This window comes from Nonomuraea coxensis DSM 45129, from assembly GCF_019397265.1.
Classification (GTDB): domain Bacteria; phylum Actinomycetota; class Actinomycetes; order Streptosporangiales; family Streptosporangiaceae; genus Nonomuraea; species Nonomuraea coxensis.
Genome location: NZ_CP068985.1, coordinates 1 through 57,671, shown reverse-complemented (window position 1 = coordinate 57,671; position 57,671 = coordinate 1). Strand labels below are relative to the sequence as shown.

Below are 57,671 nucleotides of genomic sequence, written 5' to 3'. Positions count from 1 at the left end.
TCCTTGGGATTGCAGGTGTACAGAGGGAGCCGGTTCGCGATCGCGACACAGGCGATCATGAGATCCGCGGTGCGGGGACGTGGTCTGCGTCCTGAGGCGATGACGGCCGTCCACAGCTGACCGTACTCGCGAGCTGCGGTGTCGTCGAAGGGGAGCGGGTCGAATTCGGCTTCGGCGGTCTGCAGGATCTTCATACGCTGGGCGAGTTCCTGTGGCTCTGTCGCCGTCAGGACGCCGACCGAGAGCTCCGCGGTGGTGATGGCGCTGATCATCATCTCATCGGGGAGCTCATCGGGATCTATGCCGGCGCGCAGGATGAGGATGTTGGTGTCGAGCAGCCCCAGAGGGTGGGTCATCCCTCGTCCTCGGCGGGTTCGCGTCTGCCGTACGCGCGATCGTACGGGTCGTAGAGATCGTCATTGACGTGAAGGTCCATGTCCGCGCGATATTTGCGGTCGTCCAGCCGCGGCATGCCACGCGACACGGCGGCGAACTCCGCACGCGACACAGCCCGGCGCCGACGACGGAGAGGGACCAGATCACCGATGTGATGACCATTACGGGTGACGGCATACCGCTCCCCCCGTTCCAGGCCGTCCATGATCTCGGCCGAGCGATTACGCAGGTCGCGTTGAGAGATCTCGTGCGAGTGGTCAGGCTCAGGAGTGCTCACATCCCAAGTCTACGCCCTCGTGCCATCCGGTGCTACTAGGTAGCACTCATCCTGCCGGCTCCTGGGCCGAAGCGGTGGCGGTACTGCAGGGGGGTGAGGCCGATCCTGCGGCGCATCAGCGCACGCAGGTTCGCGGCCGTGCCCAGGCCGCTGTGCCGGGCGACCGTCTCGAAGCGGGACTCGCCCCGTTCGATCAGCCGGCATGCCAGGGCGAGACGTTCCCCCGTCAGCCATACCAGCGGGGTGGTGCCCAGTTGCGCCTGGAAGCGGCGGTGCAGGGTGGCCGCGCTGACCGAGGCGCGTGCCGCGAGGTCGGACACCGTGAGCGGGGCGTCCAGGTGCTCCTGGGCCCAGGCGAGTACGGGCGCCAGGGACTCGTCGGGCACCTCGGGCACGGGCCGCTCCACGAACTGCCGTTGCCCGCCGTCGCGGTGGGCGGCGAAGACCAGCCGCCGGCTCACCGAGTTGGCGACCTCCGCGCCGTGGTCGCGGCGGACGATGTGCAGGCCGAGGTCGAGCGCGGCCGCGCTGCCCGCGGCGGTGAGGATGTCGCCGTCGTCCACGAACAGCACGTCCGTCTCCAGCCGTACGGAAGGGAAGCGGGCCCGGAAGGAGTCCGCCCACTGCCAGTGCGCGGTGGCCCGGCGTCCGTCGAGCACCCCGGCCTCGGCCAGGGTGAAGGCGCCGCTGCAGAAGCCGACCAAGCGACCGCCACGACGCGATCCCCGGCCACGTCGACGCGACGACGGGGCACCCGCTCGGCTCCTAGGGCGTGCCCTGGGGCCCCTGCGCGAGCGACATGCTGTTGCCGTCCGGGTCGAGGATCTCGACGTGGCGCACCCCGTTGGAGTAGGTCTCCACCGGTTCGTGCTCGATGCCGTGCGCGGTACAGGTCCACGGGAGCGCTCCTCCGGAGTTCGGTCGTCTCAGGAGGGAGACCACGGCCGCGCGCCGGAGTCATCGGTCCCGCCGAGAGCGTCGACGAACGCCTCGGCCTCCGCCCGGCTCATGTCCTCGGTGGTCCGTACGAGGAAGACGGCCTGCTTGCGGCTGCCGGCCGCGAGCAGCGCCCGGACCTGGTCGGAGAGGTCGCCCTGGTCGAAGACCGGGAACCCCGGCAGGACCTCGCCCGCCCGCAGCACGTTCGCGACTTCCATCGCCGTGCGCCGCGACACCTGGGACTCCTTGCGGATCAGCCGCACGGCGTCGTGGAACCTGCCCGCCCCGATGAGGTCGTGCGCGCGCACCTGCACGTCGACAGGGGTGATGTGGTCCAGGTCGATGTGGATCCGCACCACCTTGCGCCGTGCCGCCCACCTGCTGACGCCGGTCCCGATGATCATCAGTAGCAGGACGAGGAGTAACGACTCCGTCGTGTCCAAGCCGAACATGCGGCGATCGTAACGACGGGCACCGACATTCGAGGCGCGGGCAGGTCAGCGGAGGGCGGCGCGGGAGCGGGCGACCTGGGCGCGGGCCCGGGCGGACCAGACGGGCTCGTTGAGCGGGTCGAGCTGGTCGAGGCAGGCGGTGAAGTGGGCCAGCGCCACCCGTTCGTCGCCCCGCCACCGGCTGATCTCCCCCAGCGTGTACGAGATCAGCGCCCGCCCCCGCGTGTCCCCCGCGGTCATGAACATCTTGGCGCAGCCGGCGAGCAGGCCGATGGCGGTGTCGTGGCGGCCGAGCGCGGCCTCGGCCTGGGCAAGCCGGTGCAGCGCCAGCCGTTCGCCGGTCTCCCAGCGCAGCTCGCGGCAGAGGGCCAGGCTGGTCCGGTAGTGGCCGGTCGCCTCCTCGACGCGGCCCGTCTCGTAGCAGGCGATGCCGAGGGCGCGCAGGACACGGGCCCGGTGGAGGGCGCTGTCGCCGTCGAGGCGGGCGAGGGCGCGGCGGCAGGTGGCCCCGGCGGCGTCGTGGCGGCCGAGGTAGAACTGGATCCCGGCGATCTCGGTCCACGCGCTCAGCAGGCCGTGCCCGTCGCCCAGCGCCTCGAACCGCTCGGCGGCCAGGGTGGCGGCGGCGAGCGCGGAGCCCAGGTCGTGCTCCAGGGTGGCGGCGACCCCGAGCAGCGCGTACGCGGCCGCGTGCCGGTCCCCCGCCCGCGAGCTGCGGCCGAGCAGGAGGCGGAACTCGTCCGCGACCGTGCCGGCGCGCCGGCGGTCGACCTCGGCGTCGGCGCGGGCCAGCCGCAGTCGCGTCTCGGTGCCGGTGTCGCCCGCCGCGGCGGCGGCGCCGGCGACCGTGCCCAGCATCCGTACGGCGTCGTCGTGGAAGCCGCGGACGACGAGGAACGGCGCCAGCGCGTACGCGAGGCCGGCCGCCTCCCGTACGAGCCCGGCGTGGGCGGCGGCCTCGGCCACGGCGACGAGCACGCCACGCTCCGCCGCCAGCCAGGCGCCGCCTTCGGGGCAGGGCGGCGTCCTGGTCGGGGTGTCCGGCGGCGGCGGGGCGAAGGCGAGGGGGAGTTCGCGGGCGGCGCCGGCGGCCCGGTCGCGGGCCTCGGCGGCGAGCCTGCGCAGCGCCGCCGTCCCGGGTTCCCCGCTCTCCTCGGCGCGGAACAGCTCGGCGGCGAAGCCGCGCAACAGGTCGTGCATGCGGTAGCGGGGCTGGGCCGCGGCGTCGGCGGCGCCGGCGGTGATCAGGCCGGCGAGGGTCAGCTCCTCCAGGGGGCCGTCCACGTCGTACGCGCTCGCGCCCGCCAGCGCCGCCACCGTCCAGGCCGCCACGCCGTCGGCGGCCACCGACCCGAGCAGCCGGAACGCGCGCCGCGCGGGCGGCGACAGCGTCGCGTAGCTCGCCTCGAACGTGGCGCGGACGTCCAGGTGGCCCGCGCGCAGCTCGTTCAGCGCCGAGGCGTCCGCGAGCCGGCGTGCCAGCTCGGCGAGGGGCCAGGCCGGGCGGGTGGCGAGACGCGCCCCGGCGATGCGCAGCGCGAGCGGCAGCCGTCCGCAGGCGTCGAGGATCGCCTCCGCCGACTCCGGGTCGCTCGCCACCCGGTCCGCCCCGGCGACGCCCGCGAGCAGGGCGCGGGCGCCGGCGGGCGTGGGCACGTCGAGCGCGTACGTGACCGCGCCCGGCAGCGCGGGCAGCGGCCCTCGGGAGGTGAGGAGGACGGCCGAGCCCGGCGTTCCCGGGATCAGCGGCTGCACCTGGGCCTCGCCGGCCGCGTCGTCCAGCAGCACGAGCACGGCGCGGTCGGCGAGCACGGCCCGGTACGTCGCGGCCCGCTCCTCGACGGAGGAGGGCAGGCCGGCGGCGTCCACGCCGAGCGCCCGCAGCAGCTCCGCGAGCAGGTCGGACGGGTCGCGGGGCGCGGCCGACGCGCCGTGCAGGCGGAGGAAGAGCTGGCCGTCGGGATACCGTTCCCTGGCCAGGTGCGCGACGTGCACCGCCAGCGTGGTCTTCCCGACGCCGGGAGGCCCCGACACCGCCACGATCACCGGCGCGACACCGGCCGCCGCACCGCCCCTCGCGCCGTTCGACGGGCGGCCCGCCGCCCTGGCCGCCGCGCCGGTGGCGTCCAGGGCGGCGGTCAGGGCGTCGGTCTCGCGCTCGCGCCCGGCCAGGTCGGCGATGTCGGCCGGCAGCAGGCAGATCCCCGTCCACGCCGGCTCCCGTACCGTCTCCAGCTCGGGGGCGGGGACGGGAGCGTCGTCGAGGACCGCCGCGTGCAGGTCGCGTAACTCCTGGCCGGGCTCCAGGGCCAGCTCGGCGACGAGGACCGAACGGGCCCGTCGGTACGCCTCCAGCGCCTCGGCGCGCCTGCCCGCCCGGTGCAGCGCCAGCATGAGCCGGTGCCACAGGCGTTCGTTGAGCGGCGCGGCCTCCACCAGGGGGGTCAGTTCGCCGACGAGCTCGTCGTACAGTCTGAGCCGCAGGCGCACGTCGATCCAGCCCAGCCGGGCGCTCTCCCGGTGTTCCTCCAGCTCGGTGATGCGCGCCTGCACGGTGGCGGCCAGCGTCACGTCCTCGGCGGGCCGGCCGCGCCACAGTGCCAGCGCCCGCGCGAACAGCCGGTTCGCCGTGGCGGGCTCCCCGCGCGCCGCCTCCAGCCTGGCCTCACGTACGGCCTCCTCGAAGGCGAGCGCGTCGAGCCGGTCGGGGCCGAGGCACAGGCGGTAGCCGTGCGGCACGGTCTCGATCTCGACCGCCGCGCGCCGCAACGCGGTGAGGTACGTCTGCAGGTTCGGCAGCGCGGACCTGGGCGGGTCGTCCCACACCGAGGTGATCAGCCGGTCCCTGGTGAGGACGGTGTTGGGGTGGAGCAGGAAGACGCCGAGCACCGCGCGCGCCTTGGCGGGCAGCCGGACCGGCCGCCGCGCGTCGGTGACCTGGACGGGCCCGAGGATCGCGAACTCCACCTGCGTCTCCCGGCACGATCAGCGGTTCTGTCGTTCTATGGCGACCATATGCGGTTTGTGTGGGCCGGTGGAGGAGGTTGATCGGGAAACGACGCGAAGGAGGTGGACGCGGTGAAGATCGAGATCCGCAAGGTCGAGGCCGTCAAGGCGACCCAGTACATGACCTGAGGCACGTCCTCGCAGCCGGGCCGGGAGGCGGTCCCCCCGCCTCCCGGCCCGGCACCGGCCCGACCAGTCCCCGGCCCGACCAGTCCCGGCCCGACGAACGATGCGGATGAGCGCGATGCAGGTGATGTTGAAGGAGTGCGCCTGGGAGCCCCTCGGCGACGAGCTGGTGGTGGTCCACGACCCGCGCGAGGCGTACACGCTGGCCGATCCCGACGGCCGGATCGCGGCGCTCCTCGACGAGCTGGCGCGGGGGCCGGCCACGGCGGAGGAGCTGAGCGCGCGGCTCATCGCGCGGGGCGTCGCCGTCACGGGGGACGACGTCCGCGACGGGCTCGCCGGGCTCGACTCGCTCGGCCTGGTCGAGAACGCCGCCGAACGCCTCCTGGGCGACCCGGACGCCGACGAGCGGCATTTCTCCAATCTGACGTTCTTCGGGGCCTTCGCCAGGTTGGGCACGTCGCGGGCGGAGTTCGTGCGGCGGCTGCGGGACTCGCACGTCCTCGTGCTCGGCGCGGGCGGCGGCGGCTCGGCCCTGGTGCAGTGCCTCGCGGGGCTCGGCGTCGGCGCGCTGACGCTGGTGGACCGCGACGACATCGCGCCGCGCAACTTCGCCCGCCAGTTCCTCTACCGGCACGCCGACGTCGGCCGGTCGAAGGTGGACCGCGCCGCCGAATGGGTGCGCGAGTACGACCCCCGCATCGAGGTACGCGCCGTGGACCGGTGGATCTCCGGCCCGGACGACCTCAAGGACCTGACCGACGACGTCCACGTGATCGCGGGCGGCCTCGACGGCGCGCCCGACGCGAACCTGTGGGTGAACGAGGCGGCGCTGCGCGCGGGCGTCCCCCTGGTCGCCGGTGGGATGACCCGTACCCAGCTCATCTACTTCTCCGTGGACCCGGGCCGGAGCGCCTGCCTGCTCTGCGACGAGTCCGACCTGCCCCCGCCCGACGGGCGCACGAGCGCGGCGGTCGCGCAGCGGCTCAGCCGCGGGCTGCGTCTCGCGAACGGCCTCACCGGGCCGATGGCGATGCAGGTGGGGTCGCTGGTCGCCTACGAGGTCATGCGCTACCTGACCGGCGTCGAGCCGCCGCGCGCGGCCGGGTCCCGGGTCGTGCTCGACCTGCTGAACGGGCTCGTCCCCGTGTGGCAGCCGTTCCCCCGCGACCCGGACTGCCCGGCGTGCGCGCTGGCCAGGCGGTGACCCGCATGACCGGCGGGGTCCGGCTGCGCCCGCTCACCGTGGTCGAGGAGGGCGACGAGGCCCTGGTCGGCGACCCCGCCACCGGCACCTTCGTCTCCATGCCCGCCGTGGGCGGAGTGGTGATCTCGGCGCTGCTGCGCGGCGCGAGCGAGGAGGAGGCCGCCGCCGAGGCGGAGGCGTTCGCGGGCGAGCCGGTGGACCTGCCGTCGTTCGTGGCGGCCCTCGCCGAGCTGGGCTTCCTCGACGACCGGCCGGACGGCGACCGACCGGACGGCGACCGCCCCGGCGACGACCGGCCCGGTGACGACCGCCCCGGCGGCGACCGGCCGGACGTGGAACGCCAGGCCGTGCGCACCGCGCCGATCCAGATGCGGCGCTGGATGGCGGGGGTGAGCCGGCGCGTGGCCCGCCCCTTCTTCGGGCGGGCCGCCTGGGCCTGCTACCTCGCCCTCGCCCTGTTCTGCCTGGCCGTCTTCGTCGCCGCGCCGTCGCTGTTCCCGAGCCCGGCACAGGACGCGTTCCTGTTCGACGACGTGGGGCTGAGCGTGCTGCTGCTCATGCCGTTCGTCCTGGTCTCGACCGCGCTGCACGAGGGCGGGCACTGGCTGGCCGCCCGCGCGATCGGCCTCCGGTCCCGGTTCGGGGTGGACCGGCGGATGATGCTGCTCGTCCTGGAGACCGACCTCTCCCAGCTCTGGACGGTGCCGCGCCGCCTCCGCTACGGGCCGCTGCTCGGCGGGATCGCGGTGGACGTGGTCGTGCTCAGCCTGCTGCTGGCCGCCCGGCTGCTGATCAGGCAGGGGGTGTGGTCGCCGGCTCCCGCCGTGGACGCGACGCTCGCGGTGTGGGTGTTCGTGAAGCTGGCGGGCCTGCTGTGGCAGTGCATGGTGTTCCTGCGTACCGACCTGTACGCGGTGCTGGTCAACGCCCTCGGCTGCCGCGACCTGTGGCGGGTCAAAACCCTGATGCTGCGGCAGGCGTTCGGCCGGCTCACCCCGGCCCAGAAGGCGGAGCTGGTCGCGGCCGGGCCCGCCGACGTACGGGCCGGGCGGTGGTTCCGGTGGGTGTGGCTGGCCGGGTTCGCCGGGGTGCTGGCCTGGTTCGTCTTCTTCGTGCTCCCGGTCGTGGTCGCCGCGCTGGCGTGGACGGCGGACCGGCTCGTGCTCGGGCCGTTCGAGCCGCGCTTCTGGTACGCGCTGCTGTGCGCCGCCCTGCTGCTCGGGCCGTACGTGCTGGCCCTCTTCCTGGCGGTACGGGAGCACGTGCGGCGCTAGGCGATCACCGGGGGTTGAGCAGTTCCGTGACGCGGAGGAACCCGTCGTCGCCGTGGCCGCGCCCGATGACGCGGCGCGCCAGCCCTTCCGCCGCGCGCATCACGCCCGCCTCGATGCCGTGGGCCTCGGAGGTGTGGACGATGTGGGCCATCGACGACACCGCCGAGGTGATCGGGTTCCCCTCGCCGGAGTACGTCCCGCTGTCCACGTCCGCCGCGCCCTCCTCGAAGAGCGGCGGCAGGATCGCGCCGATCCCCTTGGCGAACGGCGCCAGCTCCCGCGCGCTGATCCCCTCGGCCCTGGCCACCGCCAGCGCGTGCGCGTACCCCGCCATCGCGGTCCAGAACAGGTCGAGCAGGGCGATGTCGTACGCGGCCGCCCTGCCGATGTCCGCGCCGACGTGGGTGTGGGTGCCGCCCAGGGCGTCCAGCGTCGGCCGGTGCTCGCGGTAGAGCTCCTCGGGCCCGCTGTGGAGGAACACCCCGGCGGGGGTGCCGATGGTCGGGGTCGGCGTCATGATGGCGCCGTCCAGGTATCCGACGCCGTGCGCGCCCGCCCAGGCCGCGCTCTCCCGTGCCCGGTCCGGGGTGTCGGCGGTCAGGTTCACGAGGGTGCGTCCCTTGAGCGCGCCGGTCACCTCGTCGCGGCGGACGACGGCGTCCACCGCGTCGTAGTTCACGACGCAGACCACGGTCAGCGGGCTCGCGGCGACCGCCTCCTCGGGCGAGCGGGCGCCGGTCGCGCCCCGCTCGACCAGCTCCCGCTCTTTGCCCGGCGTACGGTTCCAGACGGTCGTCCGCACGCCGGCGGCCAGGAAGGCGCCCGCCAGGGCCCGGCCCATCGGGCCCAGACCGAGCACGGTGACGGCAGACTGGTGGGTGTTCGAGGACATGCCTCAGCTCCTCAGAAGTAGCGATAGATGATGAAAAAAGGGGACGACGATGACGCGCAGCCGTGCCCGGGACCCGAACGTGTGCGGGGTGACCGCCGCGATCGCCGTGATCGACGGCAAGTGGAAGACGATGCTGCTCTGGCTGCTCGAATCGGCTCCGCAGCGCCCCGGCGAGCTACGCCGGCGGCTGCCGGGGCTCACGGAGAAGGTGCTGACTCAGACGCTGCGCGAGATGGAGGCCGACGGGCTGGTCCACCGGGAGGTGCACGACGTGCGGCCGCTGAAGACGGTCTACTCCCTGACCTCGTTCGGCCGCGAGCTCTCCGAGGCCCTCGCGCCGCTCTCCGACTGGGGCCACCGCCGCCTGGAGAAGCTGGCCGAGCCCCGACCCGTCACCTGAACCACTCCCGGCCCCCGCTTCACCTGGTCGTACGGACCCCTCCGGCCCGCACGACCAAGCTTCGCGCCGTACGAACCCCGCCGACAAGTACCCACAAAAAGGTGGCTATCGAGCGTCCAACTCTAGGCGCCCATCCCGTCTCACCCCCGCTCAAGCGTGAGCAGCGGCTCGGCGAACACGGGGGCCGGGGCGTCGGGGTCCTCGGCGACGGTCCGTTCGAGGCTGCGGAAGCCGGCCTCCTGCTCGTCGGGCGTGAGGTGGGCGAAGAACGACAGGGTGCGCAGGCGGAGCCGGTCGAGCAGGTCCCGGCGGGTGCCTGAGGACGGTTCGGTGACCGTGGTGAAGTCGGTGACGCGCCAGCCGGCCGTGGTGAACATGGCGATGGCCTCGTGCAACGGCTGGAAGAGGGTGGACTCGACCTCATGGGCGCGGGGGAAGTGGTCCAGCCACCACGGCCGGGGGTGGTGGTCGCTGAAGTTCGCGCGCAGCAGGAGCCGGCCGCCGGGGCGGAGCGCCCTGGCCAGCTCGTGGACGGCTCGCGGCTTGTTCTCCACGTGGTGCCAGGACAGGAACATGAGCGCGTAGTCGGCGCTCGCGGACGGCACCGGCAGGTGCTCGGCCGAGCCCTCCAGGTAGCGCACGCCGGGGTGCGGGGGCTGAGCCTCGGCCACCTCGCGCATGCGGACCGACGGCTCGACGCCGGTGACCGGGCCGAACGCGTCCGCCAGCGCGGGGGTGAAGCGGCCGGTCCCCGAGCCGACGTCCAGCCCGGTCAGGGGACGGCGGCCGGGCAGCACCGCCGCGAAGGCGTCGATCCAAACCTGGAGCTGCCGCTCGGTGAGCGCCCGGCCGCGCGCGTAGTTCTGGTGCTGCTCGGTGTCGTAGTCGACCCGTCTCATCGCGGCGCCGCCCCCGCTCGCTCAATGTATCGACCTGATACATCGCGACGATATGTCGGGCGACGTCATCCCGCAAGGGCGCGGCGGAGCACCTTGCCGGGACGCGCGCCGGTCGCGGCGGCGTCGAGGCGGAAGCCGTCGCCCGCCGCCCGCCTGTCGACCACGACCACCCCGTTGACCAGCACGAAGTCGATGCCGGTCGGCGCCGCGGGGGCGTCGAACGTCGCCCGTTCCCCCACGGTCGCCTCGTCGAACACCACCACGTCCGCCCACGCGCCGGCCCGCAGCACGCCGCGGTCGGTCAGCCCCATCAGCGACGCCGGCAGCGAGGTCATCTTCATGACCGCCGTCTCCAGCGGCAGCGCCCGCTTCTCCCGTACGTACTCGCCCAGCACCTTGGGGAAGGCCCCGTAGCTGCGCGGATGGCACGGGGCCAGCCACGGCTGGTTGAACCCGTCGGTGCAGACCGCCAGGTACGGCAGGGACAGGTAACGCCGGACGGCGTCGTCGCTCGTGCTCAGGTCGGTCCCCATGACGGCGTCGGGGCGCTCGTCGGGCAGCATCTCCAGGATGAGCTCGGCCTCCGCGTCCGGGCCGGGGGTGAGGCCGCGCGCGGTCAGGATGCCGGCCAGCGTCATGCCCTGCCACCGCCGCCCGCCGCCGTCGGTCCAGTCGAACACCACCACCAGGTCGCCGTCACCCCCGTGGTAGCGGACGATCCGGTCGACGATGCCTTCCTTGATCCGCCGCCGGCGGTGGGGGTCGGGCAGGTAGGTGTCGAGCAGGGTCGTCCGGCCGGCCGCCAGGTGCTCGCCGGGGATGAAGATGGAGGGGTTCCAGCCGAAGAACGTGTACGGGTACTGGTCGCCGGCCACGTCGATGCCGTCGGCGCGGGCCGCCTCGATCGCGCCGATCACCGCGTCCGTCTTCCACCAGTTGCACGCGCCGTCGGTCTTGAGATGGGAGAGCTGGACGCGCGCGCCGGAGTCACGGCCGATCCTGATGCCCTCCTCGACGGCGGCGAGCAGGTGGTCGCCCTCGCTGCGCATGTGGCTGGCGTAGAAGCCGCCGTGCTCGGCGACGACGGCGGCGCACGCGATCAGCTCCGCCGTACGGGACGACAGGCCGGGGATGTACTCGAGCCCGGTCGACATGCCGAACGCGCCGTCCGCCATCGCCTTGCCGAGCACGTCCCGCATGGCGTCGATCTGCTCGCCGGAGAGCTCTTCGGCGCCGGCCGGGACGCCGCAGGCGTCGCGTACGTACCCGTGCCCGGCGAGCGTGCCGAAATTGACCGCGGGAGGGGTCTGGTCCAGGCGGCCGAGAAGCTCGCCGGGCGCCATTTCCGCCATTCCGCAATTACCGGCGAGGACCGTGGTGATGCCCTGCATGAGGTAATTCTTGAACAGCAGGTGCCCGGGGTCACTGAACAGGTCGAGATCGGTGTGCGTGTGAATGTCGACGAATCCGGGGCACGCCACCCGCCCGCCCGCCTCGATGACGTCGGTGCCGGGTCCGATGAGCGCGGCAACCTCGGCACGGTCTCCGACCTGGCTGATCCTGCCCCTGGTGATCGCCAGCGCCGCCGCGCGCGGCCGCGCCGGGTCCATGGTGAGCACGGTGGCGTCCAGCACGACGACGTCCGCCGGGCCTGGGCGTGAATCAGGCATGCGATTTTCCGTTCCGAGGTGTCCGGGGGGTAATTGCAGGATTGTCGGCACGGCGGCGAAGCGCTGTCAAGAAAAGCGATGCGCCGGGCGCGCAAGTCGCATCGTGCGACGGGAAAATGACCGCTCGGCCAAGTACGCCGGCTCAGCGCGCCGGCAGCGACTCGGCGGGCACGCCGAGTTGCTCGGCCGTGAAGCGGGCGAGCAGGCCCCGCGCCGTCTCGGCCGACATGTCGCTGTAGCCGAGGGTGTTGCGCACGGCCAGGCTCTCGGCGATGGCGACGTACCGCTCGCACACCTCGGTGAGCGGCGCGACCGGCGTGAACGTGCCGTCCGCGACGCCCGCGGCGAACACCCCCATCACCGCGTCCGCCCACCGCCGCGACATGCGTACGCACTCGTCGAGAAAGGCCGGGTGCCGCCTGACCCGCGCCCACATCTCCAGCCACAGCAGGTATTCCTCGAAGGTGCCCTGGTCGCCGGGGATGCTGAGTTCGAGCAGGTGGCGCAGTTGGCCGATGGCGCTGGCGTTGCCGCCGAGCAGGCGCTGCAGGGTGAGGTGCAGCTGGTCGCCGGCCCAGCGGAAGGCGGCCAGCAGCGCCTCGTCCTTGCTCCTGAAGTAATAGTGGATGCTGGCGTTCGACACTCCCGCCTCGCGGGCGATGTCGGCGATGCGGGTCGCCTCGATGCCGTGCTGGGCCATGAGCCGGCAGGCGGCGACGCGGATGCGGTCCTCGGGGCTCCCGGGGTCGGGGGTCAGGCCGGGCCTGGTGAGTGCCTGCTCCTTCCAGCGGCCGGCCAGCTTGCGCAGCAGGCCGGCGTCGTCGCCGCCGGCCTGGAGCACGTCGTCGATGCGCCGCGTCATCCGCCAGGCGCGCCGGTAGTCGACGCCGAGCGCCCCGGCGACCCGGTTGGGGCGGGCCTTGCCGGGGGAGTCCAGCACCAGCACGACGGCGTCGAGCCAGGCCGCGAGCGGCACGGGGGAGCCGGCGAACGGCGTGGTCGAGGCCGGGTAGACGTGCGCGCCGCAGCTGTCGCAGGCGTACGCCCGCCGCCGCGAGACCCGGTGGAACGACCGGTCGGCCGCGCACCGGCGGCAGTGGGGCGTCCGGCCGTCGGGGGCGTGGACGGTGCTCCAGAGCAGCGCCAGCGCGGCCTCCTCCCGGTCGGCGGCCACCGCTTCCTTACTTGCTTCTGCAGGTATTTTCACACTTCCGGCTCTCTGTAAATACAAGGCAGAACGTTCCTTGACAAGCCATCGCGGCGAATGGAATTGTTTCCGGCACCAAAGATATACCTGCAGAAACATGGGAGAAACAAATGGCGGCGCCGTTTCGTGACGATCTCCGGAGCGCGCCTGTGGCCTGGACGAACGGCGATTCACCGGCGGCGGCCTTCATCACCGGGCTCACCTGGGAGCGGTTACCGCGCGAGGTGATCGACCGGGCCGTGATGTGCCTGATCGACACGCTCGCGGCCGTGCTCGCCGGCCGGGCGTCGAAGTCCGCGCTCGTGGCCGACGACCTCGCCCGCGCCTGGTGGCCCACCGGCCCGGCGACCTCGATCGTCAGCGGGAGCCCGTTGGCCACCGGCGGCGCCGCCTTCGCCAACGCGGTCGCGGCCAACGCCGTCGACATCGACGACTGCGGCATCTACACCTGGGGCCACCCCGGGGCCCAGGTCGTGCCGACCGCGCTCGCCCTGGCCGAGGAGCTGCGTCTCAGCGGGCGCGAGCTGATCACCGCGATCGTCGTCGGCTACGAGATCGCCTTCAGGGCCGGCCGCTGCGTCAACCACGAGCAGAGCGCCGTCCACTCGGCCGAACGCACCTACCGGGCCTGCGGCTCGTGGGGCGCGGTGGCCTGCGCCGCGATCGCCTGCCACGTCCACGGGCTGGACGAGACCACCACGCGGCACGCCCTCGGCATCGCCGAGTACGACTCCCCCGACCTGCCGATGATGCGCGCCATCGACACCCCCGGCATGGTCAAGCACGGCGTCGGCTTCGGCGCGCTCACCGGCCTGCTGGCGGCCGACCTCGCCCGGCGCGGCTTCACCGGGATCGAGCCCGGCCTCGACCTCGCGCGGTTCCGCCCGTACGTGGACGACCTGGGCGCCGACTACTACCTGCCGCGCGGCATCACCTGGAAGCGGTACTCCAGCTGCGCCTGGACCCACCCCGCCCTGCTCGCCGTCGAGAAGCTGCGCACCGAGCACCCTCTGCCGCCCCCCGACATCGCCCGCGTCGTCATCGAGACCTATCCCGACGCCGCCAGGCTCGGCACCCGGCTGCCGGAGACGACCGAGGAGGCCCAGTTCAACCTGGCCTGGCCGGTCGCGGCGCTGCTGGCCGACGGCCGGGTCGGACCGGACCAGATGGCGGACGCCCGCCTCGGCGCACCCGAGATCGCCGAGCTGTGCCGGCGGATCGAGGTGGTGGTGACCGACGACCTCACCCGCCGCTACTACCTCTCGGAGGTCAACGACCCGGAGGGCAGCGACTCCGCCGTGGTCACCGTCACGCTGACCGACGGCACCGTGCTGTCGTCGGGCCGGGTCGACCACATCCTCTACCCCGAGCCCGGCTGGACCCTGGACGAGATGCGGGACAAGTTCACCTGGCTGGCCTCCGGCCGGGTGACGCCCGAGTCGGTTCCCCGGCTGCTGGAAGCCCTGGCGGGCGTGGAATCCGCCGACGACAGCTCCGTCCTCGTACGGGACCTGGCGTCGTCCCTGACACCGGTTGGAGCCAACTGATGAGAGCACTTCGCCCGCGCGGCCGGTCGACGTTCCTGAGCGTGGTGGCGATGGTCGTCGCGCTCGGCGGCTGCGCCCTGGCCGCCGACCCGCCCGCCCCCGAGGTCGGCGGCAAGGAGAGCGCCGCCTCCGCATCCGCGCCCGTCGCGACGCCGGCGGCCGATCCCGCCCTGCACGACCTGCTGCCCGAGCGGATCAAGTCGGCCGGCGTCATCCGGGTGGCCAGCAACATCCCCTATCCGCCCTGGGAGATGTACACGACGGCGGGCGGTCAGCAGCCCACGGGCATCGACTACGACCTCTCCCAGGCCCTCGCCGCCAAGCTCGGTGTGAAGGCGTCCTTCGACCAGACGGCCTTCGACAGCATGATCCCCGCCCTCCTGGCCGGCAAGGCCGACATCGTCATGGCGGGCATCTTCGACACCCCGAAGCGGCGCGAGTCGCTGAGCTTCGTCGACTACGCCAAGGACGGCTACTCCCTGCTGGTCGTCAAGGGCAACCCCCAGGGACTCAAGGACGTCGCCGACCTGTCGGGCAAGACCGTCGCGGTGCAGAGCTCCACCTCCGAGGAAGCCGCGATGAGCAAGCTGAGCAAGCGGTTCGAGTCGGAGGGCAAGCCGGGCGTCACGGTCCTCGCGTTCCCCGGCGACAGCGAGGCGTTCCTGGCGATCAAGAGCGGCAAGGCGATGGCCCGCGTCCAGGCGACCTCCGCGGCCGCGTACGCCGCCAAGACCTTCGAGGGCGGCAACGCGTTCGAGCTGGTCGAGTCGCCCTCGATCACGGCCGAGTTCGGCGGCGGCATGGAGGGCATCGGCGTCCCCAAGGCGGACACCGAGCTGCGGACGGCGCTGCAGAAGGCGCTGCAGGCGCTGATGGACGACGGGACCTACCTGAAGATCCTCTCCACGTACGGCGTGCAGAACATCGCGCTGACCAAGGCGGAGATCGACCAGGGGACCGACTAGGGCACCCGCGAGAAGGAGAAGTGTCATGACCTCCTTGACATCCGCCGACGCCACCTCGGCCCTCGCCGGGCAGCGGCCGCCTCCCGTCGCCGTGGTGCCGGTCCGCCGGTACGGCCGCTGGGCGGCGGCGGCGCTGGTGGCGTACATCCTGTTCGCCCTCGGCTGGTCGTTGTGGCACAACCCCAACCTCGACCTCGCCTCGATCCGGCAGTACCTGTTCGCGCCCTCGATCCTGCACGGCCTCGTCGTCACCGTCGAGCTGACCCTCGTGGCCATGGTGATCGGCGTCGCCGGCGGCGTGCTGCTCGCGGTGATGCGACTGTCGGACAACCCGGTGCTGTCCGGCGTCGCGCAGGGCTACATCTGGTTCTTCCGCGGCACTCCCCTGCTGGTCCAGATCATCTTCTGGGGCTTCCTGGGCGCGCTCTACCCCAACCTCTTCCTCGGGATCCCGCTCACCGGCGTCGTGTTCGGCTCGGTGCCGACGAGCTCGGTCATCGGCGCGGCCACCGCGGCGGTGCTGGCGCTGGCCACGAACGAGGCCGCGTACTGCGCCGAGCTGGTCCGCGCGGCGATCATCTCGGTGGACGGCGGGCAGAGCGAGGCGGCCATGTCGCTCGGCATGTCCTCGAGGCGCAGGATGCGCTTCGTCATCCTGCCGCAGGCCATGCGGGTGCTGATCCCGACGCTTGGCAACGAGGCCATCTCGATGCTGAAGATGACCGCGCTGGTCTCGGTCATCTCCGGGCGGGACCTGATGACCAGCGTGCAGCAGATCTACCAGCAGAACCTCAAGATCATTCCGCTGCTGGTCGTGGCCTCGCTGTGGTACCTGCTGCTGACCTCGGTCCTCAGCGTCGGGCAGCACTACGTGGAGCGCTACTTCGGCCGCGGGTTCGGCGCGAAGCACTCGGCCGCCGCGGAACGGCGGGCCCGGCGGCGCGCGGCCGTCCGCGCCAAGGCCGAGCCCTCGCCCGGGCTCGTGCCGGACACCGCGCGGGAGACCGTGGACGACGGCGAGCCCGTCATCCGCGTGGAGCAGGCGTGGAAGTGGTTCGGCTCCACCGACGTGCTGCGGGGCGTGAACCTCACCGTCCGGCCCAGGCGGACGCTCGTCCTGCTCGGCCCGTCGGGCAGCGGCAAGTCCACCCTGCTGCGCTGCGTCAACGCCCTGGAACGCCTGGACTCCGGCCTGGTCGAGGTGGAGGGCAGCCGGGTCGGGCTGCGCGAGGCCGGCGGCCGGCTGCACGAGCTGACCGAGGCCGAGCTGTGCCGGCAGCGGGTCCGCATCGGCATGGTGTTCCAGCGGTTCAACCTGTTCCCGCACATGACCGCGCTGGAGAACGTCACCCTCGGTCCCCGGCGCGTGCTGGGCCTGTCCCGGGCGCAGGCCGAGGCGGAGGCCGAGCGGCTGCTGACCCGGGTCGGCCTGCGCGACAAGCTCGACTCCTACCCGTCGCAGCTGTCCGGCGGGCAGCAGCAGCGGGTGGCGATCGCGCGCGCCCTGGCGATGAAGCCGCACGTCATGCTGTTCGACGAGCCGACCTCGGCCCTCGATCCCGAGCTGGTGGGCGAGGTGCTCGACGTCATGAAGGACCTGGCCAGGCAGGGCATGACCATGATCGTGGCCACCCACGAGATCGGGTTCGCCAAGGAGGTCGCCGACACCGTCGCCATGCTCGACGGGGGCGTCGTCATCGAGTCGGGGCCGCCCGGGGAATGCCTGGTGGCGCCGAAGGAGGAGCGCACCAAGGCGTTCCTGTCGAAGGTCCTCGCGTGACCCCCCGCCCCTCATCACGTTTCCTGGAGGTCTGAGCAGTGCCCGAGGTCATCGTCGTCGGCGCCGGCGTCATGGGCGCGTCCACCGCGTTCCATCTGGCCGAACGCGGCGCGCGGTCCGTCACGGTCGTCGACGCCCGGCACGCCGGGGAGGGCATGAGCAGCCGCTCGTCGGCCCTCGTCCGGATGCACTACACGTTCGAGCAGGAGGTACGTCTCGCGGTCGACAGCCTCGCCTTCTTCCGCGAGTGGCCGGAGCGGGTCGGGCGGCCTCCCGTGCTCCGCGAGTGCGGGTTCGTCCGGATCGTCCAGCCCGGCGAGGCCGGCCTGCTCCGCGAGAACGTCGCGATGCAGTGCGCCTGCGGGGCCGAGGCCGAGGTGATCGGCGCGGCCGACGTGCTGGAGCTGGAGCCGCGCTGGCGGGTGGACGACGTGGTGGCGGCCGCGTACGAGCCGCGCGCCGGCTACGGCGACGGCGCGGTCGTGGCGGGCGACCTCCTGTCCCGCGCCCGGGAGCTGGGCGTCGCCTACCGGCCCAACACCCCCGTGCGCTCGCTGCTCACCGACGCCGGCGGCCGGGTGCGCGGGGTCCGCACCGACACCGGCGACCTCATGGCCGACCTGGTCGTCCTGGCCACCGGCGTGTGGACCCGCCCGCTGCTCCTGGCCGTGGGCGTGGACCTGCCCATCGAGTCCGAGTACCACGAGGTGGCGGTGCTGCGGGACGGACCCGGCGGGCCGGCGTCCAGGATCGCCTGCATCGACTCGGGGACCCGTACGTACTTCCGGCCGGAGGGCGGCGGGCTGCTGCTCGGCGACTTCGTCGGCCCGCGCGACGGGATCGACCCCGACGACTTCCCGCAGACGCCGGGCGAGGAGAGCGTGGTGGAGCTGGTCGGGCGGGCCGCGCGCCGCGTTCCCGCCCTCGCCGAGTCGGGCATCAGCCGCGGCGTGACCGGCGTGTACGACATGTCGCCCGACGCCCGGCCGATGCTGGGCCCGGTGGCCGGGATCGAGGGACTGATCGTGGCGGCCGGCTTCTCCGGCATGGGCTTCAAGATCTGCCCGGCGGTCGGCCGCGCCCTCGCCGAACTGGCCCTGGGCGAACCGCAGACCGTGGACGTCTCCGCCTTCACCCCCGACCGCTTCGCCCAAGGACGCCCGATCGATCCCCCGTACGGCTACGGCGACGACTGACGACCCCCGTCGGACGCCGATCCTGCTACACCCGGTCGCAGGCCTCGACGGCCCGCTTCAGCCGGCGTTCGATCTCCCGCGGGTGGCGGCCGAGCGACGACCTGGCCTCCGCCAGGGCCATGACGGCCTGGCCCATCGCCTCGCTCTGCCAGGCCGCCGGCGGCCGGGAGACGGAGAACAGGCGCTCGCAGAGGGCGGCGATCCGCGCGTACGGCGCCAGGGTCGCCGCCGGTTGGGCCTCGGGCGCGACCGGTCCCCCGTCCGGGGGGAACGCGCCGGCCTCGACGAGGTCATATAAGGGCGCGGACTCGTTCTCCAGCGACTCCTGGAACGCCAGCACCTGGTCCAGCATCTCCTCGTTGCCGTCGTCGCCGCGCAGCTTCTCGACGGTCGCGTCCACGACCTCGCGCAGGTCCTTGCGCAGCACCCGGCGGGACAGCAGGGCGACGGTGGCCTCCTCGCCGGCCCTGAGCTCGCGCTTGAGGTCGACGCACGCGCGGGCGGTCCTGATGAGGTCGCGGGCGTGGCCGCCGGACCAGGCGTGGCAGAACAGGACGAACACCGTGGAGAAGTCGCGGGCCCGCCGGGACAGCAGCGTCTGCGACTCCTTCATGGACAGCGGTCCGACGCCGATGATGGTGTCGAACGCCGAGTCGAAGACGTCCCGCACCGGCACCCCCCGCGCCGCGAAGCTGTGCATGGCGTCCGTGGAGACCGACAGGACGAAGTGCGCCTTGGCGACGTGGAACAGGTCCTTGAGCCCGTTGATCGCGTCGACGGCCTCGGCCGGGTTCGCCAGCTTGTCCAGCTCGTCGACGCAGATGACGACGGGCTTGTTGCTGAGCGCGAGCAGTTGGTCGATGAACTGCCGGAGCGCCTGGACCGACTCGGCGTGCGTGATCTCCCGCTCGGTCCTGGAGAGCTTGCCGCCGCCGTCGAAGCCGGTCCCGCCGATCTTGAGCGCGGTGCTCGCGCTCCTCTCGACCGTCGTGGACCAGCGCAGGAACTCCAGTTGTTGCAGGCAGAGCTCGCGGGTGGTCCGCGGCGGGACCGTCAGCTTCGTCCGGCTCTGGAAGAGGACCCAGCCCCGGCTGAGCATGAACCCGATGATCAGGGCGCCCAGGACGACCGCGGCGAAGCCAGTCCAGCCGAGGTCGAGCGCGTCGGGCACGGGACGGTTCTTGTCGTAGATCCACAGCGCGATCATGAAGAACAGCACCACGGACGCGAGCAGGGTCCGCAGCACCGCGCGGAGCGTCGGCGCCACCATGCGGTGGCGGATGAGGGCGGCCTCGCCGGGTTTGAGGCCGACCTGCGCCAGCTCGTTGTGGATGAGGCGGGTGAACTCCACGGCGGAGTACTGCACCGGCGCGCTGACCAGGGCGACGTGGAAGTCGAGGTTCTTGTCCAGCCGGAGCTGCCGCATCAGGGTCGTCTTGCCGGAGCCGCGCGCGCCGGCCAGGCCGATGGCGGAGGACTCGTGCTCGCCGATGAAGGTGCGGAGCCGTTCGTAGGTGCGGGAGGGGATGGTGTCCTGGAGGTGGAGCTCCACCAGCGCGGGAGCCTTGGACGTGCGCAGCGTGCCGCCCCAGCGCACCTCGTCGTCCTGCAGCTCGCTGATGACGAGCCGGATGAGGGCGCGCAGCGGCGCCAGCAGCGCCGTCCGCAGCTCGCGGGCGGCGCTCACGCCGCGCCGCCGGATCGCGGTCCAGCGCGCGACGAAGGCGACCGCTCCGAGCACGGCCAGGCCGGACGCGAACGTGACGTTGGCCGTGCGCGACGCGAAGGGCGTGCCGTCGCTCCACAGGGCGGCCCCGGCGACGAGGAGGACCGCCGCCAGGAGGGCGAGGGCGGCGACGACCCAGAAACGGCGCATCGCGCGGCTGGCCTCTTCGACCACCGCGATCTCCTCGCTCAGCAAGGTGGCGAGCTGACCGGATCTCAGCCGGACCTTGTCGAGTATCTCGCGATGGAGGCCCGCGTCGTACTCCATCTCGGCGTCGTTCTCCAGCAGTTCGCGTGCGACCTGCTCCAGCTCCTCGGAGGACAGCCGGTCGTTCTTGCCATCCATCTCCACCCCCACCGGCGTGATCGGTAACACCGATTTGGGTCACCACAAATGCAGATGCGAGCCGGAGGACAAAAGACGTTTCGTACGCCTTAAATTTTCTCCTCCAGAGACTTCTGACGCTAGACATAGCATGATAGAAGACTTTCTTGGATGATTACGGCATTACCCAGCCGGTTTTCAAGCCACGCCACCTCCAGGCAAACTATGGATTCGACTGGAGGCGGCAACAGGTTACGGGAGATCATGACCGCGTACGAAGATGGCCCTTGGGTCGGTCTCCGGCCTTTCGGCAGGCAGGACTACGCCAGGTTCTTCGGACGCGACGCCGAGAAGCGCGCGGTGGCCGAGCTCTGGACCAGGCATCGGCTGACCCTGCTGGTCGGCGACTCCGGCGTGGGGAAGACGTCCCTGCTGCATGCCGGGGCGGCTCCGTACGCGGTCGCGAGCGGGGCGCAGGTGGTGCCCGTAGGCGACCTCAGCTATCGCAGGTCCCTGCCCGCCCCTCTGATCACGGCCCGCGGCCGTCCCCTCTTCGCGCTCCTGTCCTCATGGCAGCCCGCGGAGGACCCCACCCGCAGCATCGGGCTGACGATCCAGGAGTTCTTCAAACGCAAGCTCGGCAAGGCGGGGCGCGGCACGCCGCTCCTGGTGGCCATCGACGGCGCCGAGCGGATGCTCCGTCGCCCGACCGCCGCCGAGCCGGAGCACCGCCGCCTGCGCGCGGAGCTGGAAGCCGCTCTGCGGGCGTTCCCGGACGTCCATCTGCTGCTCGCGATCCGGCCGGACGCCGTCGAAGCGGCGCTCGATCTCTGTGTGGCGCTCAACGAAACCCCTGCGCGGTACGACCTGTCGCCTCTCGACCGGCCGTCCGCGATCGACGCGCTCACTCGTCCCCTGCTCGGCACCCCTCTGCAGTTCGACCATCAAGTGGCGGAGCGGTTGGTCGACGTCCTGAAGGTCGAGCACGGCACGCCGGGCGGCCCACGCGTGGAGCCCGTCCTGCTGCAGATGCTGTGCGCCGAACTCTTGGCCGGCCTGCACGGCGGCAGGACGTTGTCCGCCGCCGCCAAGAGGGTGCTCGACGACGTGGACGCCACGCTGGCCGACTTCTGCACCCGAACGCTGTATACGCTGACCAGCGACCACGGGCTGCCGACCTGCGAGATCGGCGGGTGGATGCGGCGGACCTTCACCAGGTCACCCGACGAGGCGTCCCCGCACGAGGCCGTGCCGGCGCCCCGGAGCGCCCGGCCGAAGGAGGTCACAGACGCGGTGGTCCGCGCGGTGGAGGACCGGCACCTGCTGAAGTACTGCCGGCTGCCGGACGAGGACGGTCTTCAGCTTCAGCATCCGCTCCTGGCGCGGGCTCTCCAGCGGCTCGGCGAGTCACCCGTGGCGCAGCCCGAGCCCACCGCCGACGACCTGCTACGCGAAACGGAGGAGGCGATGACCGCGGGCAATCCGAAGCTCGCGGAGAAGTACGCGCGAGCGGCGCTCGCCACGGCAGGGAAGGCACGCAGCGATGCTCATGTCTCCGCCCGGATCACTCTCGGTGACGTCGCTTACATGCTGGGGGATCACGGCGCGGCATGCCAGGCCTACGAGAAGGCGCTGGAGATCGAGCTGCTGGTGGACGCCGGGTCTCCCACTGTCACGTACTTGTACGCCGCGATTGCCCGTCTCCACCTGCTCCAGGGGGACATGGAACGCGCGCTCGGCGTCGCCCGCGCCAGCCGGGTGAACCAGACGGCGGAGCTCATCGCCAGGTTGGAGGTGGCGCAGTCCTTCTGGCGGACGAACCGGCATCAGGCGGCGGTCAAGGAACTGAACGTCATACTGGAGCGGGACCCGACGCATTGCGAGGCCCTGCGCATCCGCGGCGAGATCTACGCGGACTGGGGCAAGTCACAACAAGCGGTGCGCGACCTGAGCAGTGTCGCCATCTCCGCGCCGCCGTCTGCCCGTGCGGCGTACATCCTGGCGGCCAACGTCCCCGTCACGCGGGGGGAGATCGAAGAGCTTCGCGAGGAAGGGCGCTCTCATGGCCTGGTCCTGCTGTACCTCGCTCAGACGACGCACAGGAACGGCAACCGCGACCTGGCGGCGGAACTCGCCGAGGAAGCCCTCCTTGCGAGGAATCCATGCCTGTCGAGCCACCATCGACGGCAGGCCGCGAAAATCATAAGGAAGCAGTGATAAAGGGTGTTTATGCCCAGTTGTGGAGATATGTCTCAATCGCCAGTGAGAGGAACCGAGTTACTGAACCGGGCGACAGGGTCGGCGTCACGACGGTCGGGCGACATCAGGCTTCTCATCGCCCAGGCGAAGACAGAGTCGTCGAGCTCATCGAGATCACGGAGAGACAGATCCGAACAATCAAGCAGCTGACCTGCTAGCTCGCTCTCCCGCAGCTCCATGGCCGACTCCCAGCTCGATGCACCCTGGTCCAGTTTCCGGGCCAGCATACAAGGTACGCGTCCGCCTCAGGTAATAGGGACGACTCGACAGACCATACTTTGGGAAGGGTCAGGGTTCCGAGACGCGAATACCCTGCCGCTGCCCTAGGCTGAGGAGCCCTTGCTAGCGCTCTATATCTATGCGATGAGTTGGATATGAAGTGGCTTGGTACGGGTGAGCCATTGACTGTATCGACACGTTGTTCAACGTTGGGATTGGAATCCGCGATCCGGAGGTGGCCTTATGACCGGTACCCACCCGAGTGAAGTACGACGGTCAGCCCCCCAGGTGTGGGGCAAGATCCCGCCTCGGAACAAGAACTTCACCGGCCGGAAAGACCTGCTCGAGAAACTGCGCGCCGGGATGACCGCCGGCACCAGCGGTCAGGTCACGGTCGTGCTCCCCCAAGTGCTTCCCCACGCCCTTCACGGCCTGGGAGGGGTGGGCAAGACGCAGATGGCGGTGGAGTACGCCTACAGGTACGGCAACGAGTACGACCTCGTGTGGTGGATCTCCGCCGACCAGCGGGTGCTCATCCGCTCGTCGCTGGCGACCCTGGCCCCCCATCTCGATCTGCCGACGGCAGCGACGATCGGGGTCGAGGACGCCGCCAACGCCGCGCTGGACGCCCTGCGGCGCGGCGAGCCGTACGACCGTTGGCTGCTGATCTTCGACAACGCCGACGAACCCGAGGAGATCAGGGACGTCATCCCGGACGGGCCGGGCCACGTGCTCATCACCTCCCGTAATCACCGATGGGAGGACGTCGTCGAAGCCGTACCGGTCGACGTCTTCACCCGCGAGGAGAGCATCGCCTTCCTCAGCAAGCGCGTCCGCAGAGCGATCGCACCCGAGGACGCCGATCGGCTCGCCGAGCAGCTGGGAGATCTTCCCCTGGCGCTGGAACAGGCCGGCGCGCTCCAGGCCGAGACGGGCATGCGCGTCGACGAGTACATCGAGCTGCTGAACGAGCACACCGCCCAGCTCCTCGACGAGGGCAGACCGACGGAGTACCCGATCTCGATGACGGCGGCCTGGAACCTGTCGGTGAGCAGGCTGAGCGAGCGGCGGCCCGAGGCCATCCACCTGCTGCGGTGCTGCGCGTTCTTCGGCCCTGAGCCGATCCCGCGCGATGTGTTCAGCCAGCGCGTCCGCGGCCTGAGCCCGCAGCTCACCGAGCTGCTCGCCAACCCGATCAAGCTGAGCCGGTCGGTGGGAGAACTCGGCCGTTTCGCTCTCGCGCGCGTCGATCCTGGCAACCGGACCATCCAGGTGCACCGACTGATCCAAGCCCTCGTACGCGACGAACTCGAACCCGAGGAGAGAACTCAGCAGCTCAATGACGTCCACCGCCTGCTGACCGGTCACCAGCTTGGCAACCCGGAAGAGTCGGTCAACTGGGGCCGTTACAGCAGCATCCTGGGGCACATCGTGCCTTCCCGGGTCCAGGAGAGCCGCGACGTGCAGGTCCGTGATCTCGCCCTGAACCTGGCACGCTACCTGTACATGTCAGGTGACGAATACGCCCAGGAGTTCGTCAACCTCTTCATCAGCCAGTGGGAGAAGGACTCCGGCCCGCTCGACCCCCACGTGCTCAGGGCATATCGGGAGCTGGGCAACATCCTGCGTCAGCTGGGCAAGTACAACGAGGTCTACGAGCTCAACCAGAAGACTCTCTCCAAGATGCAGCAAGCGGGGACCCGCGACGACGAACTGCTGCTCCTGATCAGCGGCATCGGCGGCGATCTGCGCGCGCGAGGAGACTTCGACGCGGCCCTGCAGCACGACGAGGAATCGGTACGCCGCCATGAGGCCGCCTTCGGCCCGGACGACCCGCGGACCCTGCGCGCGAAGAACAACCTGGGCCTGGACTACAGCCTCACGGGCAGCTTCCAGCGGGCGCGAGAGTTGCACGAAATCGCTTTCATCGGGCTCCAGGACGCCCAGGCGGGCGCGGCGACCGTCCTGCTCCACTGGAACGCGCTCGCCCGCTCTGTCCGCCTCACCGGCGACTACGCCGAAGCGAGCGACCTGGGCGAGGAGGCTCTCGCCTACGGCCTTGAATACCTCGGCGGCGAGCACCCCGCCTACCTCTCGACCGCCAAGGACCTCTCCATCGCCCTGCGGCGGCTCGGCGAGCTCGAAAGGGCGCTGGACATGTGCACCGAGGTGCACGGCCGCTACGTACGAAGGTACGGTCTCGACCATCCCGACACACTGGCCGCCGCGATGTCGCTCGCCAACGTGCAGCGCAACAACGGCCAAGAGCAGGAAGGGCTGAAGCTGGCGGCCGACACCGTCGCACGTTACCCGAGGGTGTACGGCACCAACCACCCGTACATCCTCGCCTGCACGGGCAACCTGGCGCTCCTGCACCGCACCTGCCAGGACCCGGAGAGAGCGCGCGCCCTCAACGAGCAGACCCTGGGCGAGATCGAGCGGCATCTGGGACGCGACCACCACTACTACCTGACCGTGGCGACCAACCTGGCCAGCGACCTCGCTGCGCTCGGTCACCACGACGCGGCCGTCGAGCGAGGCCGCGACACTCACCGCCGGCTGACGGAGCTCGTCGGCCCGAGCCATCCGATGGCGCTCGCCTGCGCCGCCAACCTCGCCGCCGACCTCAGACAGCTCGGCACGTCAGAAGCCCTGGCCGAGGCGGAGAGGCTGCGCGAGGACACTCACGACCGGTACGCGCAACAGCTCGGTCTCGAACACCCCGACGCCGTCGCCTTCCTGGAGGAACGGCACCTGGACCTCGACTTCGACCCGCCGCCGATCTGATCCGGCGCCGGGCGCCCTGGAGCTACGAGTCGGTGAGTGACGGCACCGGGTGGGACGGCGGCTCGCCGTTGCGCTCGCGCCACCCGGCCAGGTGCCGTCCGGCCGAGCGGCGTGCCCGGCGAGCGGCCTCGGCCGGCACGTCCTTCTCGCCCATCGCGGCCACCGTGTCGGCCATCTCGGCGGTGAACAGCTCACCCTCTCGGGTGAGCCGACCGCTTGCCCGCAGCGTGCGGATCACCGCCTCCGTGCCGTCGCGCCACAGAGTGAACTCCGTATGGGCACGGAGCAGCAGCTCCTCCGGATGCGGCTCATGGCGTTCGACCTCCCAGAACGCGGCGATGCCCAAGTGCGCGTAGGCGCCCTGAAGCAGGCCGCCCAGCGGGCGCGGATCATTCCGCCACGGGGCGTAGTAGCGGCCGCCGTGGTCCGGCTCCGTCAGCGGGATCAGGTCCAGCAGGCCGCTCAGCTTCGCGTGCTGGGACTCGTGCGCCAGGGTCACCGCGAACGAGTGCGGATCCGGCTGCATCGAGATGCCGATGTTGCCGAGGGCCAGTTTGGACGTGGCACTCGCGGTGCCGTGGTCCGGCTCGATCAGCGGCGTCAGCACCGTGACCACGGCGTCGATCTCCTCGGCCGCCAGCGGATGCCGTTCGACGAGGATCTCCCAGGCGGGTTGGAGAATCATGGCCCATCGCCGCAGGTCGGTCTCGCTCAGCCGCTCCTCCGTCCGTTGCGCGCCCGGCATCCGGCCGGGATCGACGTCGTCCACGACGAACTCGACCGCCACCCCGCGGTGCTCGGCCCGGATCCGGCGCAGCCCCTCCCACGAGGGACCTTCGCCGACGCGAACGATGACCCCGCCCGCGCTGATCTCCGCCGTGCCGTCCCCGGTCCGTACGACGGCGAACCGCTCCCCGACGGGCACCAGCGCCCGCCCCAGCGAAGGGAGCACGACCGCGCCGTCCAGCACGGGCACCTCGACGGTCGCGGTGCGCCCGGCCAGGATCGCCGCCGCCGCCGCCAGGGACGCCAGGGCCGCCGGGTCCTGCCAGGCGGCCGGCGGCGCCTCGCCGCCGAGGGCCTGGAGCGTCCTCAGGCCCCAGGAGCCGACGGTCGGGTAGCGGAGCAGCGCCCGCGTGACCTCCGGCGCGGCCTCCTGGATGTCGGCGAGCAGGTCGTAGGCCCGCCGGACCCGCGCGGCGACGTCCTCGGGGGCCAGGTCGCGGATCCCGCGCAGGAGCAGCAGGCGTTTGCTGTCCTGCGCCGCCCACAGGCGGCCGATGGCGTCGCGGCCGCCCCCGCCCGAGGCGAGCTCGGCGAACACCTCGTTGGGCAGCAGGTGCGGGGTCAGCCTCATGACGTGGAGTGGCCTCTCTGCGGATCGGTGAGCCGCGCGGACGCCTGGCGGCGCAGGCGGCGCTCGCGTACGGCGGCGAGGTCGTCGCTCACGGCGTGCTGGACGTGCTTGATGAGCCGGAAGAGGTCGCGGCAGTAGACGCTGGGGTTGGCGAACCCGGTGCCGGGACGGTAGCGATGGGGGTAGAGCCCGGCCCCGCACACCCGCCTGATCTCGCACGCCTGGCACTCCGGCGCCAGCGCGCGCTCGCCGATCTGCCGGGCGGCGATCGGGGGCAGCATGAGCGCTGTGTCGAAGGCGCCGGCGGTGCCGACGTGCAGCGGCGTGCGGGTGGCTCCGTCGTAGGCCGACTTGAGGCTGTCGACCTGCTCGATGCCGCCGTCGGTCTCGATCACGACGACGGCGACGGCGGAGAGCCCGACGGTCTCGCTGCGCGAGGGGCGGCCGAGCAGGAGCCGGATGATCTCGTCGAACAGGCGCACCCGCGTCTCCCGCTCCGGCGCGCGGTACCAGCGGTCGAACACGGCGACGAGCCAGTCGCCGTAGGGGCTGTCCTCGCTGTCCGGCGGGCGGCCCGGCGGCGGGGTCTCCCAGGTGCCGTGCGGCAGCAGGAAGTCCACCGCGGGCGGCTCGTACGCCAGCAGCGCCTCGTAGGTGCCGACTGGATCGTTCCCCAGGTCGACGGTGCACAGCAGCCCGTTGAACAGGTGGCGGAAGACGGGGGAGACGAGCCGGGTGAGCCCGGTGTGGACCCGGTCGAAGCTGCCCTGGCCGGCCGGTCCGCGGCGGTGGCGGTCGTTGGCCTCGCGGTCGCCGTCGAGGCTGACCGCGACGAGGATGCCGAGCTCGTCGAACAGCTCCAGGAAGGCGGTGTCGAGCAGCACGCCGTTGGTCTGCACCTGGACGTTCACCGTCACGCCGGGATCGACCGCGGCGCGGACGGCGTTGACCGCGTAGCGGATGCGGTCGGCGCCGGCGAGCAGGGGTTCGCCGCCGTGCAGGATCACCTCGACCTGGGTCAGGCGGTTCATCCTGGCGTGTTCGGCGATCCTGGCGGCGGCCGAGTCGATGGTGGCCTGGGACATGCGCCGGGGCTGGCGGCGCCAGCCCTGGTCGGCCATCTCGTACATGTAGCAGTAGGTGCAGGCGAGATTGCACCTACTGTGGATCTTGAGCACGAACTGCTGGAAGGGCGTAGGGCGCCAGCCGCTCTCCAGCAGAGCGGCGATGTCCAGCGCCAGGGGCCATTCGGGCCGCACCTCTTCGGTCTGCGAACTCACGCCCACCCTTCCCTTGGGGAGCCCCGAGCACCTGCGGAACGCCGCGATCCTAGCGCTCCCGGACAGGGCTCGCGGGCCGGACACGCAGGCCGCCGAGCCCGCTACGGCAGGGCTTTTCGCCACACCTGTCACATAGCTACGATCGAGCACCAATCCGAAGTGTGAGGAGAGTCCGGCACGTGGCTGAATTAGGCAGGGACGGGCGAAAAGTAGCGAAAACCGGAGGCGACGGCAACGGCTCGGACGAGCCGGAAGGCGCTCGCCCGCGGCGGCTCTCCGGCGCGCGCCGGCTCCCTCTGCGCACGGTCCTGCTCATCATCGTGTTCGTGCCCAGCCTGACCTTCACCCCGCTGCTGGCCTCGGGCATGTACCAGCTCTCGTCCCAGTGGCGGGCGGAGCGGGCCCAGCTCGACCTCGCGACCGAGACCGCCGGCAAGCCCGCGGCGGCCCTGTTCCTCAACCTGCAGAAGGAACGCAGACTCACCGCCGAGCTGCAGGCCGGCTCCGAGCCGAACGTCCGTGACCAGCTCGTCAAGCAGCGGGCGGCGACCGACGAGGCCGTCCGCGCCTTCCGCTCCCTCACCGGCCAGGACTTCGCCAACGGGCAGGAAGGGCTCGCCGAGGCCGTCGCCGGCACCGACCGCGTGCTCGCCGGCCTCGCCACGGAGCGGCGGGCGGTGGACGCCGGCGCGTCCACCGCGAGGAAGGCGTTCGACTACTACAGCGGCCTCCTGGCGGCGGACCTCGGCGTGCTCACCGCCCTCAGCCACACCGACGAGGGCCAGGTGAACAGCCGGGCGCAGATCATGATCGACCTGTTCTGGGTCGTCGACGCGATCGGCCGCGAGGACGCCGTGCTGGCCCGCGGCTGGAAGACGGGCCGGCTGACCAAGGACGACTACGCCGTCGTCACCGACGCCATCGGCACCCGTACGCACCTCCTGGAGTCCCGGGTCATGCCCGCGCTCACCGGCGACGAGCTGCGGCACCGAGCGCTGATGACGAGCCAGGCGTGGAACGCCATGACCGCCCAGGAGTCGCGCCTCGCCGCCGGCGGCGACGCGAGCGGCCAGGTGGCGGTGCGCGGCGACGCCGCGGGCTGGCGCACGTCGGCCGACGCGGTCACCGCGCAGGTGATGGACCTCCTCACCCTCCGGCTGGCGAACGTCCGCGAGCTCGGCTACGGCCACGCCCGCATGCTGTTCGTGGTCTTCGCCACCATCAGCAGCGTGGGCCTGCTCGCGCTCGGCCTGGTCATCTTCACGAGCTGGCGGCTCACCTCCGTCCTGCGGCGGCGCATCTCCCGCCTGCGCGAGGAGGCCCAGGAGCTCCAGGAGCGCCTGCCCGAGGTGGTCGCGCGGCTGGAGCGCGGCGAGGACGTCGACGTGGACGCCGAGGTCCACCTGGTCGAGCCCACCCCCGACGAGCTCGGCGAGCTGGGGGAGGCGCTCAACCTGGCCAGCCGCAGCGCGGTCCTCACCGCCGTACGGCAGGCCGAGCAGCACCGCGGCTTCCAGCGGATGCTGCAGCGCATCGCGCGGCGTACGCAGATCCTCATCGGCCTCCAGCTCAAGAAGCTCGACGAGCTGGAGCGCAGGCACGAGGACCCGGAGGTGCTGGAGGGCCTGTTCGACCTGGACCACCTCACCGCCCGGCTGCGCCGCTACGAGGAGAACCTGGTGATCCTCGGCGGCGGCCAGCCGCAGCGCCGCTGGCGCCGGCCGGTGCAGTTGCTCGACGTCCTGCGGGCCGCGCAGGGCGAGGTGCAGGACTACCGGCGGATCACGATCGACGTCGAGGGCGAGCCCTGGGTGGCCGAGCGCGCGGTCGGGCCGCTGGTCCACGTCCTCGCGGAGCTGATGGAGAACGCCACCGCCTTCTCCAAGCCGCTCACGCCCGTCGAGGTGCGAGCCTCGCCGGTCAGCCGCGGCGTCGCGGTCGAGATCGAGGACCGCGGCCTCGGCATGGAGCCCGAGCAGTACGCGGCCGCCAACGCCCTCATGAAGTCCCCGCCGCAGCTCGACGTGATGACGCACGCCGACGACGTACGCCTCGGCCTGTACGTCGTCGCCCGGCTCTCCGCGAGCCTGGGCCTCCAGGTGGAGCTGCGGCCGTCGGCGTTCGGCGGCGCCCGGGTCATCGTGCTGGTGCCGGAGACGCTGGTGGTGGAGCGCCCCCGGGAGAGCGCCGAGCCGGCCGCGCCCGCCGAGCAGCCCCGCCCGGTGGCGACCGGCCCCCGGCCCCGTCCCCAGGACGAGGCGGAGGTGCGGGACGCGGCCGCGGAGGACGGCAGGCTGCCGAACCGCACCAGGGGCCGCGCGCTGGCGAACGTGGCGGCCTCCCCCGTGCCCCCGCCGCCCGGCCCGGGCTCTCACGCGGGCCGCCGGCCTTTGCCGCAGCGCGTACGCCAGGCCAACCTGGCCGAGGAACTCAGGACACCGGCCACCCCGGAGCCGGACGAACCAGACGACCAGCAGTTCTGGGCCTGGGGCGACCGGCCCACCCGATCCGGCGCCGCGATCGGCGCCTTCCAGAGGCAGTCCCGCCTGCGCCGCGGCGACGACGACACCTCACCTCACCCGCCGAACGGATCCCCCGAGCCCGGCTCCCCTACGACGGAAGATCGATGATGACGCAGCGAACCACCGCCACCAACGCCGACCTGGACTGGCTGCTGGACGGCCTGGTCGATCGAGTCGCGGGCACCAGGCACGCCATCGTGCTGTCCGACGACGGCCTGGTGATCAGCCGCTCCCGGTCCATCCAGCGGGCGGACGCCGAGCGCCTCGCCGCCATCGCCACCGGCCAGCAGAGCCTCGCCCGCGGCGTCGGGCAGCTCTTCAGCGGCGGGCCGGTGCACCAGGTCATCATCGAGATGGCCGAGCTGTGGCTGTTCATCACGGCGGCTGGCCGCGGCACGCACCTCGCCGTGGTGGCCTCCCAGGAGGTGGACGCGGAGCTGATGAGCGTCGCCATGCACACCCTGATCCAGCAGGTCGGCCAGAAGCTCGGCACCGACGCCCGCGCTCCCGAGATCCGCGACATCGGGGGACACGGATGAAACACTGGACGGAGGGTTTCGACGACGACGCCGACGAAACCCTCGTCCGCCCCTACACGATCACCGGCGGGCGCACCGCTCCCGAGCGGGACGACCTCGCGCTGATCACTCTCGTGACGACGGTGTCCGACACCTTCCATGAGCCGGCTCGCGGCCCGCGCCGGCTCCAGCCGGAGCACCGGGAGATCGCCGTCCTGTGCCGCCGGCCGATGGCGGTGGCCGAGGTGGCCGCCGCGCTGGACCTGCCGGTGTCCGTGACCAAGATCCTTATTGGCGACCTGATCGAGACCGGGCAACTGCGCGCCCGGCCTCCGATGGCCTTCGCGCACGCGAACGGCCTTCCCGACATGGAGATCCTCAAGGCGGTGAGGGATGGGTTACGCGAACTCTGACCACGGGGACACCGCTCCCCTGGCAGTGAAGATCCTCGTCGCCGGCGGTTTCGGGGTCGGCAAGACGACCCTGGTGGGCGCGGTGAGCGAGGTCGCGCCCCTGCGCACGGAGGAGTACCTGACCCACGCCAGCGTCGGCGTCGACGACCTGGAGGGACTGAACGGCAAGACGAGCACCACCGTCGCGCTGGACTTCGGGCGCATCACGATCAGCCGCGAGCTGGTCCTCTACCTGTTCGGGACGCCCGGCCAGGAGCGGTTCTGGTTCATGTGGAACGACCTGGTCAACGGCGCGATGGGCGCGGTCGTCCTGGTCGACACCCGGCGGCTGGACGTGAGCTTCGCCTCGATCGACTTCTTCGAGAGCCGCCGCATCCCGTTCGTCGTGGGCGTGAACTGCTTCCACGGCGTCAGGGACCGCGCGCCTGAGGAGATCCGCAAGGCGCTCGACCTCGACCCGCAGGTGCCGCTCGTGCTGTGTGACGCCCGTGACCGGCGGGCGAGCCGTGACGTGCTGCTCGCGCTCGTGGACCACCTGATGGCCGCGCACTCGCGGCAGGCGGTGCCGGGCGCCTAGCCGTACCGCCCGCGGGACGGGGCCTGGACGGCGGCGGCGAGGTCCGCGGCGAGCGGCGCGAGGTCGGCCGGGCGCAGCGTGGAGACGGTGACGCGGAGCGCCGGCGGCGTGCGCACCCGGTTGCGCGCCCCCGGCGCGGCGGCCCAGCCCCTGGCCAGCAGGCGGGTGATCGCGGCGGACTCGTCCGCGACGGGCACCCACACGTTGAGCCCGGTCCTGCCGTGCGCCCGCACGCCTCGCCCGGCCAGCGCCGCCACCAGGCCGTCCCGCCTCTCCCGGTACGAGGCCGCCACGGCCGCCGTGTCCACGGCCTCCGTACGCCACAGGTGCGCCACCGCCCGCTGCAGCAGGTGACTCACCCAGCCGACGGCCAGCCGCTGCCGCCCGCGCAGCCGGTCCAGCGTGACCCGGTCGCCGGTGACCGGGGCAAGCCGCAGGTCCGGGCCGAACGCCTTGGCCGTCGAACGCACCAGCACCCACCGGGACGTCGCTCCGGCCAGCGGGTGCAGGGGCACGTCCACGAAGCCGTCGCCGTGGTCGTCCTCGACGAGCAGCACGTCCGGGTGCGCGGCCAGCAGCTCGCGCAGGGCGGCGGCGCGGGCGGCGGTGACGGCGGCGCCGGTCGGGTTCTGGGCGCGGGCGGTGACCACGACGGCCCGTACGCCGGCCCGCAGCGCCCGGCCGAGGTCGTCGGGGAGCGGCCCGTCGTCGTCCACCCGTACCGGGACCGGCCGCAGGCCCAGCACCGCGACCAGGTCGAGCAGGGACGACCAGCCCGGGTCCTCGACGGCGACCGGGTCGCCGGGGCGCAGGGCGGTGGCGAGGACCCGCTCGACGGCGTCGAGGGTGCCCGAGGTGATCGCGAGGTCGCCGGGCGGCACTCCATCGCGGCGCAGACGGGCGGCGGCCAGGGCGAGCAGGTCCGCGTCGTCGTGGGTGCCGTACATGGCGGGCCGCTCCTCGTGGGCGCGGGCGGCGGCGGCGAGCGCGTCGTGCAGGGGCGGCAGCAGGGCCGCGTCGGGATTGCCCTGGGACAGGTCGCGTACGCCGGGCGGCGCCTCGATGCGGATGTCCTCGCGGGCGGTGCTGGCCGGGCGCGGCCGGACGCGGGTGCCGCGCCGCCCCGCGGTCTCGACGACGCCGCGCTCGCGCAGCAGCCGGTAGGCGGCCGCCGCCGTGCTGGGGCTGACCCCGGCCTGCCGCGCCAGCTCGCGGATCGGGGGGAGCGGCGCGCCCGGTGACAGCCGTCCCTCGGAGACGGCGGTCTCGACGGCCGTCGCCAGCTCGCTGGCTGTCTCGCCGGTGATCCGATATTTTTCTAGCACAAAAGATATTATGTACTAATACAAAGGAGTTCGGGGTGCTCATTCATCCTTGGGACGCGGCTCTCGACGCGGACGAGTGGCGGTCCTGGCTGCGTACGCGCGACTTCGGCCTGCTGGCGGCGAACGGCGTGCACGGCGGCCCGCCCGTGGTGGTGCCGACCCACTTCCTGCTGGACGCCCGCGACGCCGGCGCCGGCGTCGGCGAGGAGATCGTGCTGCATCTGGCCCGGCCCAACCCGATCTGGGCGGCGCTGGAGGCCCACCCGACGGTCGTGATGAGCGTGCACGACGACTACGCCTTCATCCCGTCCACCTGGCGCGCGGACTCCCCCGGCACCGGCGTCCCGACCAGCTATTACGCCTCGGTGCAGCTCACCTGCACGGCCAGGATCGTGGACGACAAGGAGGGCAAGGCCGACATCCTGCGCCGCCAGCTCGCCCACCACGAGCCCGACGGCGGGTACGGCGTGGTCGCCGCCGACGAGGGGCCCTACCGGAAGATGCTGTCCGCCATCCGGGGGCTGCGGCTTGAGGTGACGGGCGTCCGCGCCAAGTTCAAGTACGACAGCCACAAGCCGGTCGAGCTCCGCGAGCGCGTCGCCGCCGGGCTGGCCGAGCGCGACCTGCCCAGGGACGCGGGCGCGCGGGCGCAGCAGCTCAGGAGAACGGCCACGCCGGTGGGCGAGTGACCTTTCCCACACACTGTGGATAACTCACCCTTCCTGTGGATAACCACTCCCCGTAACGTCGCATCCCCAGCCAACCCCTCACCCGGGCCCACCGCGTCCGAAACCGGCTCCGCATGCACGTCATCCCAGCACAGACCGGACGTACAGCTATCCACAGGATGATCGGTGCGGAGCTCAGAATCCCTTTCGCCGCCGCCGATGCCGCGCGACCCCGTCCATGCACAGCCTGTGGACGACGCCCCGCCCGGACGGCTCCGCACCTGACCCGCGGATCCGGATTCTCGATGTGAAGGTTGACAAGCGGACCTCCGTACGTCATCCTGAAGATGCGACCGGCGGGATGGGTCTGCGTTAGCGTGGACAAAACCAGACAGAGCGAGTACGCTCATGCTTCCACGCTCCCCTTGTGACGCCTCGTGCTGCCCGCTCGCAACCCGAGGTCGTCTGGCGTGCGTGTAGTCAGTCCGCCGCGAGCCCTCGGAAGGACATCTGTTGGCAGCCTCGCGCAACGCCTCCGCCGTACCCGCTGGTCCCCGTCGCGTGTCTTTCGCGCGTATCCAGGAGCCGCTCGAAGTTCCTGACCTTCTGGCCCTGCAGACCGAGTCTTTCGACTGGCTGCTCGGCAACGACAAGTGGAAGGCCCGGGTAGAGGCGGCTCGTCAGGCCGGGCGCAGGGACGTCCCGACCCAGTCGGGCCTCGAAGAGATCTTCGAAGAGATCAGTCCGATCGAGGACTTCTCGGGGACCATGTCCTTGTCGTTCCGCGATCACCGGTTCGAGCCGCCGAAGTACTCCGTAGACGAGTGCAAAGACAAGGACATGACCTACTCCGCCCCGATGTTCGTCACGGCGGAGTTCATCAATAACACCACCGGTGAGATCAAGAGCCAGACGGTGTTCATGGGGGATTTCCCGCTCATGACGCCGAAGGGCACGTTCATCATCAACGGCACCGAGCGTGTCGTGGTCTCGCAGCTGGTCCGTTCACCTGGCGTGTACTTCGAGCGCACGGTGGACAAGACCTCCGACAAGGATCTGTACGGGTGCAAGGTGATCCCGTCGCGGGGGGCCTGGCTGGAGTTCGAGATCGACAAGCGTGACAGTGTCGGGGTGCGCATCGATCGTAAGCGCAAGCAGGCCGTGACGGTGCTGTTGAAGGCGCTGGGCTGGACGAACGACCAGATTCTGGAGCGGTTCGGTCAGTACGAGTCGATGCGGGCGACGCTGGAGAAGGATCATACGGCGGGTCAGGATGACGCGCTGCTGGACATCTACCGCAAGCTGCGGCCGGGTGAGCCGCCGACCAAGGAGTCGGCGCAGACGTTGCTGGAGAATCTGTACTTCAACGCCAAGCGGTACGACCTGGCGAAGGTGGGCCGCTACAAGATCAACAAGAAGCTCGGGGTGGATGCGGAGATCACGCAGGGCACCCTGACCGAAGAGGACATCGTCGCCACGATCGAGTACATCGTCCGGCTGCACGCGGGCGAGGAGTCGATGCCGGGCGCCAACGGTGAGGTGATCGTCGAGATCGACGACATCGACCACTTCGGCAACCGGCGGATCAGGAACGTGGGCGAGCTGATCCAGAACCAGGTCCGGCTGGGCCTGGGCCGCATGGAGCGGGTGGTCCGCGAGCGGATGACGACCCAGGACGTCGAGGCGATCACGCCGCAGACCCTGATCAACATCCGCCCGGTCGTGGCGTCCATGAAGGAGTTCTTCGGCACCTCGCAGCTGTCGCAGTTCATGGACCAGACCAATCCCCTGACCGGGCTGACGCACCGCCGGCGCCTGTCCGCCGTGGGGCCGGGCGGCCTGTCCAAGGAGCGGGCGGGCGTCGAGATGCGGGACGTGCACCCGTCCCACTACGGCCGCATGTGCCCGATCGAGACCCCCGAGGGCCCGAGCATCGGCCTCATCGGCTACCTCGCCTGTTTCGCCCGGCTCAACGCCTTCGGCTTCGTCGAGACGCCGTACCGCAAGGTCGTGGACGGCCGGGTCACCGACCAGATCGACTACCTGACCGCCGACGAGGAGGACAAGTACGTCATCGCCCAGGCGAACTCCCCTCTCTCGCCCGACGGCGGCTTCGCCGAGCCACGGGTGATGGTCCGCACCAAGGGCGGTGAGACCGAGTTCGTCCGCGGCCACGACGTGCACTACATGGACGTCTCGCCGCGCCAGATGGTGTCGGTGGCGACGGCGATGATCCCGTTCCTGGAGCACGACGACGCCAACCGCGCGCTCATGGGCGCCAACATGATGCGCCAGTCCGTCCCCCTGCTGCGGAGCGAGGCGCCGTTCGTCGGCACCGGCATGGAGTACCGCGCCGCCACCGACACGGGCGACCTGGTGCTCGCCGCGAAGCCCGGCGTGGTCGAGGAGGTCTGCGCCGACTACGTCACGGTCAGGAACGACGACGGCACCGGCACGACGTACCGGCTGGCGACGTTCAAGCACTCCAACCAGGGGACGAGCTTCAACCAGAAGCCCATCGTCGCCGAGGGCGACCGGGTGGAGGCCCGCCAGGTCCTCGCCGACGGCCCCTCCACGGACGGGGGCGAGCTGGCGCTGGGCAAGAACCTGCTGGTGGCGTTCATGCCGTGGGAAGGCTTCAACTACGAGGACGCCATCGTGCTGTCCCAGCGCCTGGTGCAGGACGACGTGCTGTCGTCGATCCACATCGAGGAGCACGAGGTCGACGCCCGCGACACCAAGCTGGGCCCCGAGGAGATCACCCGGGACATCCCGAACGTCTCCGAGGAGGTGCTGGCCGACCTCGACGACCGTGGCATCATCCGCATCGGCGCCGACGTGGTGACCGGCGACATCCTGGTCGGCAAGGTCACCCCGAAGGGCGAGACCGAGCTGACCCCGGAGGAGCGGCTGCTGCGCGCGATCTTCGGCGAGAAGGCCCGCGAGGTGCGCGACACCTCGCTGAAGGTGCCGCACGGCGAGTCCGGCAAGGTCATCGGCGTCCGGGTGTTCTCCCGCGAGGAGGGCGACGAGCTTCCTCCGGGCGTCAACGAGCTGGTCCGCGTCTACGTCGCGCAGAAGCGCAAGATCACCGACGGCGACAAGCTGGCCGGCCGGCACGGCAACAAGGGCGTCATCTCCAAGATCCTGCCGGTCGAGGACATGCCGTTCCTGGAGGACGGCACCCCGGTCGACATCATCCTCAACCCGCTGGGCGTCCCCGGCCGCATGAACGTCGGCCAGGTACTGGAGACCCACCTCGGGTGGATCGCCGCCCGCGGCTGGGACATCTCGGGCGTCGAGGAGGCGTGGGCCGAGCGGCTGCGCGACAAGGGCTTCGGCCAGGTCGAGCCGCGCACCAACGTCGCCACCCCGGTCTTCGACGGCGCGCACGAGGAGCAGATCATCGGCCTCCTCGAGAACACCGTCCCCAACCGCGACGGCGAACGCCTGGTCGGGCGGAACGGCAAGGCCATGCTCTTCGACGGCCGCAGCGGCGAGCCGTTCCCCTACCCCATCGCCGTCGGCTACATCTACATCCTCAAGCTGCACCACCTGGTCGACGACAAGATCCACGCCCGCTCGACCGGCCCCTACTCCATGATCACCCAGCAGCCGCTCGGCGGTAAGGCCCAGTTCGGCGGCCAGCGCTTCGGCGAGATGGAGGTGTGGGCGCTGGAGGCGTACGGCGCGGCCCACGCGCTCCAGGAGCAGCTCACGATCAAGTCCGACGACGTCGTCGGCCGGGTCAAGGTCTACGAGGCCATCGTCAAGGGCGAGAACGTCCCCGAGCCCGGCATCCCGGAGTCCTTCAAGGTCCTCATCAAGGAGATGCAGTCGCTGTGCCTCAACGTCGAGGTGCTCTCCAGCGACGGCATGTCCATCGAGATGCGCGACGCCGACGAGGACATCTTCCGCGCCGCCGAAGAGCTCGGCATCGACCTGTCCCGGCGCGAGCCGAGCAGCGTGGAGGAGGTCTGAGCCGGCCGGCACGTCACGGGTGCTGCTGGTCCCAGCGGGCACGGGCGGCGGCGACGGCGTCCTTGTGCCCGCGGGACCAGTCGGCGAGCGCGGACACCATGTCCGCCAGGCTTCTGCCCATCGCGGTGAGCCGGTAGTCGGTCCGCGGCGGGACGGTCGGATAGAGCGTACGTTCGACCAGCCCGTCGCGGCACAGCCGTTTCGTGGTCACCGTGAGCATCCGCTGCGAGATGCCGGGGATCGCGCGTTCCAGCTCCCGGAAACGGCGTGTCCCCTTGGCCAGCTCGACCAGCACCAGCACGGTCCAACGATCCCCGAGCCGGTCGAGCACGTCGCGGATCCCGCAGTCGTCATCACCACACGGCCCGGCCGGGGCGGGGCTGTTGACCTGCGGGATTACCGCCGTGTTCGTCACTGACACGAAAGTGCCTCCTTACGGTGGCGCGGGCGTCGCGCGGATGATCGGTCGCGTTCTGACCCATGTCAACATCAGGGAGCACCGAATGATTCTCGTGACCGGCATCTCCGGCGGCCTCGGCGGCCTGATCCACCACGGCCTGTCGGCCCACTACGACCTCGACCCGGCGACCGGCGGGGTGGCGGCGGCCGGCGGCGCCACGGTGGCAGGCGGCGGGGCCGCATCGGCCGGCGGCGGGGCCGCGGTGGCAGGCGGCGGGGCCGCATCGGCCGGCGGCGGGGCCGCGGTGGCCGGCGGCGGGGCCGCGGTGGCCGGCGGCGGGGCCGCGGTGGTGGGCGGCACGCGCTCCGGGGACGGCGTGACCGCCCGCCGGATCGACTTCGACGACCCGGCCTCGCTCACCGACGGCTTCCGGGACGTGGACGTCCTCGTGTTCGTCTCGGCCGGCTACGCCGAGGACGACGTGGTGCTCGCCCGCCACGGCGCCGTGGCCGACGCGGCCGAGGCTGCGGGCGTCCGGCATGTCGTCTACACCAGCCTCGCCCGGTCGGGCGAGCCGCTGACGATCGCCCCGCCGCACCGCTGGACCGAAGCCCGCCTGGCCGCGGCCCCGTTCGAGGTGACCATCCTGCGCAACGGCCTCTACGCCGAAATCCCGGCCGGGCTCGCCGCGCTGGGCGCCGCGACCGCCGCCGAGACCGGCGTGTTCGCCGCCGCCCTCGGCGCCGGACGGATGTCCACGGTGGCGAGGGAGGACCTGGCCGACGTCGCCGTCCGGGTGACGGCGGAAATCCAGCACGACCTCGCCGCGGGCCGCCGCAGCCGGCACGCCGGCCGGACGTACGAGCTGGAGGGCGTCGAGACGGTCGGCGGCGACGACCTCGCCGAGGCGCTCGCCGACGCGCTGAACCGGCCGGTCCGCTACCAGCCGATCCCGCTGTCCGCCGCCCGCGAGGCGCTGACCGGCCTCGGCCTGGAGCCCTACCAGGTCACGCACACGCTCTCGACCTTCTCCAACGTCATCGCCGGCAACCTCCAGGCCGGGGAGAGCGACCTGCCCGCCCTCCTGCCCACCCCGCCCCGCCCCGTACGCGACCAGATCGTCCAGACCCTCGCGGCAGCCGGCCACACCCCCGCCACCACCAGGACCCGCTGAGCTGGGCCTTCAATTCACGACCGAAAGGCATCGCCGATTTTTGCGGAACATGCGAGGCTCGCTGCCGACGACGACCGGTCAAAACCCCAGGAAAAACGTATCGTCGAAAGGGCGTATCGCATGTTCACGAAATTCGCGGGCGGGGCGGCTGCCGCTGTTCTCGCGTCGGCCGTCCTGTTCGCCCCGGCATCCGCCGCACAGGCGCAGTCAGCCGCTCCGAGCTGCGTGAGCCCGCCCCACGGGGGCAACGGAGAGGGCTCGGGCACCATGCGGGGCGACTTCAACCTCAAGACGGCCCCGTACGCCCACTGCGGAAATGTCCGCCTCCTCACCAAGTCGACGCTGGTCTACTACCAGTGCCTCTACAGGAACGCCTACGGGAATTACTGGTGGTGGGTCCGCGTGGCGGGCACGTCCACGTACGGATGGATGGCGAACGACAATCTGAGATTCATCAGCACCGACGAGAACGGCAACGGCGTGAACGACGCCGTCAATTGCCGCTGATACTTCAGCCGCATTTCCCCGGGGCCAGGCGCACACCGGCGCGCCTGGCCCGGCACGGGGGCAGCCTGGCGCCACTCGTCCGCGGCTACCGCGCCGCCGGATCACCCTCCACGAGAGCCGTGCCCAGCGGGGTCAGCGCGTGCAGGACGGCCCCGCCGATCCGTGTCGTGGAGATCAGGCCGGCGTTGCGCAACACGGTGGTGTGCCCGCTGACCGAGGCGAGGGAGATCCCGACGCGCTGCGCCAGCGCGGTGGTCGTGGCCGGATCGCGCAGGGCGGCCAGCACCGCCGCCCGGGTGCGGCCGAGCAGTGGCCCGAGAGTGTCCGCGGCTGTCACGGGGGCATCGCCGCGGTGCATCGGGTACATCAGCACAGTGGAATCGCCGGGCCGATACGTCAGCACAGGCGTCACCGCGTAGTAGGACGGGATCAGCAGCAATCCCCGTCCGCACAGTTCGACCTCGTAGGTGTAACGGGACGGGATCCGCAGCGTGGGAGGGTCCCAGTGCCACCTGACGTTGAGCGTGGCGAGTAGGGCGTCGATGCCGCCGCGCAGCAGGGTCTCGGCACGCAGAGACCGGTCTGCGGCGGCAGCGGTCCTGATGCGCGGCATCATGGGTGCCAGCGATGCGGTGGAGCAGGTCCGCAGATCGTTCATCAGCGTCTGCCGCGCCCCCGCGGCCCCTTCCGCCAGTTGACGGAACCAACGGCTCGTACCGCTGGAGCCGGCCACCAGGCTCAGGTCGGCGAACAGTTGGGCGTCGGGCGTCTGGCCGATCCGCTCGATCCCGGAGGCGAGGTCGTGGCAGTCCGGCTGCACCAGGAAGTCGGGTAAGAAGCCCTCTGCGCGGACCAACTCCGCGAGCACACCCGCCTGGGCCGACTGACGGCCGTTGATCCGCCGGCGCGATCGCCACGGGCCTGATTGCGGGCGCACGCTGAGCACGGTCTCCATCACGTCGTTCGGACCCGGCGCCAGAGTGATCCGGCGCAGGTCGGCCGCGGTGAACCTGATGTTGAGCACGTTGATCGCCCCCCGTGATGACATGGCAGCCGTAGATCGTGATCCACGACGAGAACTGCTCGGCCGGGCAGCGAACTCCCTGACCGGCTGCAGCGCTTCCTGCCCCCGGACCTTCTGGGATGAGCAGGTGATGACGCGGACCGTCCGGTGAGCGGTCGAGCGCGCCACCCTGCCGGCATCGGCCACCACTGCACCCGCCAGATCTCGTCCCACTCCGAGTGGCCGCGACTGTCGCGGCGCGACCAACTCAGACGATGCGGGATCGTATGCACCCCGGGTATACGCCGGATATATCCAGCGCTCAGTCAGGCACGCCAGGAAATCGCCCGCCCCTACGCAGAACCGACGTCTTCAGGGCCGTGTACGTCCCCGAAGACGGAGGCTCGGAACGGCGGACAACAAAACGGCCGCCATCCGAAGATCGGATAGCGGCCTGTTGACTGATCACACTGGGTGGGGCTACCAGGACCTGAACCTGGGACCTCTTCCTTATCAGGCACCCGAACAGAGATTGCACTTATCAAATCCGATGCCGTGACCTGGTTAAGGAGGCTGCCAACGTCCGTCAGCGTTCGCGGCCGTCAGCCGCGGTTGTCACTCAGTCCGGCAGAGTCTCACGCGCCCAAACTCCACACCCGAATGGTCTTGTCCAAGCCGCTGGAGATGACAACAGGGGTTCCGTCGCTACGCTGCCCTGTCGCCAGGGCAACGATCGGACGGGTGTGCCCGGTGAGAGGTTCACCGATGCGCTCTCCTGTGTCCAGGTCCCATACTGACAGGTTGCCGTCGTCGTCGCCGGAGACGATGACCGGGGAGCCGTCACTTCGCTTCCCGACCACTACTTCGATGCTGGCCTCGCTCTTAACGGTGATGGAGTCGCCGATCGGCTTTCCGGTGTCCAGGTTCCAGATCCGGATCGAACTCCGTGGAACGCTGCCATCCGTCGCAGGATAGGGCGAAATGTCGCCGGAGACAGCCACGGGAGTGCCGTCACTCCGCTTGCCGACCGCGAGTCCTTCCACCAGACAGGTGCCACATCGGCTGAGAGATCCGCTCAGTGGCTTGCCGGTGTTCATGTTCCAGATCCGCGCCCTGCCGTTGGTCGCCCCCGTGACGAACACCGGAGTGCCGTCGCTGCGCTTGCCGGTAACCAGCTGAGTGACCGTGAACGCGAAGGGGTTGACGGACGGTTTGCCGATAAGTTTTCCCGTGTTTAGGTTCCAGATCTCGACGTCCCTGGTCAGGGCATCACCGCTGGACACGATGACCGGCGTTCCGTTGCTCCGCCGGCCGGTCGTCACCGCATAGATGAGCCCGCTACGCGTCTTGAGGGGCTTTCCAAGCGGCTTCCCGGTGTTCAGGTTCCAGAGCCGGATGCCGTCGGCGGCAGCGGAGACGATGACCGGCGTCCCGTCGCTCCGCTTGCCGATGGCGACGTCGTAGACCTCACCCTTGTGGCCTATGAGGGGTCTTCCGAGGGCCTTGCCAGTGTTCAGGTCCCAAATCCGTACGGTCTTGTCATAGGCACCGGAGACGATGACCGGTTTGCCATCGCTGCGCTTGCCCACCGCCACCGCCTCAACGCGATCCGTGTGACCCTTCATGGGCTTGCCGATGGGCGTACCAAGGGCAGGTACTTCTGCCCGCGACGCGGCCTCCTTAGCTGCTGGGGCGATCTGCTGGGCAGATGCGAGGCGAAAGTCAGGGGTCGCCCGCCCTGCTGACGGATTCAGCGGTCCGATGAACAGCAACGCCCCCGTTGCGATCGCCAACGTTCTCGCCTTAGCCAGCACGGTCCGGCTTCCCATGGCCACTCCATCGCCCGAGAGCTACTGCCAGCCCTATGTGATCTTCAACTGCCGACACCTTAGCCTCTCGATCGACCGGGTGAAACGCCGAGAGCGAGTGAAACTCTCACTCCTGGACCCGTATGGACGTACTCAAGGGCGGCTGCGGCCTCGCCCTCGCCAACGAGCGGAAGCTCCGCGACCTCAGTGCACAGGATGTGGACAAGTGGCTGGCGGCCAAGGCCAAGACGCACAGTACGAGCACCGTGGCCCGGCTCCGCTCCTGCCTGAACCGGATCATCAAGCGCGCCATGGCGCGGGACAAGGTCCGGCGGAACGTGGTGGAACTGTGCCGAGTACCTCAGGGGCAGGAAGGCCGCCCGTCCAAAGCGCTCCGAATGGCGCAGGCAGAAGAGGTACTGAAAGCCGCCGAGGGCAAGAACCTGTGCGCCCCCATCGTGGTCTCCCTGCTCACTGGCGCACGTACCGAGGAACTCCGCGCGCTGCGCTGGGATCATGTGGACCTGATGGGCAACCTCGATGGCATCCGCCGATACCGCCGTACGTCGCCGTGTGGCGCTCCGTACGGAACGGGGGAGACACCAAGACCCGCAAGTGCCGCCGTACCCTCGCGCTTCCTAAGCGGTGCGTGGACGTGCTGATCGAGCAACAGGAGGCCCAGCAGAACGCGCAAGGCGACGCCTGGTCAGAGCACGGTCTGGTGTTCGCGTCCACCGCCGGAACCGAGCTGGACGCGGCCAACGTTCGGCGAGCATTCCGCCGGTCATCAAGCACACAGTTTGAATCCGGGGGAGTGGACGCCCCGAGAGCTGCGGCACAGCTTCGTTTCCCTGCTCTCCGACAACGGGACGCCTCCGGAGGAGATCTCCCGCCTGGTCGGCCACAGCAGTACGGCAGTGACGGAGCTGGTCTACCGCAAGCAGATCCGTCCCGTCCTCCAGGGAGGAGCGGTGATCATGGATCGGATCTTTGATACATGAACGGCGAACGATGGGCAGGCCCACGGTCTGGCCATCGCACGGCTCACAGTGGACGGCGCAACGTCAATGAGTCGTTCTCAGTAACCGAAGATCGCGTTGTGTGATGCCGATATGGTCCAATCGTGCTCGCGGTGCAGTAGCACGAGTGCGGCTCGGACGATCTGCCCGATGCGCCAGGGGTCGAGGCTGACTCGGCGCAGAGCCTTGAAGGTGACGGTGAGCAGGGCGTTCGCGCGTTCGCCGACGCCGCGCAGGCCCCGCAGCAGCTTGTTGTAGGTGTGCTGGTCGTCGCTGAGTATGGCCTGGCCGCGCTTCTTCTTCACCGGCACCCGGATGACGTCGGCGGCGCCTTCATATCCCAGGTCGGCCAGGGCCGGCACCGTGTCCCGCGCGGTGGCCAGGGTGGCGATGATGCCGTGGGTGCGGGCGCAGGTCATGTCATGTTCGCGGCCGGGGCGTACGTCGGAGACCCACAACGGCCAGCCGTCCGGGGCGGAGATCACCTGGATGTTGCCGCCGTGGTGCTTGTGTTTGCCCGACCACCACAGGTCGGCGCCGTTCGGGCCGGGCGTGGCGACGCGGTCGGTGGCGATGACGATGCCGTCGAGGTTGACGTGAGTCAGGCCCGTGTCGGCTGCGCTGTCGAGCACCTGCCGCAGGCCGGGGGCGTGGGCTGCCAGGACGTCGATGCCTTCGTGCAGGTAGCGGTAGGCGGTCTTGCGGCTGATGTGGTGGTCGGTGGCCAGTTGCTTGATCCGGGTGTTGTCGAGGAACCAGCGAAGGATCAAGACTGCCTGGGCGAAGCAGCCCAGCGCCCGGCGTCCTTTGCGGGTGCCGCGACGGCGGCGTTCAGTGTGCAGCAGGGCGGCCAGGAACAGCACAGTCTCGCGACGTACGTCGAGGGTCGCGGTGTATGTGACACTAGTGGGCACGTGAAGCCTCTGGTTCTGAAGTTGATCTCTAGTCAAGACCACTTCTACCAGGGGCTTTACGCTTGCTGATCACTAGGTTGGCTTGCCGGGTCCAAGGAGATCACGCACAGCAACTGTTCGTTACCGACAACGGCTCAATGACTGGAACCGGAGTTCATCCGATCCCACGACGTGGAAGTCCACGATCTCGAACAACCGACTGGCGAACGCCTGAATCTCCTCATCGCTACGGAAAGAGAAGAACCGGGGAGGCTCGTGATGGTCCCCCTTGAAGGGACCTTCTCCCCTCAGGGTGCCACCCCCATAAACGCCAAGAAAGAACAGCCCGCCAGGTCGCAGAAGTGTGTGAACGGCTTCCAGCGCCGCCGGCAGATCCACGTTGGGCACATGCAGCAGGCAGTTCAGGGCGTACGCCGCATCGAACGACTCAGGCGCGAAGTCGAGATGCAGGAAGTCCATCACATGAGCTTCGAGGCCCTTCTCCCGGCACAGCGACACCATCGCGGGCGACAGATCGACAGCGACCACGTCCAGGCCGTTGTCCTGGAAGTACGCACTGTCCTGGCCCGTTCCGGCACCGATCTCCAGCATCCGCCCGCCGCCGGCGTCGCGGACCACGTTCAGGAAGGCCGTCCGCTCCGCCAGCTTCCATTCCTGCTTGCCGCTGCCGTCTCGACGCTTGGCACCGCCGTCGTAAGCCTTTCGGAGCGGACCGATCACATCGTCATAGCGCACGCTCATCGGGCCATGATGCACCACAGAAGATCCTGACGAGAGACCGTGTCGGGCACGGTAGTCACGCAGACAGCAGAATGGCCGCTCTCCGAAGATCGGATAGCGGCCTTTTCGCTGGTCAGACTGTGTGGGGCTACCAGGACTTGAACCTGGGACCTCTTCCTTATCAGGGAAGCGCTCTAACCGACTGAGCTATAGCCCCGCTGCACTGAACCGTATCGCATCCTTGGGATGGAGGCGAACCGGTTGCGCGGACGAGGAAAAGCTTACCGCGTCCGGGGAGCTGCTCGCGCCGTCCCCGGCCCCGGCAGGCCCGGGAGGGACGGCGCGAGCGGCCGTGCGTGTGTGCGTTATTCGGCCTCGCTGAAGGTCACCTCGACGCCTCCGACGAGGTCGGAGGAGATGTTGTAGATGACCGCGCCCAGTGTGGACAGTGCGGTGATCAGCACGACGTTGACCGCGCCGATCAGGGCCGTGTAGCCGAGGATGCGCACCGGCTCGAACCACGAGGCGATGTCGATCGGGATCGAGCTCTGGCCCTGCTCACCCTGGCCGAGCTGGTTGACCAGGTCCACGATGCTGTCGAACACGCCGAGGGCCTGCAGCACGCCGTAGAGCACGGCCACGGCCACGAACAGCACCACGAAGCACACCAGCGACACCACGAAGCTGAACTTCATGGCCGACCACGGTTCGATGCGCCGCAGGACCAGGTGGGCCTTGCGGGGCAGCCGGCCGCCGCCGGAGTTCGAGGAGTTCTTCTTGTTCTTGCCGCTCGCCAGCTCCATCTTCGGCGGAGCCTCGGTGGCCAGCGACGGGCGGGCGCGCATCCCGTCGTTGCGCACGCCGTCGTTGCGGTTGCCGTCGACCGGCGCGCCGGGCGCCTGGGAGCGCTGCTGCGGCTCGTCCTTGGTCGGGACGGGCTTGCCCTGCGCGGGCGAGGTGGTGTCCTGACCGTCGTCGACCGGGTTGAAAATCTCGGTTTCTCCGGGCTTTTTGGGCTGCTGTCCGTTACCCGAAGCCGCCTGGGTCCTGGCGGGGCCACCCTGGGCGCTCATGGACTACTCTCCTCCCCCGTCTTCATCACTGTCCACCGAAGTCTCCATGGACTCCGCGTTCCGGGCGAGGGCAACCACGCTGTCGCCTTCAGCGAGATTCATCAATCGAACTCCCATGGTCTGACGGCCGGACTGCTTGATCTCGCCGGCACTCGTCCGGATCACACCGCCGGCGGACGTGATCGCGAAGACCTCGTCCTCAGGGTTGACCATGACGGCTCCAACCAGCTTGCCACGGGAACTCACGATCTTCGCCGTCAGCACCCCCCTGCCGCCACGACCCTGAACCGGATATTGCTCCACTGGCGTCCGCTTTGCGTACCCCGCCTTCGTGGCGATAAGCACGTCTTGACCGTCCGCGATGCGATTCATGGCGAGAAGTTCGTCCCCTTCGAGGAACCTCATGCCGATCACGCCGCTGGTCGCCCGGCCCATGGGGCGGAGCGCCTCGTCGGAGGCCGTGAACCTGATGGACTGTGCCCCCTTGGAGACCAGCAGCAGGTCGTCGTGCTCGGAGACCAGCCTGGCTCCGATGACCTCGTCGTCCTCCCGCAGGTTGATGGCGATCAGACCGCCGGACCTGGGGGAGTCGTACTCCGACAGGCGGGTCTTCTTCACCAGGCCGCTGCGGGTGGCCAGGACGAGGTAGGGCGCGACGTCGTAGTCGCGTAGGTCGAGAACCTCCATGACTGTTTCGTCGGGCTGCATGGCCAAAAGGTTCGCGAGATGCATGCCCCGGGCGTCACGCGCGCCCTCGGGCAGCTCGTACGCCTTGACCCGGTAGACCCGGCCCTTGTTCGTGAAGAACAGCAGCCAGTGGTGGGTGGTGGTGACGAAGAAGTGGTCGACGATGTCGTCCTGGCGCAGCTGGGCGCCGCGTACGCCCTTGCCGCCCCGCTTCTGCGCGCGGTAGGAGTCGGTCTTGGTGCGCTTGGCGTAGCCGCCGCGGGTGATCGTGACGACGATCTCGTCCTCGGCGATGAGGTCCTCGATCGACATGTCGCCGTCGTAGGCGATGATCTCGGTCTTCCGCTCGTCGCCGTAGCGGCCGACGACCTCGGCGAGCTCCTCGTTGATGATCTCCCGCTGGCGGGCCTCGCTGGCCAGGATCGCGTTGTACTCGGCGATCTGCGTCATGAGGGAGTCGTACTCGTCCTGGATCGCCTGGCGCTCCAGGGCGGCGAGCTTGCGCAGCTGCATGTCGAGGATGGCCTGCGCCTGGACCTCGTCGATCTCCAGCAGCGACATGAGGCCCTGCTGGGCGTGCGCCGCGGAGTCCGAGGCCCGGATGAGGGCGATGACGTCGTCGAGCCGCTCCAGGGCCTTCAGCAGGCCGCGCAGGATGTGGGCGCGCTCCTCGGCCTTGCGCAGGAGGTAGCGGGTGCGCCGGACGATGACCTCGATCTGGTGGGCCACGTAGTGCCGGATGAACTGGTCGAGGCGCAGCGTGCGCGGCACGCCGTCGACCAGGGCCAGCATGTTGGCGCCGAAGGTGTCCTGGAGCTGCGTGTGCTTGTAGAGGTTGTTGAGCACGACCTTGGCGACGGCGTCCCGCTTGAGGACGATCACCAGTCGCTGCCCGACGCGGGAGGAGCTCTCGTCGCGTACGTCGGCGATGCCGGTGAGCTTGCCCTCGCGGACCAGCTCGGCGATCTTCAGCGCGAGGTTGTCGGGGTTGACCTGGTAGGGCAGCTCGGTGACGACCAGCGCCTGCCGGCCCTTCTCCTCCTCGACCTCGACCACGGCCCGCATGGTGATCGAGCCGCGGCCGGTGCGGTAGGCGTCCTCGATGCCCCGCCGGCCGACGATGAGCGCCTTGGTCGGGAAGTCGGGGCCCTTGACCAGTTTGATCGACGCTTCGAGCAGCTCGTCGTCGGTGGCCTCGGGGTTCTCCAGCGCCCACTTGACCGCCGCGGCGACCTCACGCAGGTTGTGCGGCGGGATGTTGGTCGCCATGCCGACCGCGATGCCGCCCGAGCCGTTGACCAGGAGCTGCGGGAAGCGCGACGGGAGGACGTCGGGCTCCTGCGACTTGCCGTCGTAGTTGGGACGGAAGTCGACGGTCTCCTTGTCGATGTCGCGCAGCATCTCCATGGCGATGGGCGCGAGCTTGCACTCGGTGTAACGCATCGCCGCCGCCGGGTCGTTGCCCGGCGAGCCGAAGTTGCCCTGGCCGTCGACCAGCGGGTAGCGCAGCGACCACGACTGCGCCAGGCGGACCAGCGCGTCGTAGATCGAGGTGTCGCCGTGCGGGTGGTAGGTGCCCATCACGTCGCCGACGACGCGGGCGCACTTGAAGTAGCCGCGGTCGGGACGGTAGCCCCCGTCGTACATCGCGTACAGCACCCGCCGGTGGACGGGCTTGAGGCCGTCGCGCACGTCCGGCAGCGCTCTGGACACGATGACCGACATCGCGTAGTCCATGTAGCTGCGCTGCATCTCGGACTGGATGTCCACCGGTTCGATGCGGTCAGCCGGGGGAGTGGTGTTCACGTCCGTCACAGGTGAAATTCCTTAAACGTCGAGGAAGCGCACGTCACGGGCGTTACGGATGATGAAGTCGCGCCGCGCCTCCACGTCCTCGCCCATGAGCACGCTGAACAGGTCGTCGGCCTGCGCCGCGTCGTCGAGCGTGACCAGCCGCAGCAACCGGGTCGCCGGGTTCATCGTGGTCTCCCAGAGCTGGCCGGCGTTCATCTCGCCGAGGCCCTTGAAGCGCTGCACGTTGTCGCGGGGCCGGGGGTCGGGCTTGCCGTTGGCGATGCCCTCGGCGATGACCGCGTCCCGCTCGGGGTCGGAGTAGGCGTAGGAGGCGTCCTCGCCCTTGCGGTCCCACTTGATCTTGTACAGCGGGGGGCAGGAGAGGTAGACGTGCCCGGCCTCGATCAGCGGCCGCATGAACCTGAACAGCAGCGTCAGCAGCAGGGTGTTGATGTGCTGGCCGTCGACGTCGGCGTCGGCCATCAGGATGACCTTGTGGTAGCGCAGCTTGCTGATGTCGAACTCGTCGTGCACGCCGGTGCCGAGCGCGGTGATCAGCGCCTGCACCTCGTTGTTCTTGAGTACCTTGTCGATCCGCGCCTTCTCGACGTTGAGGATCTTGCCGCGGATGGGCAGGATCGCCTGGAAGCGCGAGTCGCGGCCGCCCTTGGCCGAGCCGCCGGCCGAGTCACCCTCGACGATGAACAGCTCGCACTTCTCCGGGTTGTTCCACTGGCAGTCGGCCAGCTTGCCGGGAAGGCCGCTGCCGGACTCCAGGAGCGACTTGCGCCGGGTGAGGTCGCGGGCCTGACGGGCGGCGAGGCGCGCGCGGGAGGCCTGCAGCGACTTGTTGATGATGTCCTTGGCCTCGCCGGGGTTGCGCTCCAGCCAGTCGCGCAGGTGGTCGTTGCACGCCTTCTGGACGAACGACTTCGCCTCGGTGTTGCCCAGCTTGGTCTTGGTCTGGCCCTCGAACTGCGGGTCGGACAGCTTGACCGAGATGATCGCGGTCAGGCCCTCGCGGACGTCCTCGCCCGAGAGGTTGTCGTCCTTGCCCTCCTTGAGGAACTTCTGCTCGCGCGCGTAGCGGTTGACGATGGACGTCAGCGCCGCGCGGAAGCCCTCCTCGTGGGTGCCGCCCTCCGCCGTGTTGATCATGTTGGCGAACGTGTAGACCGACTCCGAGTAGGAGTTGTTCCACTGCATCGCGACCTCGACCGCGATGCCGTCGCCCTCCTCCTCGAAGGCGATGATCGACGCGTGCGCCGGCTCCTTCTTGGCGTTGAGGTGCTTGACGAAGTCGGACAGGCCGCCCTCGTAGTGGTAGGTGACGGTGCGCTTCTCGCCGTTGACGTGGTCGGGCCGCTCGTCGGTGAACGTGATGACGAGGCCCTTGTTGAGGAAGGCCGTCTCCTGGAAGCGGCGCGAGAGCGTCTCGTAGTTCCAGGTGGTGGTCTCGAAGATGTCGGGGTCGGGCCAGAACGTGATCGTGGTGCCGGTCTCGTCGGTGCCCTCGCCCTTGGCCAGCGGCGCGACGGGCTTGTAGTGCTCGTAACGCTGGCGCCAGTAGTGGCCGTTCTGCTTGATCTCGACGTCCATGGCGGTCGACAGCGCGTTGACGACGGCCGAGCCGACGCCGTGCAGGCCGCCGGAGACGGCGTAGGCCTGGCTGTCGAACTTGCCGCCGGAGTGGAGCGTGGTCAGCACGACCTCGACCGCGGAGCGCTTCTGCGCCGGGTGGATGCCCGTGGGGATGCCACGGCCGTCATCGACCACCCGGACGCCGTTGTCGGCGAGCAGCGTGATCTCGATGCGGCTCGCGTAGCCGGCCAGGGCCTCGTCCACCGCGTTGTCCACGATCTCGTAGACAAGGTGGTGCAGGCCGCGCTCGCCGGTCGAGCCGATATACATACCCGGGCGCTTGCGAACCGCATCAAGCCCTTCGAGTACGGCGATTGAGCTAGCGTCGTAGGACAACTGCGAAATCCTCCTGCCGCGGACACGCGGCGGGGGAGGCCATCGTGTTGCGAAGTGCCCCTGCCGTGCCCGTCACCGTCGTGAGTGCCCCGATGCGCAGTCACCCGGGGGAGTCGGCTTGCTGCCGGGGTGACACGCAAGCGGACGTGTCCGGAATCCTTTTTCATTCTACCGCTTCCGGAGCCCCGCGGTGGCAATGAACGCGCCTGTGGTCGCCTCTAGCTCGATTTGCCCCCGGGCCAGCATCCCCCCTCCGGAAAGGGGGCTTATCGCGTCTGGGGGCTTTCTGATCGCCCCCGGCGCCTAACCGTAGGTGTCACCTGGACCACGGCTTCCGGTCACCCGCAAACCCCCTGATGGACGCGGCGCGTTCTGCGGCCCTCTGACCTTGACCTTCGTGACCGTGCCCGCGCCGAGCTCCTCGTTGAGCCTGCGCACGAGGGTGCGGGCGAGCAGCCTGACCTGCGTCGCCCAGGCCGTCGAGTCGGCCAGGATCAGCACCTCGCCGTCCTCGAACGACTCCGGCTTGGTGTGGGCGGCGAGGTCGGGGCCCACGATCTCGGGCCAGCGCCCGAACACGCCGCCGACGGCCGCCGAGCGCTCCCAGCCGCGATCGGCCAGCAGGTCGGCTATCGCCCGCCCGAAAAGCTGGGGATCGCCGGCCTCCCTGCGCGGGCCGGCCGCCCGCCGCCGGGGCTCGCGGCGGGGGAGCTGGCCGCGCTTGGCGGCGTCGGCCTTGGCCTGGGCGAGCTTCTCCCTGGCCATCGCGACGCCTCTGGCCGTACGGGCGTTCGGGTTGTCCTCATCTGACACGGGTCACACTCCCCTCCACCACGTCGAACCGGGCGCCCGCGAGCTCCTTCGGGACGTCGTCGGGCACGGCGGCGGTGATCAGCACCTGCTCGGCGGGCGCCACCATCTCGGCCAGCCGGCGCCGGCGCTGGCTGTCGAGCTCGGCGAAGACGTCGTCGAGGATCAGCACGGGGTCGCCGCCGTCGGCCCGCAGCAGGTCGTAGGCGGCCAGCCTCAGCGCCAGCGCGAACGACCACGACTCCCCGTGGCTGGCGTAGCCGCGGGCGGGCAGCTCGCCCAGGCCGAGGACCAGGTCGTCGCGGTGGGGGCCGACGAGCGTGACGCCCCGCTCCAGCTCCGACTGGCGGACCTCCGACAGCCGCTCCCGCAGACGCTCTTCAAGGGTTTTCCCCAAGTCTGTGGATAACGTCTGCGTATCGAAAGATCCCCGCTCACCGGGGAATTCGCCGCCCTGACCCCCCTCGTCGTCATCCCCACCTGTGGACAACGTGCTGCGGTAGGCCAGCGTCGCGGGAGCGCTGGACGGGGCCAGCGCCGCGTAGGAGCCGGCGACCAGGGGACGCAGTGCCTCGATCAGCTCCAGCCGCGCCTTCAGCAGCTCGGCCCCGTGCCGGGCGAGGTGGGCGTCCCACACCTCCAGCGTGCTCAGGACGTCGCCCGCGCCCGCGGCGGCGAACGCGCTGTCGCTGTCCTGCCTGCGGGCGCCACGGCTGCCCCTGCGGGCCTGCGCGGCCGTGCGCAGCAGCGCGCCGCGCTGCTTCAGCACCCGGTCGTAGTCGGCGCGCACGCCGGCGAACCTGGGTGCCCTGGCCACCAGCAGGTCGTCGAGGAAGCGGCGGCGCTCGGACGGGTCGCCCTTGGACAGCGCGAGGTCCTCGGGGGCGAACAGCACCGTGCGCAGCAGGCCCACGACGTCGCGGGCCCGGGAGACGGGGGAGCGGTTGAGCCGCGCGCGGTTGGCCCGCCCCGGGTTGATCTCCAGCTCGATCAGCGCCCGCCGGTCGTCCCTGTGGAGGGCGCAGCGCACGATCGCCCTGGCGGCCCCCTGGCGGACGAGGGGCGCGTCGGTCGCCACCCGGTGGCTGGAGTGCGTCGCGACGTAGCCGAGGGCCTCGACCAGGTTGGTCTTGCCCTGGCCGTTGGGCCCCACGAACGCCGTGACGCCCGGCTCCAGGCCGAGCTCGACGGAGGCGTAGGACCGGAAGTCGGTCAGCGAGAGGTGGGCGACGTGCACCTCAAAGAGGTTAGTCGGCCTCGCCCGCCGCTGGGGTCACCGGCGTGCGTCCTGTGGAAAACCTCTCGCCGCGGGCGGTCACCGTCGCAGGACCGTCAGCGGTCGGCCTCCTTGGGCGGGGTGACGTCCGCGCCCGGCGCGTCGGCGCCCTTGGCGGTGCTGCCCTCGGTCGCGTTGATCGCGTGGCCGCCGAACTGGTTGCGCAGCGCGGCCACGACCTTCATCGCGGGGGAGTCCTCCTGGCGCGAGGCGAACCTGGCGTAGAGGGCCGCGGTGATGACCGGCAGCGGCACCGCGTGGTCGACGGCGGCCTGGACGGTCCAGCGGCCCTCGCCGGAGTCCTGCGCGTAGCCGCGGAGCTGGTCGAGGCGCTCGTCGTCGTCGAGGGCCCGGACCAGCAGGTCGAGCAGCCAGGAGCGGATGACGGTGCCGGTGCGCCAGCTCGCGAAGGAGCCTCGTACGTCCTTGACGACGTCGGAGGCCTCCAGCAGCTCCCAGCCCTCGGCGAAGGCCTGCATCATGCCGTATTCGATGCCGTTGTGGACCATCTTCGCGAAGTGGCCGGCGCCGACGTCGCCCGCGTGGACGAAGCCGTCCTCGCCCTCGGGCTTGAGGGTCTCGAAGATCGGCATCAGGCGGTCGACGTGCTCCTTGTCGCCGCCGCACATGAGCGCGTAGCCGTTCTGGAGGCCCCACACGCCGCCGCTCACGCCGCAGTCGACGAAGCCGATGCCCTTCTGGGCCAGCTCGGCGGCGTGCTTCTGGTCGTCCACGTAGTGGGAGTTGCCGCCGTCGACGACGATGTCGCCCTCGTCGAGAAGCTCGCCGAGATCGTCCACGGTGGACTGGGTGGGCTTGCCGGCGGGCACCATGACCCAGACGAGGCGCGGCGCCTCCAGGCGCTCCACGAGGCCCTTCAGGCTCTCCACGTCGCTGATCGAGGGGTCGCGGTCGTAGCCGACGACGTCATGACCTCCGCGGCGCAGGCGCTCGGCCATGTTGCCGCCCATCTTGCCCAGTCCCACCATGCCGATCTGCATGACTTTTCCCCTACCCCCTCGTCAGGCTTTCATCATCCCCGATGACAGGATCAGCCTGACAGGCGGATGGGCATGATCAGATATCGGTAGTCGGTGGTGGCGCCGTCCTCCACAGGCTTGCCACCCGTGAGGATAGCGGGCTTCGTGGACGTGGTCATCTGGAGCCTCGCGATGTCCGAGTCGATCGCGCCGAGCCCCTCCAACAGGAACTGGTGGTTGAAGGCGATGTTCATCTCCTCGCCCTCGTAGTCCACGGGCAGGGCCTCGACGGCCTGGGCTTCGTCGCCGCTGCCGGCCTCCAGCACGACCTCGCCGCTGCGGAACGCCAGGCGTACGGGGGTGTTGCGCTCGGCGACGAGGGCCACGCGCTTGACCGCCTCGACGAACGGCCCTGTGGACAGGTCGGCGCGCGCGGAGAACTCGGTGGGGAGCAGCGAGCGGTACTTCGGGAACTCGGGGTCCAGCAGGCGCGTGGTGGTGCGGCGGCCGGCGCTGGAGAAGCCGATCATGCCCTCGCCGGTGCCGCCCGCGGAGCTGAGCGCGATCTCGACCTCGGCGCCGGTGCTGCCGAGCGCCTTGGCGGTGTCGGCGAGCGTCTTGCCCGGGATCATCGCGATGGCCGAGAAGTCGGGCTGGCCGGGCTGCCACTTCAGCTCGCGCACGGCGAGCCGGTAGCGGTCGGTGGCGGCGAGGGTGACGGTGTCGCCGTCGATCTCCATGCGGACGCCGGTGAGCATCGGCAGGGTGTCGTCGCGGCCGGCGGCGACGGCCACCTGGGAGACGGCCGAGGCGAACACGTCGCTGCCGACGCGGCCCGCGGCCGGCGGCATGGCCGGCAGGGACGGGTAGTCCTCCACAGGCATGGTGAGGAGGGTGAACCGCGCGCTGCCACAGGTGACGACCGCCTTGGCACCGTCGACCACGAAGTCCACAGGCTGTGCGGGAAGGGCGCGGGTGATCTCGGCGAGCAGCTTGCCGGAGACCAGGACCACGCCGGGCTCGCCGGTGTGCAGCTCCAGCGTCACCTGGGCGGAGACCTCGTAGTCGAAGCCGGACAGCTTCAACTGCTGGTCGTCGGTGACCTCCAGGCGCATGCCCGCGAGGACGGGCACCGACGGGCGCGCCGGGAGGCTGCGTGCCGTCCAGGCCACCGCCTCGGCGAGTACGTCTCGCTCGATCCGGAACATCACGGTGATCGGCCTCCTGGGTCTGTCGTTGATTCGAGGATCCACTCTCCCGCACTCGCGCTCCGGGAGAAGCCCAACTATGGGTCTTTGAGTTTCTTAGTAAGAGATAGAAGAGGTCATCACACTAGGGGCTGTGGAAACTGTGGACAACTGGCCTTCGCCCAGGTCAGCAGCCCTGAATTCATCCACCGGGGGTGTGTGTGACGCCTGGGGGTAACTGGGGTCGCCTGGGGACGGCGAATCTTTCCCCACAGGCCGTCCCCAGATCATGGTCGCTTCATCCACCGAGAACCCGGGGTTATCCACGATGTTTCCACAGGTTATCCACGGGGTAAGCGAGGCCCTTCTGGAGCCCCAGATCGGTTGTGCACACGCTGTCCACACGTTATCCACGGACCGTCCCCAGGTTTCCCCCAGATGTCCCCAGCTTTGTCCCCAGCCCTTGTGGGTGGATTTTTCGGGGCATTGCCGGGCGCCGAGCGGCCTCGAATCGACGTTTCCGCTGCTCCACAGTGTTTTCCACAGGCTGTGCATAACACTCAGGATCCGCGCTGTGTCTGCTTGATGCGGATTGTCAGCTCGTTGACCTGGTTGTACATCGACTTGCGCTCGGCGATCAGGGAGCGGATCTTCCGCTCGGCGTGCATCACGGTGGTGTGGTCGCGGCCGCCGAACTGCTGGCCGATCTTCGGCAGCGACAGCTCGGTCAGCTCCCGCGCGAGATACATGGCGATCTGCCGGGCGTTGACGAGCGCCCGGCTGCGCGACGTGCCGCACAGGTCGTCGATGCTGATGCCGAAGTAGTTGGCGGTCTCGCTCATGATCGCCGCGATGGTGATCTCGGTGTCGGACTCCGAGGTGATGAGGTCCTTCAGCACCACCTCGGCGAGCTGCAGGTCGACGCCCTGCCGGTTGAGGCTGGCGAACGCGGTGACCCTGATCAGCGCCCCCTCCAGCTCACGGATGTTGGTGGAGATGCGGCTCGCGATGTACTCCAGCACCTCGGGCGGCGCGGCCAGGCCCTCCTGGATGGCCTTCTTCCTCAGGATGGCGATGCGCGTCTCCAGCTCGGGCGGCTGGACGTCGGTGATCAGGCCCCACTCGAAGCGGTTGCGCAGCCGGTCCTCCAGCGTGATCAGCTGCTTCGGCGCGCGGTCGCTGGAGATGACGATCTGCTTGTTGGCGTTGTGGAGGGTGTTGAAGGTGTGGAAGAACTCCTCCTGCGTCTGCTCCTTGCCCTCCAGGAACTGGATGTCGTCGACGAGCAGGATGTCGATCGCCCGGTAGCGGCCGCGGAAGCCGTCGGCCTTGTGGTCGCGGATGCTGTTGATGAAGTCGTTGGTGAACTCCTCGGAGCTCACGTAACGCACCCGGGCGCCGTCGTAGAGGCTCTGCGCGTAATGCCCGATCGCGTGCAGCAGGTGGGTCTTCCCCAGCCCCGAGTCTCCGTAGATGAACAGCGGGTTGTACGCCTTCGCCGGCGACTCGGCGACGGCCACGGCGGCCGCGTGCGCGAACCGGTTGCTGGCGCCGATGACGAAAGTCTCGAATGTGTACTTCTGGTTGAGCCGGGCGGGTTCGCTGGGTTTGCTGCTTTTTGCTTCCCACCGATTCGGCGCCGGCTCCGGAGTTTTCTCCACGGGCGGCGTGCCGGGCGGAGAGTACGGCTGCGCCTGTTCAAAAGCGAAGCCCTGCTGTGGATATTCGGTGGACGAACGCTCCGGCTCGGGTTGGGGAGAATAGAACTGCGGAGGCTCGGAAGCCTGCTGGGCCTGCGGTTGGAGGTGCTGTGTGAAACGCGGCTGGTTCTCCACACCTTGGGGATAACTGGGAGCCACAGGCTGTTGATGAAGGTCGACGACGTGCTGCTCGGGAGCCGTCGTGTCGATCATCACCGCCAGTCGCATCGTCCGGCCGAGCTCCTGCGACAGCGCGTGCGCGACCAGCGGGCGCAGCTTGCCCTCGATGAGGTCCTTGAGGAAGTCGTTGGGGACGCCGAGCACGATCGTGTCGTTGGCCAGAGCGATCGGGCGCACCATCGACAGCCACGTCCGCTGCTGGATCGGCACGTTCTCGTTGAGGAAGTTGCCCAGGGCCCTCGCCCATACCGTGCCGAGGTCGACACTGCTCAC

Annotated in this window: 46 protein-coding genes, 1 tRNA gene and 1 pseudogene (1 of these 48 running past the window's edge); 20 read left to right on the top strand and 28 right to left on the bottom strand. The window is 70.4% G+C overall.

Features of this window, described 5'->3' with window-relative positions; translation table 11 throughout:
• The 5 genes from Nocox_RS00240 to Nocox_RS00220 form a co-directional block, all read right to left on the bottom strand.
• Nucleotides 1-356, bottom strand: partial view of a type II toxin-antitoxin system VapC family toxin gene (locus Nocox_RS00240; RefSeq protein ID WP_020546411.1) — the 5' portion only. It extends 55 nt beyond the left edge of the window; the window shows 356 of its 411 coding nt (coding positions 1-356); the start codon lies at nucleotides 354-356; its stop codon lies off the left edge, out of view.
• Nucleotides 353-673, bottom strand: coding sequence for a type II toxin-antitoxin system Phd/YefM family antitoxin (locus Nocox_RS00235; protein ID WP_026215003.1), 321 nt, complete (start codon nucleotides 671-673; stop codon nucleotides 353-355). Before Nocox_RS00235 ends, Nocox_RS00240 begins: the two co-directional genes overlap by 4 nt.
• A gap of 35 nt (nucleotides 674-708) precedes the next feature.
• Nucleotides 709-1,377, bottom strand: a complete 669-nt coding sequence (locus tag Nocox_RS00230; RefSeq protein ID WP_020546409.1) for a helix-turn-helix domain-containing protein — start codon at nucleotides 1,375-1,377, stop codon at nucleotides 709-711.
• A gap of 222 nt (nucleotides 1,378-1,599) precedes the next feature.
• Nucleotides 1,600-2,064, bottom strand: a complete 465-nt coding sequence (locus tag Nocox_RS00225; protein WP_020546407.1) for a hypothetical protein — start codon at nucleotides 2,062-2,064, stop codon at nucleotides 1,600-1,602.
• 45 nt (nucleotides 2,065-2,109) lie between these two features.
• Nucleotides 2,110-5,031 (bottom strand): AfsR/SARP family transcriptional regulator, encoded by a 2,922-nt coding sequence (locus Nocox_RS00220; RefSeq protein WP_020546406.1) that lies wholly within the window; start codon nucleotides 5,029-5,031, stop codon nucleotides 2,110-2,112.
• 274 nt (nucleotides 5,032-5,305) lie between these two features.
• On the opposite strand from Nocox_RS00220, the gene Nocox_RS00215 reads away from it, so the two are divergent.
• Entirely contained in the window at nucleotides 5,306-6,403 is a 1,098-nt protein-coding gene (locus tag Nocox_RS00215; RefSeq protein WP_211212802.1) for a HesA/MoeB/ThiF family protein, read from the top strand.
• The gene (locus tag Nocox_RS00210) at nucleotides 6,382-7,677 is read left to right on the top strand and encodes a hypothetical protein (protein ID WP_020546404.1); all 1,296 of its coding nucleotides are present in this window, start codon (nucleotides 6,382-6,384) and stop codon (nucleotides 7,675-7,677) included. The genes Nocox_RS00215 and Nocox_RS00210 overlap by 22 nt, the downstream gene beginning before the upstream one ends.
• Nucleotides 7,678-7,681: 4 nt before the next feature.
• On the opposite strand, the gene Nocox_RS00205 is transcribed toward Nocox_RS00210, so the two are convergent.
• The gene (locus tag Nocox_RS00205; protein WP_020546403.1) at nucleotides 7,682-8,569 is read right to left on the bottom strand and encodes an NAD(P)-dependent oxidoreductase; all 888 of its coding nucleotides are present in this window, start codon (nucleotides 8,567-8,569) and stop codon (nucleotides 7,682-7,684) included.
• 49 nt (nucleotides 8,570-8,618) lie between these two features.
• On the opposite strand from Nocox_RS00205, the gene Nocox_RS00200 reads away from it, so the two are divergent.
• The gene (locus tag Nocox_RS00200) at nucleotides 8,619-8,969 is read left to right on the top strand and encodes a winged helix-turn-helix transcriptional regulator (RefSeq protein WP_020546402.1); all 351 of its coding nucleotides are present in this window, start codon (nucleotides 8,619-8,621) and stop codon (nucleotides 8,967-8,969) included.
• Nucleotides 8,970-9,109: 140 nt separating this feature from the next.
• Here Nocox_RS00200 and Nocox_RS00195 read toward each other — a convergent pair whose 3' ends face one another.
• From Nocox_RS00195 to Nocox_RS00185, 3 genes are all read right to left on the bottom strand, one after another.
• On the bottom strand, nucleotides 9,110-9,868 hold the full coding sequence (locus tag Nocox_RS00195; RefSeq protein ID WP_020546401.1) for a class I SAM-dependent methyltransferase: 759 nt from the start codon (nucleotides 9,866-9,868) through the stop codon (nucleotides 9,110-9,112).
• Nucleotides 9,869-9,933: 65 nt separating this feature from the next.
• Complete coding sequence (locus tag Nocox_RS43585) at nucleotides 9,934-11,538, bottom strand: N-acyl-D-amino-acid deacylase family protein (protein ID WP_084685879.1); 1,605 nt, start codon at nucleotides 11,536-11,538, stop codon at nucleotides 9,934-9,936.
• 142 nt (nucleotides 11,539-11,680) lie between these two features.
• The gene (locus tag Nocox_RS00185) at nucleotides 11,681-12,712 is read right to left on the bottom strand and encodes a TetR/AcrR family transcriptional regulator (protein WP_020546399.1); all 1,032 of its coding nucleotides are present in this window, start codon (nucleotides 12,710-12,712) and stop codon (nucleotides 11,681-11,683) included.
• Nucleotides 12,713-12,894: 182 nt separating this feature from the next.
• On the opposite strand from Nocox_RS00185, the gene Nocox_RS00180 reads away from it, so the two are divergent.
• From Nocox_RS00180 to Nocox_RS00160, 5 genes and pseudogenes are all read left to right on the top strand, one after another.
• The gene (locus Nocox_RS00180; protein WP_020546398.1) at nucleotides 12,895-14,292 is read left to right on the top strand and encodes an MmgE/PrpD family protein; all 1,398 of its coding nucleotides are present in this window, start codon (nucleotides 12,895-12,897) and stop codon (nucleotides 14,290-14,292) included.
• Nucleotides 14,292-15,257, top strand: coding sequence for an ABC transporter substrate-binding protein (locus tag Nocox_RS00175; protein WP_084685877.1), 966 nt, complete (start codon nucleotides 14,292-14,294; stop codon nucleotides 15,255-15,257). The genes Nocox_RS00180 and Nocox_RS00175 overlap by 1 nt, the downstream gene beginning before the upstream one ends.
• Nucleotides 15,258-15,282: 25 nt before the next feature.
• Nucleotides 15,283-16,077: pseudogene (locus Nocox_RS42645) on the top strand (amino acid ABC transporter permease); the annotation flags it as partial.
• Between the two features lie 162 nt (nucleotides 16,078-16,239).
• On the top strand, nucleotides 16,240-17,037 hold the full coding sequence (locus Nocox_RS00165) for an amino acid ABC transporter ATP-binding protein (protein WP_425517811.1): 798 nt from the start codon (nucleotides 16,240-16,242) through the stop codon (nucleotides 17,035-17,037).
• Nucleotides 17,038-17,075: 38 nt separating this feature from the next.
• Nucleotides 17,076-18,233, top strand: a complete 1,158-nt coding sequence (locus Nocox_RS00160) for an NAD(P)/FAD-dependent oxidoreductase (RefSeq protein WP_020546395.1) — start codon at nucleotides 17,076-17,078, stop codon at nucleotides 18,231-18,233.
• Between the two features lie 25 nt (nucleotides 18,234-18,258).
• Here the strand turns inward: Nocox_RS00160 and Nocox_RS00155 are convergent, their stop codons facing one another.
• Nucleotides 18,259-20,304 carry a P-loop NTPase fold protein gene (locus Nocox_RS00155; protein ID WP_026215001.1) on the bottom strand — a complete coding sequence of 682 codons (2,046 nt, stop codon included), beginning with the start codon at nucleotides 20,302-20,304 and terminating at the stop codon, nucleotides 18,259-18,261.
• A 243-nt stretch (nucleotides 20,305-20,547) separates the two neighbouring features.
• Here Nocox_RS00155 and Nocox_RS00150 point away from each other — a divergent pair, with 243 nt between their 5' ends.
• Nucleotides 20,548-22,500: a tetratricopeptide repeat protein gene (locus Nocox_RS00150; RefSeq protein ID WP_020546393.1), complete on the top strand. Its 1,953-nt coding sequence runs from the start codon at nucleotides 20,548-20,550 to the stop codon at nucleotides 22,498-22,500.
• Between the two features lie 35 nt (nucleotides 22,501-22,535).
• On the opposite strand, the gene Nocox_RS00145 is transcribed toward Nocox_RS00150, so the two are convergent.
• Nucleotides 22,536-22,721, bottom strand: coding sequence for a hypothetical protein (locus Nocox_RS00145; protein ID WP_157383385.1), 186 nt, complete (start codon nucleotides 22,719-22,721; stop codon nucleotides 22,536-22,538).
• A 283-nt stretch (nucleotides 22,722-23,004) separates the two neighbouring features.
• Here Nocox_RS00145 and fxsT point away from each other — a divergent pair, with 283 nt between their 5' ends.
• A complete protein-coding gene (gene fxsT, locus Nocox_RS00140; protein ID WP_026215000.1) occupies nucleotides 23,005-25,548 on the top strand; it encodes an FxSxx-COOH system tetratricopeptide repeat protein in 2,544 nt (847 codons plus the stop codon).
• A gap of 22 nt (nucleotides 25,549-25,570) precedes the next feature.
• On the opposite strand, the gene Nocox_RS00135 is transcribed toward fxsT, so the two are convergent.
• Together Nocox_RS00135 and Nocox_RS00130 are read right to left on the bottom strand one after the other, a co-directional pair.
• Nucleotides 25,571-26,905 (bottom strand): HEXXH motif domain-containing protein, encoded by a 1,335-nt coding sequence (locus Nocox_RS00135; protein ID WP_020546390.1) that lies wholly within the window; start codon nucleotides 26,903-26,905, stop codon nucleotides 25,571-25,573.
• Complete coding sequence (locus Nocox_RS00130; protein ID WP_020546389.1) at nucleotides 26,902-28,185, bottom strand: FxsB family cyclophane-forming radical SAM/SPASM peptide maturase; 1,284 nt, start codon at nucleotides 28,183-28,185, stop codon at nucleotides 26,902-26,904. The genes Nocox_RS00135 and Nocox_RS00130 overlap by 4 nt, the downstream gene beginning before the upstream one ends.
• A gap of 326 nt (nucleotides 28,186-28,511) precedes the next feature.
• Here Nocox_RS00130 and Nocox_RS00125 point away from each other — a divergent pair, with 326 nt between their 5' ends.
• From Nocox_RS00125 to Nocox_RS00110, 4 genes are read left to right on the top strand one after another with little or no spacing between them, the layout of a single operon-like run.
• On the top strand, nucleotides 28,512-30,815 hold the full coding sequence (locus Nocox_RS00125; RefSeq protein WP_246649704.1) for a sensor histidine kinase: 2,304 nt from the start codon (nucleotides 28,512-28,514) through the stop codon (nucleotides 30,813-30,815).
• Complete coding sequence (locus tag Nocox_RS00120) at nucleotides 30,815-31,246, top strand: roadblock/LC7 domain-containing protein (RefSeq protein WP_020546387.1); 432 nt, start codon at nucleotides 30,815-30,817, stop codon at nucleotides 31,244-31,246. The genes Nocox_RS00125 and Nocox_RS00120 overlap by 1 nt, the downstream gene beginning before the upstream one ends.
• Nucleotides 31,243-31,638: a DUF742 domain-containing protein gene (locus tag Nocox_RS00115; RefSeq protein ID WP_020546386.1), complete on the top strand. Its 396-nt coding sequence runs from the start codon at nucleotides 31,243-31,245 to the stop codon at nucleotides 31,636-31,638. The genes Nocox_RS00120 and Nocox_RS00115 overlap by 4 nt, the downstream gene beginning before the upstream one ends.
• Nucleotides 31,619-32,215: a GTP-binding protein gene (locus Nocox_RS00110; protein ID WP_026214999.1), complete on the top strand. Its 597-nt coding sequence runs from the start codon at nucleotides 31,619-31,621 to the stop codon at nucleotides 32,213-32,215. Before Nocox_RS00115 ends, Nocox_RS00110 begins: the two co-directional genes overlap by 20 nt.
• Here Nocox_RS00110 and Nocox_RS00105 read toward each other — a convergent pair.
• Nucleotides 32,212-33,540 (bottom strand): aminotransferase class I/II-fold pyridoxal phosphate-dependent enzyme, encoded by a 1,329-nt coding sequence (locus tag Nocox_RS00105; protein ID WP_020546384.1) that lies wholly within the window; start codon nucleotides 33,538-33,540, stop codon nucleotides 32,212-32,214. The genes Nocox_RS00110 and Nocox_RS00105 overlap by 4 nt on opposite strands.
• Before the next feature lie 35 nt (nucleotides 33,541-33,575).
• On the opposite strand from Nocox_RS00105, the gene Nocox_RS00100 reads away from it, so the two are divergent.
• Both Nocox_RS00100 and rpoB read left to right on the top strand, forming a co-directional pair.
• Nucleotides 33,576-34,229 (top strand): FMN-binding negative transcriptional regulator, encoded by a 654-nt coding sequence (locus tag Nocox_RS00100; protein ID WP_020546383.1) that lies wholly within the window; start codon nucleotides 33,576-33,578, stop codon nucleotides 34,227-34,229.
• 492 nt (nucleotides 34,230-34,721) lie between these two features.
• Entirely contained in the window at nucleotides 34,722-38,189 is a 3,468-nt protein-coding gene (gene rpoB, locus Nocox_RS00095; protein ID WP_219495559.1) for a DNA-directed RNA polymerase subunit beta, read from the top strand.
• A 13-nt stretch (nucleotides 38,190-38,202) separates the two neighbouring features.
• On the opposite strand, the gene Nocox_RS00090 is transcribed toward rpoB, so the two are convergent.
• Nucleotides 38,203-38,610, bottom strand: coding sequence for a winged helix-turn-helix transcriptional regulator (locus Nocox_RS00090; RefSeq protein ID WP_026215215.1), 408 nt, complete (start codon nucleotides 38,608-38,610; stop codon nucleotides 38,203-38,205).
• A gap of 82 nt (nucleotides 38,611-38,692) precedes the next feature.
• Between Nocox_RS00090 and Nocox_RS00085 the strand changes: the two genes are divergently transcribed.
• Nucleotides 38,693-39,763: an NAD(P)H-binding protein gene (locus tag Nocox_RS00085; RefSeq protein ID WP_157383492.1), complete on the top strand. Its 1,071-nt coding sequence runs from the start codon at nucleotides 38,693-38,695 to the stop codon at nucleotides 39,761-39,763.
• 120 nt (nucleotides 39,764-39,883) lie between these two features.
• The gene (locus Nocox_RS00080) at nucleotides 39,884-40,270 is read left to right on the top strand and encodes a hypothetical protein (RefSeq protein ID WP_026215214.1); all 387 of its coding nucleotides are present in this window, start codon (nucleotides 39,884-39,886) and stop codon (nucleotides 40,268-40,270) included.
• Nucleotides 40,271-40,355: 85 nt separating this feature from the next.
• Here Nocox_RS00080 and Nocox_RS00075 read toward each other — a convergent pair whose 3' ends face one another.
• Both Nocox_RS00075 and Nocox_RS00070 read right to left on the bottom strand, forming a co-directional pair.
• The gene (locus Nocox_RS00075; protein WP_033411436.1) at nucleotides 40,356-41,294 is read right to left on the bottom strand and encodes an ArsR/SmtB family transcription factor; all 939 of its coding nucleotides are present in this window, start codon (nucleotides 41,292-41,294) and stop codon (nucleotides 40,356-40,358) included.
• 614 nt (nucleotides 41,295-41,908) lie between these two features.
• Nucleotides 41,909-43,102: a WD40 repeat domain-containing protein gene (locus tag Nocox_RS00070; RefSeq protein WP_084685961.1), complete on the bottom strand. Its 1,194-nt coding sequence runs from the start codon at nucleotides 43,100-43,102 to the stop codon at nucleotides 41,909-41,911.
• A 122-nt stretch (nucleotides 43,103-43,224) separates the two neighbouring features.
• Between Nocox_RS00070 and Nocox_RS00065 the strand changes: the two genes are divergently transcribed.
• Both Nocox_RS00065 and Nocox_RS44065 read left to right on the top strand, forming a co-directional pair.
• Nucleotides 43,225-43,743: a site-specific integrase gene (locus tag Nocox_RS00065; protein ID WP_211212849.1), complete on the top strand. Its 519-nt coding sequence runs from the start codon at nucleotides 43,225-43,227 to the stop codon at nucleotides 43,741-43,743.
• A 138-nt stretch (nucleotides 43,744-43,881) separates the two neighbouring features.
• Complete coding sequence (locus Nocox_RS44065; RefSeq protein ID WP_020547452.1) at nucleotides 43,882-44,082, top strand: site-specific integrase; 201 nt, start codon at nucleotides 43,882-43,884, stop codon at nucleotides 44,080-44,082.
• 77 nt (nucleotides 44,083-44,159) lie between these two features.
• On the opposite strand, the gene Nocox_RS00055 is transcribed toward Nocox_RS44065, so the two are convergent.
• The 11 genes from Nocox_RS00055 to dnaA all read right to left on the bottom strand — a co-directional run bounded on the left by Nocox_RS00055 (nucleotide 44,160) and on the right by dnaA (nucleotide 57,671).
• Nucleotides 44,160-45,014 carry an HARBI1 family protein gene (locus Nocox_RS00055; protein ID WP_219495500.1) on the bottom strand — a complete coding sequence of 285 codons (855 nt, stop codon included), beginning with the start codon at nucleotides 45,012-45,014 and terminating at the stop codon, nucleotides 44,160-44,162.
• Between the two features lie 120 nt (nucleotides 45,015-45,134).
• Nucleotides 45,135-45,755 carry a class I SAM-dependent methyltransferase gene (locus Nocox_RS00050; protein ID WP_020547375.1) on the bottom strand — a complete coding sequence of 207 codons (621 nt, stop codon included), beginning with the start codon at nucleotides 45,753-45,755 and terminating at the stop codon, nucleotides 45,135-45,137.
• A 122-nt stretch (nucleotides 45,756-45,877) separates the two neighbouring features.
• Nucleotides 45,878-45,951, bottom strand: a tRNA-Ile gene (locus tag Nocox_RS00045).
• A 148-nt stretch (nucleotides 45,952-46,099) separates the two neighbouring features.
• On the bottom strand, nucleotides 46,100-46,807 hold the full coding sequence (locus Nocox_RS42640; RefSeq protein WP_020547374.1) for a DUF3566 domain-containing protein: 708 nt from the start codon (nucleotides 46,805-46,807) through the stop codon (nucleotides 46,100-46,102).
• A gap of 3 nt (nucleotides 46,808-46,810) precedes the next feature.
• A complete protein-coding gene (gyrA, locus tag Nocox_RS00035) occupies nucleotides 46,811-49,309 on the bottom strand; it encodes a DNA gyrase subunit A (RefSeq protein ID WP_020547373.1) in 2,499 nt (832 codons plus the stop codon).
• Nucleotides 49,310-49,321: 12 nt separating this feature from the next.
• Complete coding sequence (gene gyrB, locus Nocox_RS00030; protein WP_084685950.1) at nucleotides 49,322-51,265, bottom strand: DNA topoisomerase (ATP-hydrolyzing) subunit B; 1,944 nt, start codon at nucleotides 51,263-51,265, stop codon at nucleotides 49,322-49,324.
• A 303-nt stretch (nucleotides 51,266-51,568) separates the two neighbouring features.
• Entirely contained in the window at nucleotides 51,569-52,078 is a 510-nt protein-coding gene (locus Nocox_RS00025; RefSeq protein WP_026215203.1) for a DciA family protein, read from the bottom strand.
• The gene (gene recF, locus Nocox_RS00020; protein WP_020547370.1) at nucleotides 52,068-53,312 is read right to left on the bottom strand and encodes a DNA replication/repair protein RecF; all 1,245 of its coding nucleotides are present in this window, start codon (nucleotides 53,310-53,312) and stop codon (nucleotides 52,068-52,070) included. Before recF ends, Nocox_RS00025 begins: the two co-directional genes overlap by 11 nt.
• Before the next feature lie 95 nt (nucleotides 53,313-53,407).
• A complete protein-coding gene (gene gnd / locus Nocox_RS00015) occupies nucleotides 53,408-54,352 on the bottom strand; it encodes a phosphogluconate dehydrogenase (NAD(+)-dependent, decarboxylating) (protein ID WP_020547369.1) in 945 nt (314 codons plus the stop codon).
• A gap of 50 nt (nucleotides 54,353-54,402) precedes the next feature.
• Complete coding sequence (gene dnaN / locus Nocox_RS00010) at nucleotides 54,403-55,542, bottom strand: DNA polymerase III subunit beta (protein ID WP_026215202.1); 1,140 nt, start codon at nucleotides 55,540-55,542, stop codon at nucleotides 54,403-54,405.
• A 536-nt stretch (nucleotides 55,543-56,078) separates the two neighbouring features.
• The gene (gene dnaA, locus Nocox_RS00005) at nucleotides 56,079-57,671 is read right to left on the bottom strand and encodes a chromosomal replication initiator protein DnaA (protein ID WP_020547367.1); all 1,593 of its coding nucleotides are present in this window, start codon (nucleotides 57,669-57,671) and stop codon (nucleotides 56,079-56,081) included.

What these genes read in the sequence shown, in the direction of transcription:
- Nocox_RS00225 (WP_020546407.1), bottom strand. Translation starts at nt 2,064, where the DNA reads ATGTTCGGCTTGGACACGACGGAGTCGTTACTCCTCGTCCTGCTACTG.
- Nocox_RS00215 (WP_211212802.1), top strand. Translation starts at nt 5,306, where the DNA reads ATGAGCGCGATGCAGGTGATGTTGAAGGAGTGCGCCTGGGAGCCCCTC.
- Nocox_RS00205 (WP_020546403.1), bottom strand. Translation starts at nt 8,569, where the DNA reads ATGTCCTCGAACACCCACCAGTCTGCCGTCACCGTGCTCGGTCTGGGC.
- Nocox_RS00200 (WP_020546402.1), top strand. Translation starts at nt 8,619, where the DNA reads ATGACGCGCAGCCGTGCCCGGGACCCGAACGTGTGCGGGGTGACCGCC.
- Nocox_RS00195 (WP_020546401.1), bottom strand. Translation starts at nt 9,868, where the DNA reads ATGAGACGGGTCGACTACGACACCGAGCAGCACCAGAACTACGCGCGC.
- Nocox_RS43585 (WP_084685879.1), bottom strand. Translation starts at nt 11,538, where the DNA reads ATGCCTGATTCACGCCCAGGCCCGGCGGACGTCGTCGTGCTGGACGCC.
- Nocox_RS00175 (WP_084685877.1), top strand. Translation starts at nt 14,292, where the DNA reads ATGAGAGCACTTCGCCCGCGCGGCCGGTCGACGTTCCTGAGCGTGGTG.
- Nocox_RS00155 (WP_026215001.1), bottom strand. Translation starts at nt 20,304, where the DNA reads ATGGATGGCAAGAACGACCGGCTGTCCTCCGAGGAGCTGGAGCAGGTC.
- Nocox_RS00150 (WP_020546393.1), top strand. Translation starts at nt 20,548, where the DNA reads ATGACCGCGTACGAAGATGGCCCTTGGGTCGGTCTCCGGCCTTTCGGC.
- Nocox_RS00145 (WP_157383385.1), bottom strand. Translation starts at nt 22,721, where the DNA reads ATGGAGCTGCGGGAGAGCGAGCTAGCAGGTCAGCTGCTTGATTGTTCG.
- fxsT (WP_026215000.1), top strand. Translation starts at nt 23,005, where the DNA reads ATGACCGGTACCCACCCGAGTGAAGTACGACGGTCAGCCCCCCAGGTG.
- Nocox_RS00135 (WP_020546390.1), bottom strand. Translation starts at nt 26,905, where the DNA reads ATGAGGCTGACCCCGCACCTGCTGCCCAACGAGGTGTTCGCCGAGCTC.
- Nocox_RS00120 (WP_020546387.1), top strand. Translation starts at nt 30,815, where the DNA reads ATGACGCAGCGAACCACCGCCACCAACGCCGACCTGGACTGGCTGCTG.
- Nocox_RS00115 (WP_020546386.1), top strand. Translation starts at nt 31,243, where the DNA reads ATGAAACACTGGACGGAGGGTTTCGACGACGACGCCGACGAAACCCTC.
- Nocox_RS00110 (WP_026214999.1), top strand. Translation starts at nt 31,619, where the DNA reads ATGGGTTACGCGAACTCTGACCACGGGGACACCGCTCCCCTGGCAGTG.
- Nocox_RS00085 (WP_157383492.1), top strand. Translation starts at nt 38,693, where the DNA reads ATGATTCTCGTGACCGGCATCTCCGGCGGCCTCGGCGGCCTGATCCAC.
- Nocox_RS00080 (WP_026215214.1), top strand. Translation starts at nt 39,884, where the DNA reads ATGTTCACGAAATTCGCGGGCGGGGCGGCTGCCGCTGTTCTCGCGTCG.
- Nocox_RS00070 (WP_084685961.1), bottom strand. Translation starts at nt 43,102, where the DNA reads ATGGGAAGCCGGACCGTGCTGGCTAAGGCGAGAACGTTGGCGATCGCA.
- Nocox_RS00065 (WP_211212849.1), top strand. Translation starts at nt 43,225, where the DNA reads ATGGACGTACTCAAGGGCGGCTGCGGCCTCGCCCTCGCCAACGAGCGG.
- Nocox_RS00050 (WP_020547375.1), bottom strand. Translation starts at nt 45,755, where the DNA reads ATGAGCGTGCGCTATGACGATGTGATCGGTCCGCTCCGAAAGGCTTAC.
- Nocox_RS42640 (WP_020547374.1), bottom strand. Translation starts at nt 46,807, where the DNA reads ATGAGCGCCCAGGGTGGCCCCGCCAGGACCCAGGCGGCTTCGGGTAAC.
- gnd (WP_020547369.1), bottom strand. Translation starts at nt 54,352, where the DNA reads ATGCAGATCGGCATGGTGGGACTGGGCAAGATGGGCGGCAACATGGCC.